55 protein-coding genes (2 of these 55 only partly in view) are annotated in these 57,671 nt (G+C 36.3%); 29 read left to right on the forward strand and 26 right to left on the reverse strand.

Annotated features, from left to right (window positions below; translation table 11 throughout):
- From B0I22_RS02720 to B0I22_RS02750, 7 genes are all read left to right on the forward strand, one after another.
- Positions 1-997, forward strand: the 3' portion of a protein-coding gene (locus B0I22_RS02720) for an HmuY family protein (protein ID WP_133943071.1). The gene continues 110 nt to the left of window position 1, outside the view; only the last 997 of its 1,107 coding nucleotides appear in the window; its start codon lies beyond the left edge, outside the window; it ends in the stop codon at positions 995-997.
- 35 nt (positions 998-1,032) lie between these two features.
- Positions 1,033-1,914: a heme/hemin ABC transporter substrate-binding protein gene (locus tag B0I22_RS02725; RefSeq protein ID WP_133943072.1), complete on the forward strand. Its 882-nt coding sequence runs from the start codon at positions 1,033-1,035 to the stop codon at positions 1,912-1,914.
- Positions 1,915-1,999: 85 nt separating this feature from the next.
- The gene (locus tag B0I22_RS02730) at positions 2,000-3,040 is read left to right on the forward strand and encodes a FecCD family ABC transporter permease (RefSeq protein WP_133943073.1); all 1,041 of its coding nucleotides are present in this window, start codon (positions 2,000-2,002) and stop codon (positions 3,038-3,040) included.
- Positions 3,037-3,813: a heme ABC transporter ATP-binding protein gene (locus B0I22_RS02735; protein ID WP_133943074.1), complete on the forward strand. Its 777-nt coding sequence runs from the start codon at positions 3,037-3,039 to the stop codon at positions 3,811-3,813. The genes B0I22_RS02730 and B0I22_RS02735 overlap by 4 nt, the downstream gene beginning before the upstream one ends.
- 276 nt (positions 3,814-4,089) lie before the next feature.
- Positions 4,090-4,734, forward strand: coding sequence for a class I SAM-dependent methyltransferase (locus B0I22_RS02740; protein ID WP_133943075.1), 645 nt, complete (start codon positions 4,090-4,092; stop codon positions 4,732-4,734).
- Between the two features lie 141 nt (positions 4,735-4,875).
- On the forward strand, positions 4,876-5,898 hold the full coding sequence (locus B0I22_RS02745; RefSeq protein WP_133943076.1) for a hemin-degrading factor: 1,023 nt from the start codon (positions 4,876-4,878) through the stop codon (positions 5,896-5,898).
- Between the two features lie 145 nt (positions 5,899-6,043).
- A complete protein-coding gene (locus tag B0I22_RS02750; RefSeq protein WP_342772842.1) occupies positions 6,044-6,850 on the forward strand; it encodes a ChaN family lipoprotein in 807 nt (268 codons plus the stop codon).
- 23 nt (positions 6,851-6,873) lie between these two features.
- Here the strand turns inward: B0I22_RS02750 and B0I22_RS02755 are convergent, their stop codons facing one another.
- Positions 6,874-7,383, reverse strand: a complete 510-nt coding sequence (locus B0I22_RS02755; RefSeq protein WP_133943078.1) for a hypothetical protein — start codon at positions 7,381-7,383, stop codon at positions 6,874-6,876.
- Positions 7,384-7,479: 96 nt separating this feature from the next.
- Here B0I22_RS02755 and B0I22_RS02760 point away from each other — a divergent pair, with 96 nt between their 5' ends.
- The 8 genes from B0I22_RS02760 to B0I22_RS02795 all read left to right on the forward strand — a co-directional run bounded on the left by B0I22_RS02760 (position 7,480) and on the right by B0I22_RS02795 (position 18,377).
- Positions 7,480-8,157 (forward strand): response regulator transcription factor, encoded by a 678-nt coding sequence (locus B0I22_RS02760; protein WP_133943079.1) that lies wholly within the window; start codon positions 7,480-7,482, stop codon positions 8,155-8,157.
- A 42-nt stretch (positions 8,158-8,199) separates the two neighbouring features.
- Positions 8,200-9,564, forward strand: a complete 1,365-nt coding sequence (locus B0I22_RS02765) for an ATP-binding protein (RefSeq protein ID WP_133943080.1) — start codon at positions 8,200-8,202, stop codon at positions 9,562-9,564.
- Between the two features lie 508 nt (positions 9,565-10,072).
- Positions 10,073-11,320, forward strand: coding sequence for a TolC family protein (locus tag B0I22_RS02770; protein ID WP_185145332.1), 1,248 nt, complete (start codon positions 10,073-10,075; stop codon positions 11,318-11,320).
- Between the two features lie 4 nt (positions 11,321-11,324).
- Positions 11,325-12,404: an efflux RND transporter periplasmic adaptor subunit gene (locus tag B0I22_RS02775; RefSeq protein ID WP_133943082.1), complete on the forward strand. Its 1,080-nt coding sequence runs from the start codon at positions 11,325-11,327 to the stop codon at positions 12,402-12,404.
- Positions 12,405-12,679: 275 nt separating this feature from the next.
- The gene (locus B0I22_RS02780) at positions 12,680-15,778 is read left to right on the forward strand and encodes an efflux RND transporter permease subunit (RefSeq protein WP_133943083.1); all 3,099 of its coding nucleotides are present in this window, start codon (positions 12,680-12,682) and stop codon (positions 15,776-15,778) included.
- Positions 15,779-16,333: 555 nt separating this feature from the next.
- A complete protein-coding gene (locus B0I22_RS02785; RefSeq protein ID WP_133943084.1) occupies positions 16,334-16,966 on the forward strand; it encodes a peptide deformylase in 633 nt (210 codons plus the stop codon).
- A 94-nt stretch (positions 16,967-17,060) separates the two neighbouring features.
- Positions 17,061-17,984 carry a DsbA family protein gene (locus tag B0I22_RS02790; RefSeq protein ID WP_133943945.1) on the forward strand — a complete coding sequence of 308 codons (924 nt, stop codon included), beginning with the start codon at positions 17,061-17,063 and terminating at the stop codon, positions 17,982-17,984.
- 45 nt (positions 17,985-18,029) lie between these two features.
- Entirely contained in the window at positions 18,030-18,377 is a 348-nt protein-coding gene (locus tag B0I22_RS02795; protein ID WP_133943085.1) for a phage holin family protein, read from the forward strand.
- A gap of 225 nt (positions 18,378-18,602) precedes the next feature.
- Here B0I22_RS02795 and trpA read toward each other — a convergent pair whose 3' ends face one another.
- The 9 genes from trpA to B0I22_RS02840 form a co-directional block, all read right to left on the reverse strand.
- Complete coding sequence (gene trpA, locus B0I22_RS02800; protein WP_133943087.1) at positions 18,603-19,337, reverse strand: tryptophan synthase subunit alpha; 735 nt, start codon at positions 19,335-19,337, stop codon at positions 18,603-18,605.
- An 88-nt stretch (positions 19,338-19,425) separates the two neighbouring features.
- Complete coding sequence (trpB, locus tag B0I22_RS02805) at positions 19,426-20,604, reverse strand: tryptophan synthase subunit beta (RefSeq protein ID WP_133943088.1); 1,179 nt, start codon at positions 20,602-20,604, stop codon at positions 19,426-19,428.
- 31 nt (positions 20,605-20,635) lie between these two features.
- Positions 20,636-21,295 (reverse strand): phosphoribosylanthranilate isomerase, encoded by a 660-nt coding sequence (locus B0I22_RS02810; RefSeq protein ID WP_133943089.1) that lies wholly within the window; start codon positions 21,293-21,295, stop codon positions 20,636-20,638.
- A gap of 9 nt (positions 21,296-21,304) precedes the next feature.
- A complete protein-coding gene (gene trpC / locus B0I22_RS02815) occupies positions 21,305-22,084 on the reverse strand; it encodes an indole-3-glycerol phosphate synthase TrpC (RefSeq protein ID WP_133943090.1) in 780 nt (259 codons plus the stop codon).
- Between the two features lie 371 nt (positions 22,085-22,455).
- On the reverse strand, positions 22,456-23,442 hold the full coding sequence (trpD, locus tag B0I22_RS02820) for an anthranilate phosphoribosyltransferase (RefSeq protein WP_133943091.1): 987 nt from the start codon (positions 23,440-23,442) through the stop codon (positions 22,456-22,458).
- Positions 23,443-23,478: 36 nt separating this feature from the next.
- On the reverse strand, positions 23,479-24,156 hold the full coding sequence (locus B0I22_RS02825) for an endonuclease/exonuclease/phosphatase family protein (protein ID WP_133943092.1): 678 nt from the start codon (positions 24,154-24,156) through the stop codon (positions 23,479-23,481).
- A gap of 1 nt (position 24,157) precedes the next feature.
- Positions 24,158-24,775 (reverse strand): anthranilate synthase component II, encoded by a 618-nt coding sequence (locus B0I22_RS02830; RefSeq protein ID WP_133943093.1) that lies wholly within the window; start codon positions 24,773-24,775, stop codon positions 24,158-24,160.
- A 48-nt stretch (positions 24,776-24,823) separates the two neighbouring features.
- Entirely contained in the window at positions 24,824-26,242 is a 1,419-nt protein-coding gene (locus tag B0I22_RS02835) for an anthranilate synthase component I family protein (RefSeq protein ID WP_133943095.1), read from the reverse strand.
- 633 nt (positions 26,243-26,875) lie between these two features.
- A complete protein-coding gene (locus B0I22_RS02840; protein WP_133943097.1) occupies positions 26,876-27,343 on the reverse strand; it encodes an acyl-CoA thioesterase in 468 nt (155 codons plus the stop codon).
- Positions 27,344-27,806: 463 nt separating this feature from the next.
- Between B0I22_RS02840 and B0I22_RS02845 the strand changes: the two genes are divergently transcribed.
- Positions 27,807-28,169, forward strand: coding sequence for an arsenate reductase family protein (locus B0I22_RS02845; RefSeq protein WP_133943098.1), 363 nt, complete (start codon positions 27,807-27,809; stop codon positions 28,167-28,169).
- Positions 28,170-28,277: 108 nt separating this feature from the next.
- Complete coding sequence (locus B0I22_RS02850; protein ID WP_133943100.1) at positions 28,278-28,859, forward strand: hypothetical protein; 582 nt, start codon at positions 28,278-28,280, stop codon at positions 28,857-28,859.
- A gap of 93 nt (positions 28,860-28,952) precedes the next feature.
- On the opposite strand, the gene B0I22_RS02855 is transcribed toward B0I22_RS02850, so the two are convergent.
- From B0I22_RS02855 to B0I22_RS02895, 10 genes are all read right to left on the reverse strand, one after another.
- Positions 28,953-30,740 carry an acyl-CoA dehydrogenase family protein gene (locus B0I22_RS02855; protein WP_133943101.1) on the reverse strand — a complete coding sequence of 596 codons (1,788 nt, stop codon included), beginning with the start codon at positions 30,738-30,740 and terminating at the stop codon, positions 28,953-28,955.
- 47 nt (positions 30,741-30,787) lie between these two features.
- A complete protein-coding gene (locus B0I22_RS02860) occupies positions 30,788-31,144 on the reverse strand; it encodes a four helix bundle protein (RefSeq protein ID WP_133943103.1) in 357 nt (118 codons plus the stop codon).
- A 39-nt stretch (positions 31,145-31,183) separates the two neighbouring features.
- The gene (locus B0I22_RS02865; RefSeq protein ID WP_063968187.1) at positions 31,184-32,359 is read right to left on the reverse strand and encodes an acetyl-CoA C-acyltransferase; all 1,176 of its coding nucleotides are present in this window, start codon (positions 32,357-32,359) and stop codon (positions 31,184-31,186) included.
- A gap of 218 nt (positions 32,360-32,577) precedes the next feature.
- Positions 32,578-34,950: a 3-hydroxyacyl-CoA dehydrogenase/enoyl-CoA hydratase family protein gene (locus tag B0I22_RS02870; RefSeq protein WP_133943105.1), complete on the reverse strand. Its 2,373-nt coding sequence runs from the start codon at positions 34,948-34,950 to the stop codon at positions 32,578-32,580.
- A gap of 13 nt (positions 34,951-34,963) precedes the next feature.
- Positions 34,964-35,419, reverse strand: a complete 456-nt coding sequence (locus B0I22_RS02875; protein ID WP_133943107.1) for a MarR family winged helix-turn-helix transcriptional regulator — start codon at positions 35,417-35,419, stop codon at positions 34,964-34,966.
- 145 nt (positions 35,420-35,564) lie between these two features.
- Positions 35,565-36,509, reverse strand: a complete 945-nt coding sequence (locus tag B0I22_RS02880) for an ABC transporter ATP-binding protein (protein ID WP_133943109.1) — start codon at positions 36,507-36,509, stop codon at positions 35,565-35,567.
- A 92-nt stretch (positions 36,510-36,601) separates the two neighbouring features.
- Positions 36,602-37,573, reverse strand: coding sequence for a FecCD family ABC transporter permease (locus B0I22_RS02885; protein WP_133943110.1), 972 nt, complete (start codon positions 37,571-37,573; stop codon positions 36,602-36,604).
- A gap of 21 nt (positions 37,574-37,594) precedes the next feature.
- Positions 37,595-38,164, reverse strand: coding sequence for a TlpA family protein disulfide reductase (locus tag B0I22_RS02890; protein WP_133943112.1), 570 nt, complete (start codon positions 38,162-38,164; stop codon positions 37,595-37,597).
- Positions 38,165-38,175: 11 nt separating this feature from the next.
- Positions 38,176-38,322 carry a hypothetical protein gene (locus B0I22_RS16055; protein WP_166668163.1) on the reverse strand — a complete coding sequence of 49 codons (147 nt, stop codon included), beginning with the start codon at positions 38,320-38,322 and terminating at the stop codon, positions 38,176-38,178.
- Positions 38,306-38,893, reverse strand: a complete 588-nt coding sequence (locus B0I22_RS02895) for an ATPase (RefSeq protein ID WP_133943114.1) — start codon at positions 38,891-38,893, stop codon at positions 38,306-38,308. Before B0I22_RS02895 ends, B0I22_RS16055 begins: the two co-directional genes overlap by 17 nt.
- A gap of 43 nt (positions 38,894-38,936) precedes the next feature.
- Here B0I22_RS02895 and B0I22_RS02900 point away from each other — a divergent pair, with 43 nt between their 5' ends.
- The 8 genes from B0I22_RS02900 to B0I22_RS02935 all read left to right on the forward strand — a co-directional run bounded on the left by B0I22_RS02900 (position 38,937) and on the right by B0I22_RS02935 (position 45,518).
- On the forward strand, positions 38,937-40,064 hold the full coding sequence (locus tag B0I22_RS02900; protein ID WP_133943116.1) for a ferredoxin--NADP reductase: 1,128 nt from the start codon (positions 38,937-38,939) through the stop codon (positions 40,062-40,064).
- A 68-nt stretch (positions 40,065-40,132) separates the two neighbouring features.
- Positions 40,133-40,690: a SanA/YdcF family protein gene (locus B0I22_RS02905; RefSeq protein ID WP_133943946.1), complete on the forward strand. Its 558-nt coding sequence runs from the start codon at positions 40,133-40,135 to the stop codon at positions 40,688-40,690.
- A 111-nt stretch (positions 40,691-40,801) separates the two neighbouring features.
- Positions 40,802-41,335 carry a hypothetical protein gene (locus tag B0I22_RS02910; RefSeq protein WP_133943117.1) on the forward strand — a complete coding sequence of 178 codons (534 nt, stop codon included), beginning with the start codon at positions 40,802-40,804 and terminating at the stop codon, positions 41,333-41,335.
- A 107-nt stretch (positions 41,336-41,442) separates the two neighbouring features.
- Entirely contained in the window at positions 41,443-42,060 is a 618-nt protein-coding gene (udk, locus tag B0I22_RS02915; protein ID WP_133943947.1) for a uridine kinase, read from the forward strand.
- A 66-nt stretch (positions 42,061-42,126) separates the two neighbouring features.
- A complete protein-coding gene (locus B0I22_RS02920) occupies positions 42,127-42,477 on the forward strand; it encodes an FtsB family cell division protein (protein ID WP_133943119.1) in 351 nt (116 codons plus the stop codon).
- Positions 42,478-42,492: 15 nt separating this feature from the next.
- Positions 42,493-43,650, forward strand: a complete 1,158-nt coding sequence (locus B0I22_RS02925; RefSeq protein ID WP_133943121.1) for a methylmalonyl-CoA mutase family protein — start codon at positions 42,493-42,495, stop codon at positions 43,648-43,650.
- A gap of 87 nt (positions 43,651-43,737) precedes the next feature.
- The gene (locus B0I22_RS02930) at positions 43,738-44,766 is read left to right on the forward strand and encodes a pseudouridine synthase (RefSeq protein ID WP_166668164.1); all 1,029 of its coding nucleotides are present in this window, start codon (positions 43,738-43,740) and stop codon (positions 44,764-44,766) included.
- A 101-nt stretch (positions 44,767-44,867) separates the two neighbouring features.
- Positions 44,868-45,518, forward strand: a complete 651-nt coding sequence (locus tag B0I22_RS02935) for an alpha/beta hydrolase (protein ID WP_133943123.1) — start codon at positions 44,868-44,870, stop codon at positions 45,516-45,518.
- Positions 45,519-45,554: 36 nt separating this feature from the next.
- Here the strand turns inward: B0I22_RS02935 and B0I22_RS02940 are convergent, their stop codons facing one another.
- The 4 genes from B0I22_RS02940 to B0I22_RS02955 form a co-directional block, all read right to left on the reverse strand.
- Entirely contained in the window at positions 45,555-47,921 is a 2,367-nt protein-coding gene (locus B0I22_RS02940; protein ID WP_133943124.1) for a hypothetical protein, read from the reverse strand.
- 119 nt (positions 47,922-48,040) lie between these two features.
- Positions 48,041-48,868 carry an alpha/beta fold hydrolase gene (locus B0I22_RS02945; protein ID WP_133943126.1) on the reverse strand — a complete coding sequence of 276 codons (828 nt, stop codon included), beginning with the start codon at positions 48,866-48,868 and terminating at the stop codon, positions 48,041-48,043.
- A 107-nt stretch (positions 48,869-48,975) separates the two neighbouring features.
- Positions 48,976-51,381 carry a hypothetical protein gene (locus tag B0I22_RS02950; RefSeq protein WP_133943127.1) on the reverse strand — a complete coding sequence of 802 codons (2,406 nt, stop codon included), beginning with the start codon at positions 51,379-51,381 and terminating at the stop codon, positions 48,976-48,978.
- A 191-nt stretch (positions 51,382-51,572) separates the two neighbouring features.
- Complete coding sequence (locus B0I22_RS02955) at positions 51,573-53,003, reverse strand: right-handed parallel beta-helix repeat-containing protein (protein WP_133943129.1); 1,431 nt, start codon at positions 53,001-53,003, stop codon at positions 51,573-51,575.
- A gap of 149 nt (positions 53,004-53,152) precedes the next feature.
- Between B0I22_RS02955 and B0I22_RS02960 the strand changes: the two genes are divergently transcribed.
- Both B0I22_RS02960 and B0I22_RS02965 read left to right on the forward strand, forming a co-directional pair.
- Positions 53,153-54,013 (forward strand): aldo/keto reductase, encoded by an 861-nt coding sequence (locus B0I22_RS02960; RefSeq protein WP_133943131.1) that lies wholly within the window; start codon positions 53,153-53,155, stop codon positions 54,011-54,013.
- A gap of 156 nt (positions 54,014-54,169) precedes the next feature.
- Entirely contained in the window at positions 54,170-54,505 is a 336-nt protein-coding gene (locus B0I22_RS02965; protein WP_133943133.1) for an RNA recognition motif domain-containing protein, read from the forward strand.
- 79 nt (positions 54,506-54,584) lie between these two features.
- Here B0I22_RS02965 and B0I22_RS02970 read toward each other — a convergent pair whose 3' ends face one another.
- Together B0I22_RS02970 and B0I22_RS02975 are read right to left on the reverse strand one after the other, a co-directional pair.
- Positions 54,585-55,058 carry a BlaI/MecI/CopY family transcriptional regulator gene (locus B0I22_RS02970; RefSeq protein ID WP_166668165.1) on the reverse strand — a complete coding sequence of 158 codons (474 nt, stop codon included), beginning with the start codon at positions 55,056-55,058 and terminating at the stop codon, positions 54,585-54,587.
- A gap of 9 nt (positions 55,059-55,067) precedes the next feature.
- Positions 55,068-55,667 (reverse strand): phosphatase PAP2 family protein, encoded by a 600-nt coding sequence (locus tag B0I22_RS02975; protein ID WP_133943137.1) that lies wholly within the window; start codon positions 55,665-55,667, stop codon positions 55,068-55,070.
- Positions 55,668-55,873: 206 nt separating this feature from the next.
- On the opposite strand from B0I22_RS02975, the gene pdhA reads away from it, so the two are divergent.
- Together pdhA and B0I22_RS02985 are read left to right on the forward strand one after the other, a co-directional pair.
- On the forward strand, positions 55,874-56,878 hold the full coding sequence (pdhA, locus tag B0I22_RS02980; RefSeq protein ID WP_133943139.1) for a pyruvate dehydrogenase (acetyl-transferring) E1 component subunit alpha: 1,005 nt from the start codon (positions 55,874-55,876) through the stop codon (positions 56,876-56,878).
- A 16-nt stretch (positions 56,879-56,894) separates the two neighbouring features.
- Positions 56,895-57,671, forward strand: the beginning of a protein-coding gene (locus B0I22_RS02985) for a pyruvate dehydrogenase complex dihydrolipoamide acetyltransferase (RefSeq protein WP_133943141.1). The gene runs 858 nt beyond the window's last position; 777 of the gene's 1,635 nt are visible here — the first part of the coding sequence; its start codon is at positions 56,895-56,897; the stop codon falls past the right edge of the window.

Consider the following 57,671-nt stretch of genomic DNA (forward strand, 5'->3'; position numbering starts at 1 on the left):
AAATCCTTCTGTTGGTGGCGCAACACAACCCAATCAGATTTGGTTTGACCTCAGTTCTGGGACGGAAACTAAGACAAATAGGGCAGATTGGGATTTGGCATTTTATTCAGGCAATGAATTCAAAGTGGTTCTTAATAGTTCTATAATGATGGCTGCTGGAAAAATTCCAAATGCGACAAACATTGATTTGGTGAAGGAATCAGATGTGACTTCTTTGAAAGATCAAGTGCAGGTTGCCAATTTCAATCCAGAAAATGAAAATTACATCGATACTGTAACTGGGAATTATTTGACAGGCTACACGGCGATTTCAGAGATTTCAGCGACTGATTCACAAAACGCAATTTATTTAGTGAATCTGGGTAAAGATATTTACAAAGGCAATGTTGCAATAGGTTCTGTGACCACTGGAGGCGATCTTAGAGGTTGGATGAAAGTTCAAATCACAAGAAATGCAAGTGGTTATAAAATCAAATATGCCGAACTCAATAGCACATCGCACAAAGAGGTTAACATTGATAAAAACTTTGATTACAACTTCACATTTTTTAGTTTGAAAAATGACAAAGAAGTGATGATTCAGCCAGAGAAAAAACATTGGGATATCTGTTTCACCGTATTTACAAATATCATCGAGGGAGCTGGAAGTTATGTTTACGCAGATTTTATTTTGAGTAATATTTTAAGTGGCGTTGGAGCTTATGAAGTAGTTGTAACTGCGCCTGCTACAGGTTCAGAAGCCTATAATAACTTCAAGTTGGAAAATGTAGAGCCCTCAAAATTTATTTTTAATGATCACCGCGCGATCGGTGGAAATTGGAGAAATCCAGTTGGAGCCAACGGATTGGAAACTTATGGTGATAGATTCTATGTAGTGCGTGATGCGGAAGGTTATTTCTTCAAAATTAGATTTACTCGAATGACAAAAGCGCAAACAGACCAGTTTGGTCAAGCTGGAGAAAGAGGCTTCCCACAATTTGAATATCAGCCTCTCTAATATTATATCTAATAAAGATCAAATCCAAATTTCATATGAAAAACATCAAAATAGCAGTCCTTTCAGCAATCCTATTATCAGGAATTTCTTGTAAAAAAGAAGATTCAAAAGTGGCAGCAACAGAAGAAACAAAAACAGAAACGCCTGTTTCTAATCATAGAATTGTCAGCATCAGTGGAGGTGTTACAGAGATTGTGGCGGCTCTCGGTCACGAGAAAGAAATCGTTGGGACAGATGTTACAAGCACATATCCAGAGACGCTGGAAGCTACTGCAGAAAACCTGGGTCACGTTCGCTCTATGACTATTGAACCCGTTATGGCACTTAATCCAACTTTGATTTTAGCATCCGACAAAGATGTGAATCCAGATTTGTTAGAAAAAATCAAAGCCTCTAAGATTCAGACCGAATTATTCAAACAAGAGTTCACGATTGATGGAACCAAAAATTTGATTAATCAAGTGGCAAAAGCTTTAGGAAACACCAATCAGCAAGAATTGTTGGACAAAATTGATGCAGATGTAAAACAAATCCAGCCAATTGCCAACAAACCAAAAGTCCTTTTCATCTACGCAAGAGGAAATATGATGATGGTTGGGGGCAAAAACACACCGATGGCAAGCATTATTGAAATTGCTGGCGGACAAAACGCAGCCAACGATTTTGAAGATTTCAAACCTTTGACGCCGGAAGCAGTTGTACAATCAAATCCTGATGTTCTATTGTTTTTTACGACCGGATTGCAAGGTTCTGGTGGAGCAGAAGGTGCTTTGAAAATGCCTGGCGTTTCTCAGACCAATGCCGGTAAAAACAAACGCATAATTGCGTTGGATGGTGGATTACTATCATCTTTCGGACCAAGAGTCGGCGAAGCAGCATTGAGCCTCAACAAACTACTTATCGAATCGACAAAATAATTTTATTTGCTCCCTTTAGGGTTGGGGAAATTGAATGAAATTTTGTCTATCATCTATTTGTCTAAATTCTCTAAGTCTAATTAATTTGAAATCAAAAAGTCTTACATTCTACGCCATCATCGGTATTATAATCTTAATACTGATGATGGTTTTAGCTTTAAATATCGGCGTTTACGACTTCGGAAAATCTTCTGCTTATGAGGTTTTCTGGAAATTCATAAACGGCGATTCATCATTATCACTCAGCGAAAAATACATCATTTGGGAAGTCCGTGCTTCTAGAATTGTAATGACGGTTTTGATAGGAAGTATGCTCGCTGTTTCCGGAACCACATTGCAAGGAATGTTCAAAAATCCTCTGGCAACAGGCGAAGCGATTGGATTGACTTCTGGAGCAACACTTTTAGCGGCAATTGCAATCGTCCTAGGACATACATTTGAAGCGTATCTTCCGGAGATTTTTCGCAATTCTTTGGTTGGCGTTTCTGCATTTGTCGGTGCATTATTGGCAATGATCATCGTTTACAGAATCTCCACCAGCAACGGAAAAACCAATGTCGTAATGATGCTACTAAGCGGTGTTGCCATCACTTCAATTGGATTTTCAATAACTGGATTTCTAATTTACATTTCAAAAGACGAACAATTAAGAGACTTGACTTTCTGGAATCTCGGAAGTCTTGCGGCGGCAACTTGGACGAAAAATATCATTTTGACCATCGTTTTGGTTTTGTCATATCTGATAATCTTACCAAAAGGAAAAGCTTTGAATGCAATGATGTTGGGCGAAAAAGATGCAGAACATTTGGGAATCAATGTTGAAACTTTGAAGAAGCAAATTGTGGTAATCACCGCTTTGATGGTTGGAACTTGCGTCGCATTTTCCGGAACCATCGGCTTTGTCGGATTGATTGTGCCATATATTCTGAGGTTGCTTTTTCGTTCAGATTATCACTTCATTTTACCATTGTCAGCCATTTGCGGAAGTATTTTATTACTCATTGCAGATACGATTAGCAGAACAATTGTAGCACCTTCCGAGTTGCCCATCGGGATTTTAACATCATTGATTGGAGGACCGATTTTTATTGCGATTTTGATCAAATTTAAAAATACACTGAGATGATAAAAGGACAGCAAATCAATTATCAAAGTCAGAAAGTCAGCATTTTGAAAGATGTCGAAATCACTGTCGGTTACGGCGAATTTCTTGCGATTGTCGGCCCCAATGGCGCAGGAAAATCCAGCCTCCTGAATGTCCTCGCCAACGAGATCAAAACCGATAACAAAAAGAACATCCATTTCAAAGACAAGATTCTTGCAGACTGGAATTTGGAGGAATTATCAAAGCACAAAGCCAAATTTTCCCAGCACAATGCGCAGGATATTCCGCTTTTGGTGAAGGACGTTGTGATGATGGGTCGCTATCCCTATTTCAATTCTCAGCCACATTCCGAAGATTTCAAATCCGTCGAAAAAGCAATGATAGAAACCGACGTCATCCATTTTCAAAACCGTGAGTACAATTCACTTTCGGGCGGAGAAAAGCAACGGGTTCACTTGTCGAGAGTTCTCGCGCAGTTGGACAATGATGTTGCACACCGACTAATGTTTTTGGACGAACCACTTAATAATCTGGATATTAAACATCAATACAGAACATTAGAACTGATAAAAAAATTCACGGAAAATGGCAATACAGCGATTGTCGTTTTGCACGATCTCAATCTCGCGGCGCGTTTTGCCAACAAGATTTTATTGATGGAAAACGGACAGGTATTGTCACACGGTTTGCCGGAAGAAGTTTTCACAGAAGAGACGATCAGCAAGGCCTACAATTTTCCGTGCACCATCTGCAAACATCCTGTAAATGATGATACGATGATTTTGTTTGGATAGAAAATTTGAAATAATTTGACTATGTCGAACCACTAAGTTAGGTTTGGGCAGCTTTTCCGCCTTCCGCTCCCAATCTTTTTTGCAAGACGATTTTATAATCAATAGAACTTTAGTTAATGCAAAAAAGGATTTCCGCTCAAGTCGGGCTGCGTAAGATTCTCTGTTTAAGAAAGCTACGAAGTTGCGATAGATTGGTAGAAAATAGTGAAACAATAACCAAGGTGCCAAGCTCCGAAATGTTATAAGTAGAAAATTTGTGTTCAAAAAACTAAAAAAATGACAGAACAAGAACTCAAAATATTAGCAAAAAACCTCGCAAATCCCGAAGGAGAAATTGGAAAAGACGTCGCCAAAATGATGAACGAAACCAATATTTCGATGACCAAAGAAACCATCAAAGCATTGATTTTGACAGATAATGATAATGTTTTAGAAATCGGTCACGGCAACGCAGGACATTTGTTTTATCTTCTGGATTTTGCAGAAAATATCCAATACACAGGTTTAGAGATTTCCGAAACTATGAAATCCGAAGCCGAAAATATCAATCAAAAATATCTTTCTCAAGCCAAATTCCAATTGTACGACGGAAACAAAATCCCATTTGAAAACGAAAGTTTCGACAAAGTGATGACGGTCAACACCATTTATTTCTGGCAAAATCCAGTAGAATTCTTCAACGAAATCTATCGAGTTCTCAAAAATAATGGAAGTTTTGTCCTCACGTTTGCGAAAAAAAAATTTATGAAAACCTTGCCATTCACAACAGATTTCAAATTGTACAATTATGAAGATGTGGAACAATTGATAGCACAAACCAACTTCAAAAGAATGATAAAATCAGACAAAGAAGAATTCATCCTCAGCAAAACAGGCGAACCCGTAAAAAGAGAATATAAAGTATTGATAATCAAAAAATAACTACATTCAAATATAATATATCTTTCTTCTTTGTTGAGTTTTACGCCTTTGCGAACCTTAAAAATATTTTCAGTAGAAGGAAAAAAATCTTAGCGCACTTTGCGTTCAAAAAAATTACTAAACAATCAAAAATAAATCAATATGAGTACATTAATTAGCGATTTAAAAACAAAATGGGAAGCTCTGAAAGCAGAAAATCCACATCTTAGAATTAGAAACGCCGCAGAACAATTGGGCGTAAGCGAAGCAGAATTGTTGCTAACCAACCTCGGAAACGGAACTACAGTTTTGAATTCTAATTTTGCAGAACTTCTTCAGGAGATTGTAAAATTGGAAAAAGTAATGGCTTTGACACGCAATGACGAATGCGTTCACGAAAGAAAAGGCGTTTACCTGAATCCAGATTTCAGCAATCCACACGGACAAGTTTTTCTGGGCGAAGACATAGATTTGAGAATTTTCATCAACTCGTGGAAATTCGGTTTTTCTGTGGTAGAAGGTGATAGAAAAAGTTTCCAATTCTTCGGGAAAGACGGATTGGCGCTTCACAAAATCTATTTGACCAACAAAAGTAACGAAGCGGAATTTATTGCTTTAACAGAAAAATACAAAGCTCCCGAACAATCCTTGGAAATTGTAACAGAGCCGATTGCTCCAAAACCTGCGGAAAAACCAGATTCTGAGATTGATGTTGCTGGTTTCCAACAAGCTTGGAAAGATTTGAAAGACACGCACGATTTCTTTATGATGACGAAAAAATTCGGCGTTAGCAGAACTCAGGCTTTGAGATTGGCACCGGAAGGTTTCGCGCAGAAAATCGATAATTCTAAAGTGGTGAATGCGTTGGAAGATGCTTCTGAAAAACGAATTCCGATTATGGTTTTCGTTGGAAATCGTGGGATTATTCAGATTCATACGGGCGAAGTGAAAAAGGTGATGTGGCACGGGCCGTGGTTCAATGTGATGGATCCGGATTTCAATCTTCATCTTGATACAACTAAAATTGCTGAGACTTGGATTACGAAAAAACCAACGGAAGATGGCGAGGTTACTTCGCTAGAAATCTTCAACAAAGAAGGTGATTTCATTGTTCAATTATTTGGAAAGAGAAAACCTGGAAATCCAGAACTTCAGGAGTGGAAAGACTTGGTTGCTGGATTATAAATAAGAAATATAATTATTAAAAATGAAGTCGTTTTGAAGTTATAATTGACTTTAGAACGACTTTTGTATTTATTTGTCTATGAAAAAGTTACTGTTGTTTATTTTAATAATAAATTTAAGTTTATTAAATGCACAAAATTTTGATGTGTTCAAATTTTATAACAAGAAATCCAAGGAAGTTGGCTCAAAAGATTTAATCAAAGAATTATCAAATTATGATGTCATTTTGATTGGCGAACATCACGATAATTCCATCAATCATTGGCTTCAAAAAAGAATCACGGAAGCTATTTTTGATAAGAAAAATGGACAGATTATTCTCGGAGCAGAAATGTTCGAACGTGACAATCAACAAGCTTTAAACTCTTACTTAGAAGGAAAAATTGAGCCTAAAAATCTGAAAGATTCAGTCAGACTTTGGAAAAATTATGAAACAGATTACAGGCCTTTGGTAGATTTTGCAAAAACCAAAAAATTGAATTTCATTGCCACAAATGTTCCAAGAAAATATGCTTCCCAAACTTCAAAACAAGGAATCAAAACTTTGAATGAATTACCGGAAAATGAAAAGAAATTCATCGCCAAATTACCAATCGAAGTCACATTAGAAACGCCAGGCTACAAAGAAATGAAATCCTTGATGGGCGACCACGTGGACGAATTAAAATTGATGAATTTCATCTCCGCACAAGCCATCAAAGACGCAACAATGGCAGAATCTATTTTTGAAAATCTACAGGCTGGAAAGACTTTCATCCATTACAACGGCGATTATCACAGCAAGCAATACGGCGGAATCTATTGGTATTTGAAAAAGAAAAACCCGAATCTGAAAATCGCAGTCATCTCTGTTTTCGAATCTGAAAAACCTAAGTTGGTTTTACCTGAAAAAGACTTTATCCCAACGGAATTCAATCTTGTGATTCCGAGTGATATGACGAAGACTTATTAGATTTTAAGTGTTTTAATATTAACTTAATAATTTGTTTTTTTATTAAAATTCATTAAATATAATTCTGTTAATTCTTTCTCTTCAAAATTTTCAACATCTTGACGATTGTAAAAAATTACATCCAAATTTGAAAAAAATAAATAACCCATTTTAAAATATTTATTTCCTAGACTTAAAATTTTAATTTTTGTAGGATTGTAATCTATTTTTTTTAATTCCTTTTCAATATTAATTCTTTGTTTTGTAGTAATATCTGTTGTCCATTTTTCATTACCCTTGTTATTTATCTTTATAGAAATTATTGCAATTAGGTTTTCATTCTTATTTAAAATTGTTACAACTTTTTCAAGCTCAGGAATGATGTTTTTGTCCAGTCGAACCATATTGTTCCAATTATAATTGAAGTCCAACTTATAATTTTTATTCAATTCAAAATTATCTATTTGATTTAATGAAATTTGATTTTGGCCAAAGTAAAAAATATGAATAAAGAAAACAAAGCCTAGAATCAAATTTCTATACAAATTTTTCATAAAGATTGATTTTTAATTAGATAAAAATAATATTTTAAAATCAATTATAATTCTCCCAATTTACTTTTCCCCATATTTGTAAAAAATTCTCAATAAATGCAGGCATTACTTTTAGAGGACGATGCTGTTCTATCTTCAGAAATTGCACTTTTTCTGGAATCAAAATCGATAAAAACAGACAAAGCAGAAGACGGCGAAGTTTTCCTGAACCAATTTACAGGTAAAGATTACGATATTTTTTTGCTGGATATCAACGTTCCGAAAATCAACGGTTTGGAGATTTGCAAAACCATCCGAGAAACCAATTCCGAAACGCCAATCATCATTATTTCTGCTTACGACGGCATCGAAGAAAAGAAAGAAGCCTTTCTTCAAGCGGCCGATGATTATCTGGTAAAACCATTTTTGTTAGAAGAATTATTGCTGAGAATCAATTCTCAAATGCGCCGACGAACGCCGAAATCCGACGAAGTAGAAAAAATTGTAATAGAAGATTTGGAGATTTTCCCGGAAGACAGCAAGGTTTTCCGCTCCGGCGAAGAAATCAGTTTGACGGTGAAGGAATTTCAGTTGTTGGTTTTATTGGCAAGAGCCAACGGACGAACGCTTTCCAAACAATATATTTCCGATGAAGTCTGGAAAAACCAATTCCAATCGACAAATAATGCCATCGAAGTTTACATCAATTTCCTTCGCAAAAAAATCGATAAAAACTTCAAAAACAAACTCATCCACACAAGACCAGGCTTCGGATATTACCTAAGTCCGCTATAAAAAATCTAACTTCTAAAATCTAATCTCTAACTTCTATTTAAAATGTCTCTAAAACGCAGAATCGCACTCAGTCTCAGCCTTGCATTTTCCTTGATTTTCGGGATTATGATGTTTGTTGTTTATTTTTCTTTTAAAGATTTTAGAAGAGACGAATTTAAGTTGCGTTTCCAGAAGCGATTGGTTTTTACGGTGAATTTTATCGAGAAATCCAGAGATTTTGAAAAAGAAGCACCTATTTTCTTTGACGAGAATTCCGACAATGTTTTGTTGAATGAGAATATTATTATTTTTAATAATGATAAAAAGCTGATTTACAGTACTTTGAAAGATAAGAATATCACTTGGGACAAATTACTATTAGAAAAATTAGACAAAGAGAAAACCGTATATAACGAACATTCGGCTCCAGAAATTTACGCTGCACTTAGAAATATCAATGGCGAAAATTACTACATTCTAACTAGCGCTCAAGATGTTACGGGGCAATCCAAACTTGACTTTTTGAAGTATATGTTGATTTTTTCCTACGTTGTCAGCATTATCTTGATTTGGTTTTTCAGTTATTACATCGTCTCCAAACTGCTGAAACCGCTGGAGATTCTAAAATCCGATATATCAGAAATCAGTGTTCATAAGCTCACAACGCCTGTCGAAATCAAAAATCCAAAAGACGAAATTGGAGTTCTGGCAACATCATTTAATTTGATGACTAACCGTTTGAACGATGTCTTCCAGTCGCAGAAAGATTTCAATTCCAGCGCGGCGCACGAGATGCGAACACCACTTACGAGGATGACTTTTCAGCTGGAAAATTTGATTCAGTTGGAAAATCATTCGCCTAAAACCAAAATCACTTTACAACAGATGTTGCAAGATGTACATCAGTTGTCGGACCTCACAAAATCACTACTTTTATTATCGAAATTCGATAAAGAAGGCATCGCCAGCGTTTACGAAGAAGTGAGGATAGATGAAGTGGTTTTTGACGCTTTCGAAACCGTTCACCGCAATTTCCCCGATTTCAAAATGGATTTCCAAATTGATGAAGAAAGCGTGGAAGATTCAATCTTGACAGTGAAAGGCGTGAAGTCACTTCTCGAGATTACCTTCATCAATTTGTTCAAAAATGCCGCTTTATATTCAGACAATCAAGAAGTTGATATTTCCATCAAGGAAACCGATTTCAGAATTCTTGTGAGCATTGTTTCAAAAGGCACCATCATCCCGATTTCCGAGAGAGAAAAACTCTTCGAAGCCTTTATGCGAGGCAGTAATTCTCAAAATACAACAGGCTCTGGACTTGGTTTGCGCATCGTAAAACGCATTTTGGAATATCACAAAGCTGAGATTTCCTACAACTCGCTTTCGGAGAATGAGAATCTTTTCACGGTGATTTTTAACAAATAAAATTTTAATTTGGGTAGCTATTCCGCCTTCCACTCCCGCTATTTTTGCCCACGCTTTTCCAGCCACAAAAAATGAGCTCCGTTCAAGTCGGGCTACAGCTTCGCAAAGTCGAACATTTTTCTACCAATCAAACTTTTCCCAAACAATTGAAACCTGCAACAATCTAAAATCTTAGCTGAGCGAAGCGCCTTTGCGAACCTTAGAGAATGTTAAAAAAAATAGTAAAACCACATAGACGCATAGAAAAGTGTAAAATTCAAGCTTAAAAAGATAAAATAGAATTAAAACACAATGCTATTTTATCTTAAATCTAAATTGAACTATGTGCCTATGTGGTTAATAAAACTTTTCAATGTAAATTTATCACAGGCTCTAAAATATTTTCAATAATTTCAAAAAAATCTTTGCGCACTTTGCGTTTATAATCACAATTAAGTTTTTTTTAAGCCACATTTAAGTCTGTTTTAATCTCGTAAAACCACCTTTGCATCACCAAAACGAGATAAGAATGAACAAAATAACAACGCTGGTGTTATCCGTTTCGGCATTTGTCTGTCTATCCGGACAGCAACAGATGTCTCTTCAGGATTGCGAATTAGCATTTCAAAAAAACAACCTCCAGCTTCTTGCCGCGCAGTACAATATCAATATGGCAGACGCCGATATTATTCAGGCAAAAATCTGGGAACTTCCACAAATCGAAGGTTATGTGAATGCTGTTAATCCTCAGGACAAAAGAGTTTTTGATGTCGGAAGAGCAAAAGGTGTGGAGATTACGCAATTGATTTATCTGGGCGGGAAAAAGAAAAACGAAATCCAATTCGCCAAGTCGAACAAGGAATTATCGCAATTGCAATTCAGTCAATTGTTGGTGGATTTGAAAACCGAATTGAGACAGACTTATTACAATCTGATTTACGAGCAAAAGAAGCGAACGAGCATAGAAAATCAATTGAAGTATATGAATGATCTTTTGTCTGCTTACAAAACTCAGGTGGACAAAGGTAATATTTCGCTTAAAGATTATGTGCGTCTTCAAAGTATTGTCATTCAGTTGAATAACGATAAAATTGAAATCAATAATAATATTTTGGCTTTCCAGCAAAAGATGAAAGTTTTGACAGGAACTTCGGAAAGTATTTCGCCAGAATTGTCAAAAGCTGAGGAAAACGAATTGCTGGTTGCCCAACCTTTTGGAGACCAAGAAATTCTTAAAGAAAAAGCGTTGGCGAACAACGCAGACTATCTTTATAATTTGAAATTGATTGATAACAGCAAGCTCTACGCACAATGGCAAAAATCGCTCAACACGCCAGATTTGAATCTCGGAGCGGAATATGACCAAGCTTCCGGAACTTTCAACAATGAAATCAATCTGAAAATCGGAATTCCAATCCCGCTTTGGAAAGTGAACAAGGGAAATGTAGAAAGAGCAAAATACGCCATTCAACAAAACGAAAAGAATTTAGAATATCAAAAACTGAATCTCGAAACTCAGGTAGAATCGGCTTATCAAACTTGGAAAAATCAATACGATCAATATTTTGAATTAAAACCTGTTGATAGCGAAAACCTGAACACAGTTTACAACGGAATCCTGAAAAACTTCCGAAGCGGAAATATCAGTCTGATGGATTTTACCGACTTCCTGGAAAGCTACAGACAAACCGTTTTGCAGATCTACGAGATGAAAAAGCAGATTATGATCTCTGCAGAGGAAATCAATCAATTAGTACAAACCAAAATCTTTTATTAATAAAATGAAAAATATTATACCAATTATTCTGGCTATTAGCTTGTTTTCCTGTTCAAAAAAGGAAGAAGTAGTAAAGGAAGAAGCCAAAGGTTTTGAGTTGAGCCAAACAATGCTGAAATCTACAACCTTCGCAAAAGTGGAGAAAAAATTCATCGAGGATGAGTTTAGTTTCTACGGAAAAATATCGGCGGACAAAAATACGTACATCGATATTTTCCCTTTGGTTGGTGGAAATGTTCTCAGTGTGAATGTTGAATTAGGAGATTACGTGACGAAAGGTCAAGTCTTGGCAACGATTAGAAGTACAGAATTGGCGGAAGTTCAAAAAGATGTCAGCGATGCGAAAACCGATTTGCGTGTTGCGGAAAACAACCTGCGTGTGGCCAAAGAAATGTTCGATGGAAAACTGAACACCGAAAAAGACATCAAAGAAGCACAAGCAGACGTACAAAAAGCGAAAGATGCTTTGCACAGGTCCAATGCGGTAAGCACGGTTTATAATATCAAAAAAGGAAATATATACAGTGTGATTTCGCCAATCAACGGCTACATCGTTCATAAAGATATCAACAAAGATATGGAACTCCGAAGCGACCGAAGCGAAAATATCTTCGATGTTGCGAATACCAAAAACGTTTGGGCAATTATGAACGTCAACGAGGCTGATATTGATAAAATCAACCTTGGAATGAAAGCTCAGGTTTCCACATTGTCTTATCCCGACAAAGTTTTCTATGGTAAGATTGATAAAATCTTCAAAATCATCGACCCAGCAACCAACGCAATGCAGGCGAGGGTAGTTTTGGATAATACACAAGGTTTGTTGATTCCAGAAAGCAAGGCAACCATCCGAGTTTCGTCCGCAGAAAATGAAACCGCTTTGGCAATCCCGTCCAGCGCAGTGATTTTTGATGACAATCGATATTTCGTTGTGGCTTATAAATCTCAGACTGACATCAAAGTCAAAGAAATCAAAATCCTGAAACAAAACTCAGAGACAACTTACGTAACAGAAGGCGTTTCCGAAGGAGAAACGGTTGTGACCAACAATCAATTATTGATTTACCGTTCTTTGAATAATTAAAAATCCTCAAAATTGTTAAATCAATAGGAATGGGCTTCAGCCCGTTTATCACAACAATAATTCGAGTTGGCTTTAGCCAAAACTTAATTAAAATTAGGCTAAAGCCGAATTCCACTTTTGATTTTATCATCGGGCTAAAGCCCGACGCAATTTATGTTTTACAAATTTGCTAAGTTTTACGGCTTTGCGAACTTAAACAACACATAGTATGTCAAAAAAGACTTTGCGGACTTTGCGTTAAAAATGAATTGCAATAAACTCATAAAACAAAAAATATGAACAAATTCATAAAAAGTATCATAGGATTTTCCCTTAAAAATAAAGCCTTCACATTCATTTGGGTGGCGATTCTTGCGGTCGCAGGATTCATCAGTTTCAAAAATATGCCGATTGAAGCTTTTCCAGATGTAACCAATACTCAGATTGTCATCATCACGCAATGGAACGGCCGAAGTGCGGAAGAAGTAGAACGATTTGTCACCACACCGATTGAGTTGGCGATGAGTCCCGTTCAGAAAAAGACAAGCGTCCGAAGTACGACGATGTTCGGACTTTCCATCGTTAAGATTTTGTTTGAAGATGGCGTGGACGATATTTTCGCAAGAAATATGGTCAACAATCAGTTGAGAACCGTGAGTTTGCCTGATGAAGTAGATCCGGAAGTTCAACCGCCTTATGGTCCGACTGGCGAGATTTACCGTTACACATTGGAAAGCAAAGACCGAGATTCCAGAGACCTTTTGACGATTCAGAATTGGGTGGTTGATAGAGCTTTGAGAAGTGTTCCCGGCGTGGCAGACGTGAATGTTTTCGGGGGTCAGGACAAGGTTTTCGAATTGAGCATCGACCCAAGAAAATTAGACAAATATAATCTGACGCCAAGTGAAGTTTTAGAAGCCGTAACCAACAGCAACCTTAATGTCGGAGGCGATGTCATCGAGAAAAGCGGGCAAGCTTACGTGGTTCGCGGAATTGGGTTGGTCAAATCTATTTCGGATATTGAGAATATCACAGTTCACAACGACAGCGGAAATCCAATTCTTGTAAAGTACGTTGCCGATGTTCACGAAGGTTCTATGCCTCGCGTTGGTCAGGCTTCCTTGGATAATGAAGCAGACACCGTTGAAGGAATTGTCGTGATGCGAAAAGGCGAAAATGCACAGGAAGTTTTGCTTGCCGTAAAAGATAAAATTGATGAGCTCAACAACAAAATCCTTCCGAAAGATGTAAAAATGAAAACTTTTTACGACCGCCAAAATCTGATGGATTTTACCACGAAAACGGTGATGCACAACTTGTTGGAAGGAATTATTTTGGTAACCGTTATCGTCTTGATTTTTATGGCAGATTGGCGAACCACTTTGATTGTTTCCATCATTATTCCATTGTCTTTATTGTTTGCTTTTTTCTGTTTGAAGATGGCTGGAATGAGCGCAAATCTCTTATCATTGGGAGCAGTAGATTTTGGAATTATCATAGATGGTGCCGTCGTGATGGTCGAAGGATTATTCGTAATGCTCGACCACAAAGCGAAGAAGTACGGAATGGAACGCTTTAACAAAATGGCGAAAGCCGGTTGGATAAAACAAACCGGAACTGGACTCGGAAAAGCGATTTTCTTTTCAAAATTAATTATCATCACGTCTCTTTTACCGATTTTCTCTTTCCAAAAAGTGGAAGGTAAAATGTTCTCTCCACTGGCATTCACATTAGGTTTTGCATTGCTGGGCGCATTGATTTTCACATTGACTTTGGTTCCGGTAATGTCGCATTTATTATTAAAGAAAAATGTAAGGGAAAGACACAATCCATTCGTGGAATTTTGGGACAAATATGTAATGAAAGGTCTGAAATTCACTTTCAGATACAAAAAAATTAGTTTGATTGTTGCGACTTCTGCTTTGGTAGTCACCTTATTTTCAGGGAAGTTTTTAGGAACGGAATTCTTACCTCAACTGAATGAAGGTTCACTTTGGATTACCGCAGAAATGCCGATGAGCTCGTCATTAGAAAAATCTTTAGAAAATGCCGAGAAAATGAAGAAAGACATTATGGCTTTTCCAGAAGTGACAGGCGTTTTGGCTCAAACAGGACGAAGCAATGACGGAACTGACCCGAACGGATTTGGATTTGTACAATTCGCCGTGAATCTCCAACCAAAAGATGAATGGAAAAGAAAAATCACCTACGACGAATTGATTGAAGAAATCGATAAAAAACTCAAAAATTATCAAGGAATTACGTTCAATTATTCTCAACCAATTTCGGATAATGTTGCCGAAGCTGTTGCAGGTTTCAAAGCGGAAAACGGAATCAAAATCTATGGTGACAATCTTCACACATTAGACAGATTGGCGGAGGAAGTTCTCGCATCTATCAAAGATGTGGAAGGTGTGAAAGAACCAGGAATCATCAAGAATATTGGTCAGCCAGAAATCAGTGTGGTTTTGGACAGAAACAAAATGGCCGCGTACGGCGTTTTACCAGCTGACGCGCAAGCGGTTTTGGAAATGGCCTTCGGTGGAAAAACAGCCTCTGAAATGTACGATGGCGAGAGAAAATTCCCAATCCGTTTGCGTTATGCACAAGAATACAGAAAGAATGAAACCGACATTGCCACGCTGATGGTTCCAACTCAAGACGGTGCGAAGATTCCGTTGAAAGAAATCAGTACGATTGAAAAAGAAAACGGCGCCGCGTTCATTTATAGAGATGACATCAAGCGTTATATCGGCGTTAAGTTTTCGATTCGTGACAGAGATTTGGGAGGAACGATTGCCGATGCGCAGAAGAAAGTAGAAAAAATAAAAATTCCCGATGGTTACTCAATTGGTTGGACAGGACAATTTGAAAACCAACAGAGAGCGACCAACAGATTGACGCAAGTCGTTCCAATCAGTATTTTAGGGATTTTCTTTTTGCTTTTCATCTTGTTTGGAAATATCAAAGATTCACTTTTGGTTTTGGCCAATGTTCCGTTTGCCTTGATTGGTGCCATCATCGCACTGCATTTGACTAATATGAATTTCGGGATTTCTGCCGGCGTTGGGATGATTGCCTTGATCGGGATTTGTATCCAAAATGGTGTGATTCTCATTTCAGAATTCCATCAAAATGTCAAAAATGGACTTTCCGTGGATGAATCGATAATGGAAGGTGTGAAAGTGAGAACAAGACCAGTTGTAATGACTGCGTTGATGGCGTCCATCGGACTTTTGCCGGCCGCACTTTCTACAGGAATTGGGTCAGAATCTCAGAAGCCGTTGGCGATTGTAATTATCGGTGGATTGATTACTGCAACGATTTTGACTTTATTGATTTTCCCAATTATCTTTTGGATTTTCAATAGAACTAAGAAAGAATTGATTAATTAATTTTAATGATGTCTTTTGAGAGCCTCAGGATGACAACTCTAAGTTCAGCATTGTCAGTCTGAGGCTCTCGAAGACATATAAAAACTAAGTTATAGTTGTTATTTTATCTCTCTAGTTTGCGTTCTCTCGGTTTTTTTTCGGGAGAACGTTTTTTTGTTTATTAATGTAAGTTTTAGAAATCTGCTATGTGTCTGATTAAAAAATGATGTGTGAAGTTGATTGATACCACGCGTGAAGATGGGTCATGACACACTTGAAGTTGAAGAACAGCACACTAGGCATTTTAAGCTACTTTGCAAATCCTTTATCCATCGGACTTTTCGATGGGCATTTTTTAGCTTTAAAATTGTTTCAATTTTATTGAAATCTTGATTAGAAATTCTCTGTTTCACCTTGGCGAAGCGCACCCCGAGCTGAGTGGAGCTCTTTTTCTGTGATTGCGGGTGCAGAATAGTTCTACTGACGGATTCCCGTCGATAGCATTCACAGAAAAAAGCGGGAACGGAGCGCGGAGAAGGTGCCCAAAATATTTATCTTTGATAATTAAAATCAACTATGCGGAATTTTATTGTCTTAATATTATTGTCAGTCGGCGTTTTCGGCTTCTCTCAGAAATTCTCAAAAGAAGAAAAAGAATTGATTCTCGCAGGCGATGTCAAAACCGCTTTGCCGATTTTCCAGACCGATAACGAAGTGCAACATCAAGTTTTGCTTGCTCAGTCGGAAGAAATCTCTCCAAAAGATAAAAACCTGCCGATCCTGATCGAGAGAATGAGGTTGGCTCTCGCTGCAACCGGCGGTGGCGTTGGGATCGCGGCGCCTCAGGTTGGGATTAATAGGAGAGTGGTGCTGGTACAACGTTTTGATAAGCCCAATGCGCCGGTGGAATATTTTATCAATCCGAAGATTACGTGGTGGTCCGAACTTCTTAACAAAGGTACGGAAGGCGACCTGTCGATAGAAACTTTCCGTGGCGATTTCTACAGAAGCTACAGCATCCGACTGGAATATTATGACCTCGAGAATAAGAAACACGACGAAATGGTGGAAGGTTTCACTGCTGTGATCTTCCAGCACGAGATCGACCATTTGTTTGGGGTTTTGATTTCTGATAAATTGGAAAAGGAAAGAAATGAGTCTTATAAAACATTACAATTTTACAAGAAAAGCAACTCAACAACGCGGTAATTTCTGACCAATGAACGCTAAAAAACTAATCCTAATAAGCATAAGTCTGTTGTCATTCTCCTTGGACGGACAGACCAAGAAAACTAAAAAAACAATGAACGAATCTACCACACACAACAATCCATTGCTTTGCGACGCAGAAACCGGAGTTTGCGGCGTACCTGAAGTTGAAAATGAACAAAATGTAAAAATTGATAACAAAGAACGATCCATCAAGGTCATCTATTTCACCGATCCGATCTGCTCGTCCTGCTGGGGCATAGAGCCACAATTGAGAAAGATGAAACTGGAATATGGCGAGGAAATAAATGTTGAATATCACATGGGTGGCTTGCTTCCAGATTGGAGTTACAACAGCGGTGGCATCAGCAAACCATCGGACGTTGCGCACCATTGGGACGAGGTCAGCGGCCATTACGATATGCCAGTTGATGGTGATGTTTGGCTGGAAGATCCGTTGGATTCTTCGTATCCGCCGTCGATTGCTTTCAAAGCAGCGCAGCTGCAGAGTGAAGAAAAGGCGATTGTCTTTATGAGAGAACTAAGAGAATTGGTCTTCCTAAAAAAGAAAAATATTGCCAAATGGCAAAACATCGCTTTGGCTGCAGAGAAAGTTGGTTTGGATGTTGAGCAACTCAAATCAGATTACGAAGGCAAAGCCAAAACGCTTTTCGAAGATGATCTCAAATTGGCCAGACAGCTAGGTGTGAGAGGATTTCCTACTTTGTTTTTCGTGGATGCAAACGGCGAATCTCAAACCGTTTATGGCACAAAACCATATCCATTTTATGAAACAGCAATCCTAATCGCAAATCCCAAAGCCAGCAAAAAAGAGTACGCAAAAGACTGGGAATCACTGTTCAAAAAGTATAATTCTATGACGGCAAAGGAGTTCAACGAGCTATCTGGAAACAACCGAAAGGAAAGTGAACGGATTTTGGACGAACTCACGTCTCAAGGAAAACTGGAGAAACTGACGACCAAAAACGGCGCGATCTGGACTGTGAAAGCCAATTAGGTCTGGTTTTTGAATAGAAAGTTTTAATCTATAAAATTCAGAACTATGAACTTCATTATCCGTTTGCTGATCACCGCGATATCAGCGTTTATCCTTAGCAAAGTCCTTACAGGTGTCCATTTCGACGGCTTTATGTCCACAGTTATTTTCGCAATTGTTTTGGGACTTCTAAATTTGATTGTAAAACCAATCTTATCAATCTTGTCATTGCCGATCACGATTTTGACATTGGGTCTATTTTCCTTTGTTATCAATGCATTGATCATCCTGTTAGCCGATTATCTGATGGAAAGTATGGAAGTGGCAGGCTTCTGGTGGGCACTTTTGTTTAGTATTTTGCTCTCACTGGTCACATCAGCTTTCTCCACCATCTTCGAAAGCAACGAGGATTAAAAATAAAAAAGAGTTTCAGTCAATTGAAACTCTTTTTTTTTTAACATCATTTGGGCAATCCCTCTCCAACGCTTAGGCAACTGCTCGGGCCGGGCTATCCGTTACTATCTTTTTGTTTTTCCCAAAGCTTTTCCTCGCTCAAAAAACAAAAAGGATATCCACTTCTATCCCTATTGCGGGATTTCAATTTCAATCCAAGAGATCAAAACGAAACCTGTTTTCCAATTAATTTTTCACACTTTCGATAAACGTTTTTCCTTTTGCTTCCCAATCTCCATTTTCCAACAAAATTTTCACGAAAGCTGTTCCTATGATGCCGCCTTGCGCTTTTTCGGTCACATTCTCAAAATCTGATTTATCCTTGATCCCAAATCCGATGAAAACTGGATTTGTCAAGTTTAATGAAGCCAATCTGTTTAGGTAATCTTCGTTCTTCAATACAGCATTTGCATTTCCTGTTGTCGAAGACGAACTCACGGCGTACAAAAATCCAGAACTCAAAGAATCCAAATATTTAATGCGTTCCTCCGAAGTTTCCGGTGTCACGAGAAAAGTAAAATTCAAACTATATTTCCTAAGAATTTCACCATATTGATTTTCAAATGCAATCGGAGGCAAATCCGGAATAATCAATCCTGAAACCCCAACTTCTGCACATTTCTGGCAAAAATTCTCAAATCCAAATTGCAAAACAGGATTCAAATATCCCATCAAAATCTTCGGAATCGTCACAGAATCTTTAACTTTAGCCAATTGCTCGAATAGTTTTTTGATAGACATTCCGTTTTTCAAAGCTAAGGAATGCGCATCCTGAATTACTGGTCCATCAGCAACCGGGTCAGAATAAGGAATCCCGATTTCCATCATATCTGCGCCGGAATTTTGAATGAGTTCGGCGATTTTTCCTGTGTCTTCCAATTTTGGAACGCCTGCTGTGTAGTATATGTTTAGTTTTTTCATTTTGTTTAATGTATTAAGGTATTAACGTAAAATGTATTAACGATTCTAAGGATCGTTAATACATTAATACGTTTTACATTTTACAGATTTAAAGATGTTTCAAATATGTTTCCATATCCTTGTCACCGCGACCGCTGAGGCAAATCACTACAATATCATCTTTTTCAAATTTCTTTTTGTCCAAAACAGCCAAAGCGTGCGCACTTTCCAAAGCTGGAATGATGCCTTCAATTTTTGTCAGTTCAAAAGCTGACTTCAAAGCTTCATCATCATTAATACTGAAAAATTCAGCTCTTTTTTGATTGAAAAGATTAGCGTGCATCGGACCAATTCCGGGATAATCCAAACCTGCAGAAATCGAATGTGGCTCAATAACTTGTCCGTCTTCAGTTTGCATTACCAGACTTTGACTTCCGTGCAAAATTCCCAAAGTTCCAAGAAAAGTTGTAGCCGCAGATTTCCCTGAATCTACGCCAAAACCACCAGCTTCTGCAGCAATGATTTTTACACTTTCTTCATTGACATAATGATAAAAAGTTCCAGCCGCATTACTCCCGCCACCAACGCAGGCAATCACATAATCAGGGTTTTCTCTGCTGATTTTTTCGTTCAGTTGTTCTTTGATTTCTTTCGAAATAATACTTTGAAATCTCGCCACCAAATCTGGGTAAGGATGTGGACCAACCACACTACCAATAATGTAATGCGTTGTGGAAGGATTATTAATCCAATCTCGCAAAGCTTCATTCACAGCGTCTTTCAAAGTTTTTGAACCGGAAGTTGCAGGAATCACAGTTGCACCAAGCATCTTCATTCGAGCAACATTGGGAGATTGTCTCGCAATATCAACTTCGCCCATATAAACGATGCACTCCAAACCAAGTAAAGCGCAGGCCGTCGCCGTTGCAACGCCGTGTTGACCGGCTCCAGTTTCTGCAATGATTCTGTGTTTTCCTAATTTTTTTGCGAGCAAAGCTTGTCCCAAAGCATTGTTGATCTTGTGCGCTCCAGTGTGATTCAAATCTTCTCTTTTCAGAAAGATTTGAGTCTGATACTTTTCGCTCAGATTCTTCGCAAAATAAAGTGGTGTAGCACGCCCAACATAGTTCTTCAACAAATCCTGAAATTCTGTTTGAAATTCCTCGGACTCAATGATTTGTAAATATTTTTCCTGTAATTCGGCAACGTTTGGATAAAGCATTTCTGGAACGAAAGCGCCTCCGAAATCGCCGTAATAACCGTTTTTATCTGGGTTTTGAAAGTTCATTTTTTATATTTTATTGAGCCTTGTCAAGGTTTCAAACCTTGACAAGGCTGATGAGTTTTTTTATTTTTTCTAAATCTTTATTTCCAGCTTCGATTTCAAATTTTGAATTAATATCGAGAGAAAATGGTTGATGGTTGATGGTTGACAGTTGATGGATATTTTCCAACGAAATTCCGCCACTTAAAAAATACGGAATGGGAATCTCGATTTCGTTGAGAATATTCCAATCGAAGGTTTTACCTGTACCGCCAAATGCTTTTGAATCGGTGTCAAATAGTAGATAGTTGATAGTTGTTGGTTGTTGGTTGATGGTTTTTTGTAATTCTTCTGATGTTTGATTTCCAATTCTAATGACTTTTATAATTTCTATTCTTGGATTCAATTTTAAAATGAAATCTTCGGTTTCATCGCCGTGAAGTTGGATGAAATTCAAGTTTGCTTTTTCAGAAATATCAATAATTTTTTCCAAATCTTCATTCACAAAAACACCAACTTTTCCAGAATGTTCAATGGTTGAAATCTGTTCTAAGCTTAATTGATTCAAAACAAATCTTGGCGATTTTTCATAAAAGATAAATCCTAAAAAATCAACATTCAAATCAACCAATCCTTGAATCTGATTGAGCTTTGTTAATCCGCAGACTTTGAGTTGCAATTGGCTTTTGGCTTTTGGCTTTTGGCTTTCAATCATTGGTAATTGTTAGATTTTTACATTTGAAATGAATTCTTCGAATTTCTCTCCAGGATTTTCATTTTTCATAAAATATTCGCCCATCAAAAATCCGTCAAATCCTTTTTCTTTTAGAAATTTGAAATCTTCTTCGTTATAAATTCCGCTTTCTGCAACTGATAGAATATCTTGTGGAAGTTGGTTTTTCAAATTGACAGAATGTTGCAAATCAACTTTGAAATCTTTCAAATTTCGATTGTTAATTCCAACAAAATCAACATTTTTATTAATATGTTTTAATTCTTCATCAGAATGTATTTCAAGTAAAACTTCAAGATTGAGAGAATGCGCTAATTCCGTAAATTCCGAAACCTGAGTTGGTGAAAGACAAGATGCGATTAATAAAATAATATCTGCTCCAATTGATTTGGCTTCGTAAAATTGATACTCATCAATCATAAAATCTTTTCTAAGAATCGGAATATTAATGTGATTTCTTACACTCAAAATATCTTCAAAATTTCCACCAAAAAATTCTAAATCTGTTAAAATAGAAACCGCGCTTGCTCCGAATTTTTCATATTGAGAAACCACTTCCAAAGGCGAAACTTTATCGTTGATAATTCCTTTGCTTGGAGATTTTCTTTTGAATTCGGCGATGATTCCGGATTTTGTTTTCAAATTTTCTTTTAAGGAAAAAATTTTCCGGCTAAAAAATTCGGAATCTTTCAATTTTTCAACAGAAATCTTGGATTTTGAATCTGCAATTTCCTGTTTTTTTCGTTCAATGATTTTATCTAAAATGTTCATTTTGATATTATTAATGGAGATTAATTACTAACCAATGCTAATTTCATTTATTAAAGCTAGAATTAATAAACAAATTCTTACAAATAAATATATAATTCCTGCCCACATTCCAAACTTTACACGAGGTGAAAAGTTTTTGTAAGTAGTCGATTGCATATATCTAAATAGAAAAATTAATAATAATATTATGAAAACGATATTTAATATAATTACAACTGTGAAGTTATCTATTACAGATTGAGCAAACTTGGTAAATGTTGCTGAACCAACAAATAATAGTAAAATAATAAATGTAAAGTATTCTGACTTGTATAATTTTTGAAAAAAGTTATTCATTCGTGATTTTTTTTATTATAATAAAAGATTTAAAATTAATTAATAATACTTTTCAAACTTTGTAACGCTTTTCCACTTTCCAAACTTTCTTTAGCTAAAGCCAAACAATCTTCATAATTCCCATATTTTCCAGTGTTTTCCAAAGCAATCGTAGCGTTTGCCAAAACCACAGAATTTTGTTCTTCAGTTCCTTTTCCTTCCAGAATATTGATGAAAGTTTTGGCGGATTCTTCTTTTGAATGACCTCCAAAAATACTTTCAGCTTCTATGTTTTTAAATTTAAAATCTTCGGCTGAATAGATTTTTTCGCCTGATTTGTTGATGATTTTTGTATCTCCAGTCAATGAAATTTCGTCGTAACCATCCAAAGCGTGAACGAGCATAAAGTCGCTTTTCTGCTGTTGCAAAAGGTATTGATAAACGCGGGCAATCTCGAGATTTGCAACGCCAATCATAGAGTATTTTGGTTTCGCAGGATTTACCAACGGTCCTAGAATATTGAAAAACGTTTTCAGTCCCAATTGTTTTCTCAAAGGCGCAACAGATTTCAAAGCTGGATGGAAGAGTGGTGCGTGGATAAAACAGATATTTCCTTTTTCCAAATCGGCTTTCAAATCCTCAGAATTATCTTTGAATTTATATCCCAATTCTTCCAAAACATTGGACGAACCAGAAATGGAAGAAGCTCCGTAATTGCCTTGCTTGGCTACTTTTTGTCCAGTTCCGGCAACGATAAAACTCGCTAAAGTCGAAATGTTGAACGTATTTTTTCCGTCGCCACCAGTTCCGACAATATCAACCAAGTTGTTCGTTCCCAAATCGACCGGTTTTGCCAATTGAAGTAATGCCTCACGGAAACCCGTGAGTTCTTCCAACGTAATGCTTCTCATCAAGAAAACCGTTACGAAAGCCGTAACCTCGCTTTCATTGAATTTATTTTGTGAGATCTCAGTCAAAATCGCCTTGGCTTCGGCTCTTGTCAAAGTTTGGTGGTTGAAGAGATATTGTAGTATTTGTTTCATAATTGTGGGATGTTGGGTGCTGGATGGTGGAAGTTTTTAGTTTTTCAACTTTTCAATTTTGCAAATTACAGCGTTGTGGTCAGAGATTTTTCTGTCAATTTTTATCATTTTGTTTGTAACTTTTTTATCGTTTAAAAAATCTTTGTTCATCACGATATGGATAGCGCAATCTTCATTTTCCTTTGTTAGAATCTCTAAATTTTCATTTTCAAAAAATAATTTTGTTTCATTAATCACTTTGGTACTTGGATATTTCCAACCTGAAAAAGCAATGTTGAAATCTCCCGAATAAATGACGTTTCCTTCTAATTTTCTGACTTCATTTTTTTGATTTTCCAAGTCATTTTCAAAATGAAAACCTCTTCCTCCAAAACTTCCGATGATGCTTCCGTACAAAATCAGCTGTCCAAATTCAGTACTGATTTTTCCGCAAATTGCTGTGTGCTCATCGTAGGTTTGAAACATTTTTATGATAGGATATTTTGAAAAAATGCTTACTCGATTTTCTTTCTCTTTATATTTTTGATTTTCGTGAAATTTTGGTAATTCTATTGAGTTTAAGCTAAAATACTCAGTTCCAAAATCTATTGTTAAATTGGTTTCTGTCAAAAAAATCAAATCAGGATTTTCCTCTGAAATTAATTTTTTTATAAAATCCAGTTCAGCATTTTTATTAATTTTCAATCGCTCAATATTCCAGCTTAAAATTTTCATTTTAATTCGTTAAAAAATTCTCTAAAATCTTTTTTCCATCAGGCGTCAAGATACTTTCCGGGTGATATTGTACGGCGTGAACATCGTAAGTTTTATGTCTCAAACTCATAATCATTCCGTTTTTGTCAACGCTTGTGATTTCCAATTCGAAAGGGAAATCATCAGGATTTACCGCCCACGAATGATATCTACCAACTTCCAAAGTTTCTGGTAAACTGTTGAAAATCTGGTGCGCATTGATTTGAATAGATTCTGTTGCGACGCCGTGGTAGATTTCGGAAAGATTGATTAAACTTCCACCAAAAGCTTCTGCTATAGCTTGTTGTCCAAGACAAACGCCGAAAATTGATTTTGTTGGTGCATATTTTTTTATTAATTCTAACAAAATTCCTGCTTCTTCTGGAATTCCTGGTCCGGGAGAGAGAATGATTTTATCATATTTTTCAATGTCTTCCAAAGCGATTTGGTCATTACGGAAAACGTCTACTTCTGAACCGACAATTTGTTCGATGATCTGAACGAGATTGTAAGTAAAACTGTCATAATTATCTAAGACTAATATTTTTTCCTCCCCAACCCCTCCAAAGGAGGGGCTTTCATTGAGTTTATTTTTATTCATTTTTAACATAATTTTTAACGTTGTTCTCCCCTTTGGGGGAAAGGGGGATTATATTTTCTCTGCTTTTAAAACGGCTTTTTTCAAAGCGCCTAATTTGTTGTTCACTTCCTGCAATTCACTTTCGGCAACGGATTTGGCTGTGATTCCAGCGCCGGCTTGATAAAACAATGTGTTGTTTTTACTCAAGAAAGTTCGAATCATAATCGCCTGATTACAACTTCCATCAAAACCTACAAAACCAATACAACCTGCGTAATAACTTCTGGAAGTTTTCTCGTGTTCATCAATCAATTGCATTGCTCTGTATTTTGGAGCACCACTTAAAGTTCCTTGTGGGAAAGTGGTTGCAATCATTTCATACGGATTCTGATTTTCTTTCACATCGGCAACCACTTCTGAAACCATATGAATCACGTGAGAGAAAAAGTGAATTTCTTTCAGTTTTGAAACGGTTGTGTTTTTCCCGTGAATGCTCAAATCATTTCTTGCCAAATCTACCAACATCATATGTTCTGCATTTTCTTTCGGGTCTTTTTTGAGCTCTTCTGCGGATTCCAAATCTTTTTCGATGTTTCCTGTTCGTTTGAAAGTTCCTGCAATTGGATGAATAATGGCTTTACCATTTTTGATAATCAACTGACTTTCCGGACTAGAACCCATTAATTTGTAATCACCATAATCGAAGAAAAATAGGTACGGCGAAGGATTGATATTTCTCAAAGCACGGTAAACATTGAACTCGTCACCTTGGAATTTCTGTTCAAATCTTCTGCTCAAAACTAACTGGAAAACGTCGCCACGGAAACAATGTTTCTTCGCAAATTCTACGGATTCCAAGAATTCTTCATCTTTCAAATTCGAAGTTTCTTCTGCGGTAATTTCGAATGGGAAAACTGGTGCGTTTTTTTGATTGATTATGCTTTCCAATGTTGAAAGTTCTGATTTTAAACCATCGATTTTATTTTCAATAAGGAACATTTCGTCGTTGTGATGATTAATTGCAATCACGTATTGATAAATTCTGTAACGCATCAACGGGATTTTATTTTCCTCAGATTGTTCCTTGAATTTGATATTCTCAAAAAACGGAATCGCATCATAACTTGTATATCCGAAAAATCCCTGTGCTTGTTTTCCAATCTCGTGGTTTGGTTTTTCGCATTTGAAACAATTGGAAAATTCCTGAAGCAAATCAGAAAGTTTTTCATTTTTCAGATTAATTTTCTGAGGATTTTCAAGCGGAAATTTCAATTCGGCTTCGTCGTAATTTCGGATTTCGATTCCAGCAATGGCGTTGACACCAATGAAAGAAAACGAATTTTCAGAATTCTGATTTCCTGCACTTTCCAAAAGAATCGTGTCCCGAAACTGGTCACGAAGTCGCAGGTAAATCCCAATCGGTGTGTAGAGGTCTGCCAAGCGGGATTTGACGACAGTTTTTATTTTTATTGTTTGATGATTTATCATATAAATTTAAAATTAGTTTAAAAACTTTGTCAAAGATTTGAAACTTTGACAAAGTGAAAAAAAAAGACTTCAACAAAAAATGTCGAAGTCTTATTATGATTGAGTTATAGTTAGTTCAGAATTTAGAACACCGATAAGTCTTTCAGACCCGACAAAGAGTTTGAAAGCCACCACCAGTTATTGTTCATTGTTTTCATCTGTTGATAATAATTTTTTTAAAAGGACAGATGGAACTGTCGTTTCATTGGGACAAATTTAGAAATGATTTTTAATTCTGCAACTATTTTTTTGAAAAAATTCTAAACTAATTTTTAAAAACTATTGAATGAATTACAGTAAAGTTGTTGATTGAAATTTCGGTTGCTGATACTATGTAAATTAAACGCAAAGATTAACCTTATTCTCGGTGAAATAAAGAGCAAAGAGGAGTCAATAAATTGATTTGATGAAGCGTGAAATTATTAAAAATGTGTTTTGTGAAATTTAAAAACAATTCAAGCTTAATCAGTGCAGATTTATCTGCCTTTGCAAGCTTAAATTTTTAATGTTCAAAAATTAAATCTTTGCGTTTAATTTTTGAAAAGTAATAATAAAATGAATTTTGTTTTTTTTAATATTTATTAAAAAACATTATCACAAAAAAGGTTTCATCTCGTCTTCTATATTTTTTCTGAGGTCTTTTAGTTTTATGGCATATTGTTCCATTTGGATTTCTTTTTCTGTGGTTGGATTCCATTTTGGAACTTCTACAGATTTCCCGTTCTCGTCCACGGCGACAAAAACGATGATGCAATGTGTTCTCTTCTCAAATTTTTTCTCTTTTACATTTCGAGAAAATACATCGATGGAGATGTGCATACTTGAGTTTCCTGTCAAAATAACTTTGGACTCCAGTTTTACGATTTCTCCAATTTTGATTGGTTTATAAAACCGAATTCCGCCGACATAAACGGTGACGCAATAGCTGGATGACCAATTGCTGGCGCAGGCGTATCCGACTTGGTCTATCCATTTCATCACGCTTCCGCCGTGCACGTTGCCTCCAAAATTGACGTCTGTGGGTTCGGAAATAAACTGAAAAGTAATTGGTTTGTTGTCCATTTTCTGAATGTTTGTATAAATGTAAGGTTTTTTGAAGGGATTTTAGTACTTCAGAATAATGCATATTCTAATTGTTTTTGTTTGCCCCAACCCTAAAGGGAGCAAAAACAATTAGAAATTTAATCATAATTACTCCCTTTAGGGTTGGGGAAATAATTTTGATTAAATTTTAAGAAACCTTGTCTTAAAAACAAAACGTGTTTGGATGGGGAATCTGCAACCTACTTCGACAAGCTCAGCATAAACTCTCTGAACGGAGCTCATTTTTTGTGGCTGGAAAAGCGAAGGCAAAAATAGCGGGAGTGGAGGACGGATAAGTTGCCCAAAATATGAAACTTAATTCCTTAATGAACGTTAAAGTTAGGGATGTAAATGGCGGAAGATGAGTGCTTGCGTCGGGGCGTAATATAAGTTATCTAATCGACATAGCCAAGATGTGGAAAATAAAACGTATTTTTGCAAAATGAAAAAAGTATTTTATCTTAAAACTTGCGATACCTGTAGAAAAATATTGGGACAATATGATACGAGGGATTGGGAACTGCGTGAAATAAAAATGAACCCAATCACAGCGGAAGAAGTGGAAGATATGTACAAATTGGCTGGTTCTTACGAAGCGCTTTTCAATAAGAAATCTAATCAAATCAAGTTGCAGGAATTGGATCCTAAAGCTTTGAAGGAAGAGGATTACAAGGAATTGCTGTTGGACCACTACACGTTTCTAAAACGTCCTGTTTTCTTGACGGAAAACGAAATCTTCATCGGTAGCGATAAAGCGAATCTTGGTAAATTAAAAGAATATTTCTTCTCTCTAAAAGAGGATTAAAAGATATTGCTTGTACAAGTGAATAAGTCCGGAACGGTTGTGTTTCGGATTTTTTTGTTGACTTACGATTTGGAAAAAAGTCATAAATTGGAAGTTCAAATATCAATTATGAAAAAAGTTTTATTTGTTTTAATTTTTATTATTTCATTTTTCTCATTTGGACAATTATCTCCAAATAAGCAAAAATTAATAAAACCATTATTAACAATAGATTATGCTGAGTCAGAAAATATTGGTGTGGGCGGAGAATACAGTGAAATTTATAAGTCCTTCGAAAATATAAAAGGAAAATTGACAAATCAAGATTTATTGATTTTGGCTTTGAATTCTAGTAACTCTCTTAGATTCTATTCCTGCGTAGAACTAATTCATAGAAATGATAAAGATGTTATCAATCTTTATGTGTATTATAGTGATTATCCTTTGAAAATGAAATATTTAAATGGTTGTCTTGCAAGTAATGAAAATATCTCAGATTTAATTTATCAGGAATACCAAAATATTTTTGACATCAAAAAAACATTAGAATTAGAATTGTCAAAATTGGACAAAAAAGAAATAGATGAAAATTCTGTTTACAAAGAATGGCAAATTACGCTTGATGGTATTAATAAAAAATTGACAAGCGAATTTTTACAAAATTTTGAACAAATTAGAAAATTGAAGAAAGAATTTGATGAAAGAATTTGATGAAATTTATGAATGGAAATCAAGACAAAAGTTGAAAAAATAAAACCCGCTTCAGAAATTTCTGAGGCGGGTTTGGTATAATAAATTGATTAATTAATAAGAACCTTTCCCAATAAAATGAGAAGCAATTTTCTCAGTCAATGCAATTGGATTCGGCGTGTTCACGTATTTTGTAAAACGTCTTAGTCCTGCTAGCATCATTCTTTGCTCGTCGCCTTCGGAGAAAGAAACGATGCCTTCTTTGGCGTTTGTTGCGATGATGTCAACGGCTTTGTAAAGATTCAATCTTGCCATTGATGCTTCTACAGAATCGGTGTCGAAATGTTTCTCCGCTCTCAGGATGGCAGATTCTGCCATATAGATTTGGTTCAGGATTTCGGAAGCGTTCAGGAGAAGATGCTGTTGTTTCTCGATGTCCATCATATATTTCTGAAGGGCAGAACCGGAAACCATCAGGAATACTTTCTTTAGATTTTTGATAACTTCTTTTTCCTCAGACATATACTCTGAATAATCCGGAATGTCGAAAGACGGAATTCCCATCAATTCTTTCCCAACATTTTTTGCAGGCGTCAAAAGGTCGATTTTCCCTTGCATTGTACGTTTGATGAGCATTCCAACGGCAAGAAGCCTGTTGATTTCGTTCGTTCCTTCGTAGATTCTGGAAATCCTTGAATCTCTCCAAGCCGATTCCATTGGTGTATCTTCCGAGAAGCCCATTCCACCGAAGATTTGAATCCCTTCATCCGCTGAATGCTGTGCTAAATCCGATACAAAAACTTTCAAAATAGAACATTCTACAGCGAATTCCTCCACACCTTTCAATTCAGCTTCCTCGTGGTTCATTCCGCCGGCAACCAATTCCTTGATTTTGTTTTCGACATCTTTTGCACCACGGTAAGAACCAGCCTCACTCACGAACGCGCCAGTCGCCATCTCTGCCAACTTCTTGCGAATTGCCCCGAAAGTGTTGATAGAGACGCCAAACTGTTTTCTCTCAGTAGAATAAGTCAATGAATGGTTCAGGATTCTTCTTTGCGCATCCAGACACGCCGCAGCCAATTTGATTCGACCAACGTTCAGGGCATTAAGAGCGATTTTGAAACCGTTGTTTCTTTCGCCCAACAAATTCTCGACTGGAACTTTCATATCATTGAAGAAAACCTGACGCGTAGAAGACGCACGGATTCCCAATTTGTGTTCTTCCTCTCCGAAAGTCATACTCTCAGGATTTTCCAATTCGGTACGGTTGATGACGAATCCGGTGATGTTTTTATCATCATCAATCTTGGCAAACAAAGTGAAAGTGTCTGCAAAACCTGCATTCGAAATCCACATTTTTTGTCCGTTGATAATGTAATGTTTGCCGTCTTCGGAAAGTTTGGCTCTGGTTTTTCCGCTGTTAGCGTCGGAACCTGCGTCTGGCTCAGTCAAACAGTAAGCACCGAATTTAGTTCCAGCCGCTAAGTCCGGAAGGTATTTGTTTTTCAGATATTCGCTACCATAAAGTAGGATTGGTAAAGTTCCAATTCCCGTGTGGGCGCCATAAGCTGTTGCTAATGAACCGGTTGTTCCCGAGATGTAGTCGCAAGCCAGCATCGTGGTTACGAATCCCATTCCCAATCCGCCGTAAGCTTCCGGAACTGCGATTCCCAAGAATCCCATTTCTCCGATTTTACGCATCACTTCTTCCGTGTAGGCGTAATCTTTTTTTTCGAAGCGTTCTTTGTTCGGAACCACTTCTTTATCTATAAATTCTTTTGCAGAATCGCGAAGCATTTTTTGTTCTTCGGAAAGTTCCTCGATGCTGAATATTTCCTGAGCAGTGATATCTTTTACAAGGAATTCACCACCGTTTAATGTTTGGGTTTCAGTACTCATTTATATTATTTTTTTTTATTAAAGAATAAAGAGAAAAGAATAAAGACTTACCACTTCAATGTTTTTTGAAAGCCTGAAATCATTCTCTGTAATTCGGTGATTTTATTTTCTATTAATTCAAATTTCGATTGTTCAATATAATTTCTCCTTGAAGAAATAATTATCTGAGTTTGTAATTCATAAAGAGAGCCTAAACTGATTTCTAAAAATCGATTAAAGTCTTTTTGTGAAGTTCTGCTTGAACCTTCTGCAATATTAGAAGCAACAGAAACTGTACATCTTCTTATTTGAGATTTCAAACCGAATTCTTCATTTTTAGGAAAACTTTCTGTAACTTCATAAATTTCATCAGCTAATTCAATGGATAATTTCCAAATATTCAGATGCTTAAAATTATGCTTCATTAGGAAAAGTCTTTTCTCTTTATTCTTTTTTCTTCTTGTCTATAACAACTCAAAAACACTCGCTGCGCCCTGACCAGTTCCCACGCACATTGTCACAACACCGTATTTGCTGTTTCTGCGTTTCATTTCGTCAAGAAGTTGAACGGTTAATTTAGTTCCTGTACAACCCAGTGGGTGTCCGAGTGCGATTGCGCCTCCGTTTACGTTGACGATGTCTGGATTGATGTTTAATTCTCTTAAGATTGCAACAGATTGAGAAGCAAACGCTTCATTCAATTCAAACAAATCGATGTCGGATTGTTTAAGTCCAGCTTGTTCCAATGCTTTCGGAATAGCGAACATTGGTCCGATTCCCATAATTCTTGGCGGAACACCAACAGTCGAATAGGAGAGAAGTCTCGCAACCGGCGTCAGATTCAATTCTTTTACCATTCTTTCCGACATTACCATTGTGAAAGCCGCGCCGTCAGAAGTTTGAGAAGAATTACCTGCTGTTACAGAACCATTTGCTGCGAAAACCGGACGAAGTTTTGCTAAAGCTTCAACAGAAGTATCAGCTCTTGGACCTTCATCTTGTTTGAAAGCGTATTCTTTGGTCTGGATTTTTTCCTTTTCGTCAAGGAAATTATATGCTACATCAATTGGAACAATTTGGCTTTCAAATTTTCCTTCCTTGATGGCTTTCATTGCTTTCTGATGCGAGTTATAAGCAAATTGGTCTTGCTCCTCACGACTCACTTTGAACTCGTTGGCAACCGCTTCTGCTGTCAATCCCATTCCCCAATAATAATCGGGATGTTTCTTTGCCAAATCCGTGTCAGGAATGGGTTTGTAACCGCCCATCGGGATGTAAGACATACTCTCTGCACCACCAGCGATGATGCATTCTGCCATTCCGGCTTTGATTTTCGCCGCCGCAATCGCAATAGCTTCTGAGCCTGAGGCGCAATATCTGTTGACTGTCACGCCCGGAACTTTGTCGGTGTCCAATCCCATTAATGAAATCAGTCTTGCGACATTAAGACCTTGTTCTGCTTCAGGCATTGCACAACCGACAATCAAATCGTCGATGCGGGCCGGGTCAAGATTTGGAACATCTTTCATCAGATGTTGTATCACAGTTGCCGCCATATCATCTGGGCGGGTAAAACGCAAAGAACCTTTCGGTGCTTTACCAACTGCTGTTCTGTATCCTGTTACTATATATGCTTCCATTTATTTTCTGTTTTAATATTATTGTGCCTCGTAGAGGTAAACTGTTAATAGCTAATTATTGTTTTTCTAGCAAAGCTCCGTAGGAGCGACCTGTTAATTTTATTCAATCAATAAATATTATTAATCAAAATCTAAATATCATATTTTCAGGTCGCCTCTACGAGGCTTGTCTTGAAACTCTATCATTTGCTATTAACAGTTCGCTCCTACGGAGCTTTTTAGTTTCTAAGCGGTTTTCCAGTTGTTAACATTGTCTGGATTCTTTCCAAGGTTTTTCTCTCACCGCAAAGTGAAAGGAAAGCTTCTCTCTCCAAATCCAAAAGATATTGCTCGGAAACTTCTGTCGGTTCGGAGAGATTTCCGCCGGTCATTACGTAACCGATTTTGTTGGCAATCAATCTGTCGTGTTCTGATGCGTAACCGCCGGCAACCATTTGGTCTGTTCCAACGTAGAACATTCCCATTGATTCTTTTCCGAGAACTTTTATTTTTTCGGGAACTGGAGGTGTATATCCTAATTCATCCAAAACAATCGCCTGACGTTTTGCTTCTGCAATTTGACGGTCTTTGTTTACAACGATGATATCTTTGTCGGTCAAAATTCCCATTTGCTTAGCTTCGTGAGCAGAAGTTGCCACTTTCGCGGTTGCAATATTCATAAAGTAATTTCGCAAATGATTGGTTTTAACATCGTCTGGAAGTGCGCCTTTCAAAGCTCTTAAAGCAAACTCTTTCGTTCCGCCGCCGCCTGGAATCAAACCAACGCCAACTTCTACCAAACCAATGTAAGTTTCTGCTGCAGCAACGATTTTATCTGAATGCATCGAGAATTCGCAACCGCCACCAAGCGTCATTCCGAAAGGTGCTGCGATTACAGGAATTGATGAATATCTCAGTTTCATCGATGTTTGTTGGAACAAGTTAATAGCCATATTCAGTTCGTACCAATCTTGCTCAACGGCCATCATCATTACCATCGCAAGGTTTGCCCCAACAGAGAAATTATCAGACTGATTTCCTATAACCAATCCTCTGTAATCTTTCTCAGCAATATCGATGGATTTATTAAGACCTTCCAAAACGCCACCTCCAAGTGAATTCATTTTTGAGCGGAATTCGAAGTTCAGGATTCCGTCGCCAAGGTCGATTAACGCTGATTCGGAATTGGACCAAATCGTCTTTTCTTTTCTAATATTATCAAGAATAATGAATGCATCCAAACCAGGAATCGGCTCGTAAGTTTTTGTATTCTGATTGTAGAATAATTGCTTTCCATTTTCTAATTTATAGAAAGATTCGTTTCCGGAAGCGAGCATTTCCTTAACCCAATCAGCCACTTTGTAACCTTCGCTTTCAACTAAATCAATTCCTTTTTGAATTCCCAGGAAATCCCAGTTTTCGAAAGGCCCATATTTCCACGCATAACCAGTTTTCATCGCATCATCGATAGAGTAGAACACATCGGTAATTTCGGGAACTCGCTGAGAAACATAAGCGAAAAGTGAAGCGTAATGTTTTCTAATCAATTCGCCGGCTTTGGTTTGGTCTTGCAACAAAATTGGCAAACGATTTTTCAAACTTCCAGCTTCTTTCGCTGTCTTCACGATTGGAAGTTTTGGCTGTTTCGTCGGTTCATAACCAAGCGTTTCATAATTTAAAACGAAACGATTAACATTTCCGCCAGCGTCTTTTTCTTTATAATAGAATCCTTTTTTAGCTTTATCGCCAAGGAATTTATTTTCAATTAAATGATTCAATGTTTTGGAATCTTTCAAAGCCTGAACCATTTCGTCATCTTTCAAATTGGCTTGAAGGCCTTTTGTAACATTGAAAGCCGTGTCCAATCCAACCAAATCTCCCAATTTGAAAGTTCCGGTTTTAGGACGATTTAATAAATCGCCTGTCAAAGAATCAGCTTCTTCAATGGTCAAACCGATTTCCTCAGTCAGTTCCATAATTTTTGCCATCGAGTAAACTCCGATTCTGTTTCCAATAAATCCTGGCGTATCTTTGCATAGAACCGTCGTTTTTCCAAGGAATTTCTCGCCGTAAGACATAAAGAAATCAATTACAGATTTGTCTGTTTTCGGACCTGGAATCACTTCAAATAATTTCAAATATCTTGGCGGATTGAAGAAGTGTGTTCCGCAAAAATGCTTCTGAAAATCTTCTGACCTTCCTTCTGACATCAGATGAATAGGAATTCCTGATGTATTAGAAGTGATTAAAGTTCCTGGTTTACGAAGTTTGTCCACTTTCTCAAACATCGATTGTTTGATGTCCAGTCTTTCCACAATTACTTCAATCACCCAATCTGAATTTTTGATTTTCTCCAAATCATCTTCGAAGTTTCCAACTGTGATTCTGGAAGCGAATGATTTGTCATAGATGGGCGAAGGATTGCTTTTCAGAGCGGTGTCAAGATGACCTTGCGCCACGCTGTTTATTGTTTTTTTGTCGGCATTTTCTGAGTCTTTCGCAGGCATATCCAACATCAATACCTGAATCCCGTTTCCAGCCAAGTGACAGGCAATTCCGGAACCCATCACGCCGGAGCCGAGGACTGTAACGTGTTTTATTTTTCTGTTCATTTATTGAGATTTATTATTGTTTTCTATTATTAAGTTCGTTGGCGATTTTCAAAATATCATTCATCACTTCTTTAAAAATTTCGAATTTTTCTGGTTCGATTCTTTCCACAATTTTTTTGTTGAAGTTGATGACCACTTCTTTCGACAGATTTCTAGAATTAATGCCTTTTTCCGTAAGTTTGATAATCACCTCGCGTTTGTCGGTCGTGGTTTTTTCTTTGTAGATGTAACCGTTGTCTTCCAGAAGCTTGATGATTCTCGTCAAGGACGTAGGTTCGATTGCCATTTTTGGACCAAGATTCGTACTTCTTGTTCCTTCCTTTGGGTCGATTTTCAAAAGTGTAAGTGCTTGTACAGCAGTTGAGTTGTGCAAGGACGCCTGGTCCGAATACATCTTCGAAACAGCCAGCCAAGCTGACTTTAACATCAAGTCTACACTTTCTACTTTTTCTGAATTTTTGTTTTCCATAATTAACTTATTGAAGCACTCTTTACAAATATAAAAAAAATACTATGCATGCATAGTATTTTCGGGTTTTAATTGCTAAGTTGTTTATAATCAATATTTTAATTACTATGCGAGTCGCAGTAAATAAAAATCTACTAAAGTTTATTTAATAGAAATCATCAGTGTTGATAAGGTTTTGCAGAGATTGTTTAATTTCTGTCAAGGTATGACAATTATCATAAAAATTATCCGATTTCAGTTCCCAATTGTTATTTTTAAACGTCAATTTAAATTTACTCAAATCCGAGGCGAAGTTTTTTTGAAGAAAGGAAAACATCATTTCTTTTTCTAATTTCGGTGCATCGATTTCGGGCGGATGGAAGTTTTTGTTGAAATCTAAAATCTTCGGCGTAATCAATTCTGGGTTATTTAGAATGATTTCCTCGGAAATTCCGCTGGTGAGTTTTTTGTCTTTCAGCCACCAGATTTTGTCTGAAAATTCCTTTGCTAATCGCCAATCGTGAGAAGAAAAGAGAATTAGTTTATTTTCATTCTTCGCCAGATTTCGAATTAAGGAAAGAATCATCAATTTATTTTCTTCATCCAGATGCGTTGTTGGTTCATCCAAAATAATGAATGGAGAATTCTGTGCTAAGGCTCTTCCAATAAAGACTTTTTGAAGATTTCCATCAGAAAGTTCGGCGAGTTTTTTATCTCGAAATTGTGTCAAGTTTAGTTTATCAATGATGTCATCGATTTCAATTTTATCCTTTTCATTCAATTTAAAATAATAAGGATAATGAATGTATTTTCCCAATGAAATCAAATCGGTAAGTGTATAATTATCCGGAATTTCAGCTTTCGAAAAAACGATGGCGATTTGAGAAGCTATTTCGTTTGGATTTAATTTATGAATTGATTTTCCCTTGATGGAAATTTCGCCACTTAAAAGCTTGTTCTGACCAAGAATAGATTTGATTAAAGTCGTTTTCCCAATGCCGTTATTTCCCATCAAAAGGCAAACTTCGCCTAATTCTAAGGAAGTGTTGATGTCAGAAATTAATGGTTCTGAATAACCGATTGATGTATTATTAATTTTAAGGAAATTCATTTTTATGAATGGTCTTTGTCATTCTGAAAGAATCTCAACAGTTTAGATCCTGAATGACAAAATTATGTTTTAATATTTCTTATCTGAATAAACTACTTCTTTTTAACTAACATCAACAAAATCACAGGAATCCCAAAAAACGTCGTAATAATATTAATCGGAAACTGACTCAATTCTGAAATTATCGAAAAAACCTGCATCATTAAAACTCCCAAGACAACATTCAAAATCAATTGGTGCCAAAGCTGAGCGGGATTCCAAAGCATTCTGCAAAAATGCGGAACCACAACACCAATAAATAAAATCGGACCCAAAAAAGCTGTGACAGAAGCCGATAAAATTGATGATGCTACAATGATACTGATTTTCAGTTTCGATTGACTCACGCCAAAACTTTGCGCATAAGCTGAGCCCAGAGAATTTCCAATCAAAGGTTTTATGGATTTGAAAGTAAAAAATAAGCCTATAATTATTAAAATGGTTAAGATTGAAATCTGAGAAAAATCAGCCTGGTTATTTGCGCCGAAAGTCCATAGAATGTAGTTTTTCAGGCTTTGACTTTCTACATAAAACTGAAGAAACGAAACCACTGCTCCAGCCAAAGCCGAAATCAAAAATCCGAAAATAATAATGAAACTTTTGTCCCGAAATCGATTCGAAAACAAGATTAAAACCACCATCAAAAACACGCTTCCGAGAATTGATGACAAACTGATAAAACTATTCTGCAAAAAATCAGGAATCAGAACATTCTGCGAAAAGAAAATATAAAACGCCACAAACAAACTGGAAACCGAGGTGATTCCCAAAACATCCGGACCAGCCAAAGGGTTTTTGAAATGTTCCTGCAAAAGAAATCCACTTGTCGGAATTGCTATTCCAGCTAAAACCATTGCTAAAGCGCGATTGATTCTGAATCCTGCTATTTCAAATTGTTCGGAAGATTCATTGAAAAAATCTGAAAATGAAAGCTTTGCATAACCAATATTCAAATTGATGATGAACGAAATGATGATTCCGACAATGATAAAGAAACAAATAACTCCGAACTTATTTTTCAAGATTTGTCTTTTGATTGAATTTGTTTATTTGGCGGATAAAAACTGATTTAATTTTTGATTCAAAGCATCCTCTGTCATAGAACCCAAGGTTTCATCAACTTTATCGCCTTTTTTAATCAATGTAAAAGGAATTGCTCCACCATCCCAAGTTTTGAAATTTTGCTTGAAAAACTCTGTATTCAAAAGACTTCCGTCCAGCAATGTTACGTTTTTTCTAATATTAAATTCATCCGCAAAATCACTGACATCGGTTGCCCAAACATTCTTGTTGTCAAGACTTACAAACGTGAATTTCACAGGTTGACCTTGCAATTCCTCCATTTTTTTGTGGAAAAACGGAATCTCGTGCATACACGGTCCGCACCAAGTGGCGAAGAAATTGGTCACATACAAAGTGTCAGAATTTTTATTTTGAATGTAAGCAGACATTTTTTCAGGAGAAAATTCCACCAATTCTGCAACGTCGGCTTCGGATTTTGTAGGTTCAACTATTATAGAATCTTCTTTCGCTTGAGTTTCTGCTACTTTTTCATCATTCTTTTTACAAGCTAAGAAGCTGATTGATAGGAATGAATAGAATATTATTTTTTTCATAGAAATTAATCTTAAGGTTTGATTTTTACAATCTTATTTTCTCTGATTACAACTATTTCACTGTTGTTTTTTTTCTTGAACTCCAACATTTTTTCATAAGCTTTTTCAAGACCTTTCAATATTTTGTCACGTCTTTCTATTTTATTTTCTGTTGTCATAATAAGTTTTTAGTTCGTTAAATTTTTCTGAATTATGAATGAGAAGTTCTTCACCCAAATTTTTTTCGGCAATCAAAATATGCTTTCCTTCAGAATTGTCAAAAATCAAAATCTGATCTACAATTGGAAGATAGATTTTAAATAAGTTTATAATACCATTATGGTATCTTCTAATAATGACGTCTTCAGGAATATGATGTCCACCCTCGGAAACTCTAATTTTAACACGCTCGATTGCCAACTCGGGATTCTTCAACCAGAAAAAGAGTAAAGTTGTATTGTAATCTTGATTTTTTGCTTTTAAGATTTTTTGTTTGTAGGTTTTAGTTGCTAATGTTGTTTCAAATGCAAAATTTTCATTTTGTAAAAAAAGTTCTTCGATTCGATTTAGCATAATTCTCCCAGATTCAAAAGCCACTTTTTCAGGTTGAAATGGGGACAAACCTTTGGCAATTTCATCAGCATTTACAAATTCCTTACAATCCAATATTTCGGGCAGAATCGTAAAAGATGCAGTGGTTTTTCCAGCACCGTTACAGCCAGCGATGATGTAAAGATTTTGTTCTTTCATTGATAATGTATCGTGAAATTTTCATTAAATTTGATTCTTGACAATGGAGAATCAATTAACAGTAGCCAACCAACCTCAGTTTCACAGGCTAAAAATAGCTAAAAAACAACAACTGACCAAACAAGCTTTTGCGTTGGAATTAGAGATTCCCGATGCGTTGAAATCCCGATTTCAATTTCGGGCTGGGCAATATGTGACGCTGAAATATCACTTTAATGAGAAGGAAATTCAAAATGATTATTCCTTTACTTCTGCGCCTTCCGAAGAAAAATTGGCTTTGGCTATCAAAATCAATGGTGAAAACAGTTCGACTCAATTTCTTTTTGACAATTATAATATTGGCGACGAAATCTCGGTGAGCGAACCTTTAGGGAGATTTTTCCTTAATTCAAAACCGAATGAGAAACGGACGATTATTGCTTTTGCTTCTGGAATTGGAATCACGCCAATCCTCAGTCACATCAAAAACATTTTGATTGAGGAAAAAACAACGCGAATTTTCCTCTTTTACGGTAACAAAAGTTACGAAGATATTATCCTGAAAGATGAGCTGGAAAAACTTCAAATAGAATCTGGCGGAAGATTGGAATGTTTCTATTTCATCTCGCAAGAACCTGTAAAGGATAAACTGTTTCAAGGCAGAATTGATGAGAAAAAAGTGTCGCTTATCATCAACCAAATCCTTCATCTGGACGAGGACGATGAGGAATCTACAATTTGGGATAGCACAGACAAAGTTTTGATTTGTGGTCCGGGAGCAATGATAAAATCGGTCGCCAATGCCTGTTACAATCACGGAATTCCGAAGAAGAATATTCATTTTGAGTTGTTTGAAAGTTTTAATGAAGACATCTATCCAACTGAAAAAGAATTTCCTTTGATAGAAAATGTTGAAGTTAAAATCAAATTCAATCACATCGAAAAAGACGGAATTATCCTAAAAAATAACGAGCGAAAAATCCTTCAGCAGTTGCTGGATTTGGGTTACAAATTGCCTTATTCCTGCAAATCTGGAATATGTGGAAGTTGTCTTTGTTACCTAAAATCGGGCGAAGTTGATATGACGGAAGACGAATATTTGACGGATAACGAAAAACATCAAGGAAAAATCTTACCTTGTACAGCCATTGCAATGAGCAAAGAAATTTATTTGGATTTTGATATGATTTAACGATGATTAAGGCGATTACAAATATTCTCAAAACAGCTTTCAGGCTTTTGGAAGTTGGGATTTTGCTGATGATTTTAGCGAACTTCTGGGTTGTTGCCTTGACGAGTGGGAGAACTTATACCAAAATCAGCAAAGTTCCGCCGAGAGATTGCGCCTTGGTTTTGGGAACGTCGCCGAAGATGCGTTCGGGCGTTGCAAATCCTTATTTCACAGCGAGAATGGATGCTGTTGGAACGCTTTATCACCACGGAAAAATCAAAAAAATAATTGTCAGCGGAGAGAAAAGTAAAAACTACGACGAGACGGAAGCAATGAAGAATTTTTTGGTCTATAATGAAGGTGTTCCGGAAAATATCATCATCAAAGACCCGAAAGGTTTCAACACGCACAAGAGCATTTTGAATTGTAAAAATACTTACAATCAAAAAAATGTCATCATCGTTTCGCAAGGGTTTCACAATCTTCGAGCCCTGTTTTTTGCCCGAAACAATGGGATGAATGCGCTAGGTTTTGACGCTCAAGACGTCACCAAAAACGAAAGTTTCTACAGAAACCACACCCGTGAATTTCTTGCCAGAGATTTGGCAGTTTTCTATTATATTCTTGGGATTTCGCCGGAGGAATAGTTTTCATCAATCAATAACATTTTACAGTAAATTTTATCAAAAACGAACTTGGCAGATTCTTTGTAATTATTTTAACGTCATTAATGAAAATGATAATCAAAATTTACAAAAATGAAAAATCTATTTAAAATAATATTCCCGTCTGTCATTGCATTTACGATGGTTTCTTGTATGACGACTTCCGACGCTTATGCTTATAATAATGACCCATATTCTCAAGGTTATTCAGATGGATACAGAGATGGCTATTACCAATCGCCGGATGGATTTTGGTACGCACCAAACGTAGTTTATCTGGATAATAACAATAATTATTACAGAAATGGAGCGGTTTACAACTCAAGAACGAGAACAAGAAATAACGTCGTAATTTCGCCAAAAAGAAATTCTTTGCACAATCAAATTTCGACCGGAACAAGAGCGACAACTCAGCCAAATATTCGAATTCAGGAAAGTGGAAGAAGAAATCAAAACAATATAAAAGTTCAGCCAAATGCCAATCGGGGAACGAGAAATCAACCGCAGAACAATACAAGAGTTCAGCCACAAAACAATACTAGATCTGGATCTCAGAACAATATAAGAGTTCAACCTCAGATTCAAAAAGAGAGCAGTCCACAAAGATTAAACAACGGATCACGATAACCAAAAAGCCAGTTTCGACTGGCTTTTTTTAATTCTAAATTTCAAATTTTCAACATTAAAAACGAGTGTAAATAAAAATTATATTATTTTTGTAAAAATTGTTAAAGATGCTCGTGATTGGAATTGCCGGAGGAACAGGTTCCGGAAAAACTACTGTTGTAAATAAGATAATGCAACAGCTTAATGTAGAAGGTGTTAATATACTTTCTCAGGATAATTATTATCACGATAATCCAAATCTTACGCTGTCCGAAAGAGAAGCTTTGAATTATGACCATCCAAAATCCATCGATTTTGAGTTGATGTTGCAACACGTAAAAGCGCTCAAAAATAACGAAAGCATAGAACAACCGATTTATTCGTTCGTAACGCACTCCAGAACAGGCGATCACGTGACTGTGGAACCAAAAAATGTTTTGATCGTAGAAGGAATTCTGGTTTTGACGAATAAAGAATTATTGAAGGAATTCAATCTCAAAGTCTTTGTTCACGCCGATTCCGACGAGCGATTGATCCGAAGAATCCGCAGAGATACGCAGGAAAGAGGCCGTGATTTGCAGGAAGTTCTTCACCGTTACCAAACGACTTTGAAACCAATGCATCAGGAATTCATCGAGCCTTCCAAAAATGAGGCTGATTTGATTGTTCCAAATATGAAGCAAAACTCTGTGGCTATTGATTTTCTGACAACTGTCATTAATAATTCGCTTAAAAAAGTTCATTAAAAAATTTGATGTTAGAAGTTAAACACCAGATTTTAGATTTAAATCAATGTTTTAAAAATTAAGATTATGAAAGAACTAATCAAGGATATCAAGAAAAAATCGCCGACTATGACGTTTTTCAAAACCTATGTTTTCAACAAATATCTGTTGACGCTTGTCGGATTTTTGGTTTGGATGATCTTCTTTGACAGCACTTCTTTTTTGGTTATTAATGAACTGAATGGCGAGATAAAACGCTACGAAAAACAACTCGATTTCTACAAAACTGAATACGAAAAGAACGACAAATTCTTCCGTAAACTGATGAACAACAAAGACGAAAAAGAAAAGTACGCGCGCGAAAATTACTTTATGAAAAAACCAAACGAGGAGATTTTCATCTTGGTGGTGGACAGTTCTAAGATTGCAAAAAAGTAACATAAATTTTTCAGAATGAGTGAATTGGAAGATTGGGAACAGCTTGTAAAAAAGCAACTCAAAACGGAAAACATCTACGAGATCCTCCAAAAAGAGAATCTGGAAAATATTGATGTAAAACCATATTACCAAAACAATTCTGAATACAAACTCCTTCCAAAAATCGAAGAAAGTACACATCTCGTTGCGGAATATCAGGAAGGTTTGGAAGAACAAGCGTTTGCTTTTTTGCTTAATGAAAATGTTGAAAATCTGGATGAAAAATCGATTTTCATCAATAATGCTGAACTTTCAGAACATATTTTAACTGAAGAATCCAACCGATATTTTTCTCTGATTGATGTTTTTTCTGATGACCAAAAGGCTGAGATTAATGAACATCTTGCAGGTGAATTATTATCAAAATCATTCGAGAGAAATATTTGTATTGATGTCAGTTTACATCAAAATTCCGGCGCTTCCATTATTCAACAATTGGGTTTTGCTTTGGCGAAATCAAAGGAATTGGTTGAGAAATTTAGTCCTGAAATTTTAGATAAATTGATTTTCAAGTTTGCAGTTGGAAGTCAATATTTCTTTGAAATTGCAAAAGTTCGAACTTTCAAATATCTGTTCAATCAGCTTTCCAAAGAATTTGGGAAAGATTTAATTCCTTATATTTTTGTTGAAACTTCATTAAGAAATAAATCGAAAAACGACCAAGATAATAATCTGATTCGTTCCACTTTGGAATTGGCTTCTGCAATGATTGGTGGTGCTGATGCGGTTTTTTGTAATAATTATAAAATCGAAAATCCAACGGAACTTTCCAAAGAAATCTCCTTCAAACAACAGATTGTTTTGGCTTATGAAAGTATCATCAATGTTTTTGAAGACGCCACTTCCGGAAGTTATTTCGTGGAAGACATCACACAACAATTCGCTGAAAAATCGTGGAAATTATTTCTTCAGATTGAAGAAAAAGGCGGTTATTTAGAACTATTGAAATCTGGTAAAATCCAAAAAATAATTTTCGAACAAGCGACGAAAGAGCAAAGTTTGGTGGAAGAAGGAAAAATCAAAATCATCGGTGTCAATCTTTATCCGAAATTAGAAGTTAAGAAATCTGTTTCTGAGCTTTATGATTCTTCTAAAATAAAGCCGGTTCGTTTGGCGGAAATGTTTGAAGATTAAAATTACATTATTCTCAATTTTTAGAATTCTTAAACTCAGAATTCGTAACTCTTAACTAATTCACTATCTTTGCAAAAATTTTTAGAAATGAGCGAAGACGGAAAAAGACCAGAAAGAGACAAAAAACCAAGAAGTGCAGGTGGAAGCAGACCTTCTGGAAACTCCCGTGGCTCTGGCGAAAGAACGTCCAAAAGCAGACCTTCGGCAGGAGGCGCGCGCAAACCAAAAACGACAAGAGGCGGAGACCGATTCGACAGCAGAGACAAATATGAGGATGGCGAAAGAAAACCATTCAATAAAAAGCCGGCGAATAAAAAACCATACATCCGACCAGAAACGACTGAGGACAGAACAAAATCTTATATTCAAAAAAGAAGATTGGAGAAAATCACGAAAGAGGTTTTCAAAGATACCATCAGACTGAATAAATACATTGCCAATTCTGGGATTTGTAGCAGGAGAGAAGCCGACGAATTGATTTCTCAAGGTCTTGTGGAAGTGAACGGAAAAGTAGTGACCGAAATGGGTTATCAGGTTCAGAAAACAGATCGAGTTGTTTTCGATAGCCAAAATATCACACCGGAAAAACCAGTTTATGTACTTCTAAATAAACCAAAAGGTTACATCTCTACAACAAAAGATGATAAGGCGAGAAAAACGGTAATGGATTTGACGGCGAATGCTTCTCCATACAGAATTTTCCCAGTTGGAAGACTGGACAGACAAACGACAGGCGTTATTCTTCTAACGAATGACGGTCATATGACAAAAAAACTGACGCATCCATCTTTTAATATTAGAAAAATTTATCACGTTACTTTGGATAGAAAACTAACCAACGACGATTTGAAATCCATTGCAGAAGGAATCCGTTTGGAAGAAGGTGTTGCAGAGGTTGATAGCATTTCTTTCATCGAAGGAAAACCGAAAAATGAGGTTGGAATAGAACTTCATATCGGATGGAATAGAGTTGTACGCAGAATTTTCCAAAAATTGGGCTACGAAGTGGAATCACTAGACAGAGTAATGTTTGCAGGATTGACCAAGAAAAATATCAAAAGAGGACACTGGAGAATTCTTACTGAATTGGAAGTGAATAATTTGAAAATGCTATAGATAGCTTTTTGCGAATTGCTTTTTGCGGTTGGCTTTTATAAAATATTAAAGACTGAAGAAATTCGGTCTTTTTTGTTATCTTGAGATTCATAATTTGAGAAATGAGTAAGATTTATATTTTCAGTGGTCTTGGCGTTGATAGAAGAGTTTTTGATAATATCGATTTCGAGGATTTGGACGTGGAATTTGTTGATTGGATAAAGCCTTTGAAAAGTGAATCTTTAGAAAATTATGCTGAAAGAATTTCAAGAAAAATAAGCACAGAAAAACCAATTTTGATAGGTTTGTCCTTCGGAGGAATGATTGCTGTTGAGATTTCAAAAATCATTAAAACTAAAAAAAATATTCTCATCGCCTCAGCAAAAAACAGATTTGAACTTCCAAAATTCAATCGAATTTCTGGAAAATTAAAACTCAATCAATTAATTCCAAAATCCATTTTCAAAAAGCAAAACTTCATTACCAATTGGCTATTCGGAATTGAAACTGAATCTGAAAAACTACTCTTGAAAAATATTTTGAGAGATACAGATCCAAACTTTTTTGCTTGGGCAATCAATGAAATTGTGAATTGGAAAAATGAAACAATTCCGGAAAACATCATTCACATTCACGGGAATAAAGACCGAATTATACCTTTTAAAAATGTAAAAGCTGATTTTGTGATTGAAGGTGGCGGACATTTTATGACGGTGAATAAACCTAAAGAAATTCAAAATATTATTTTAAATTTAATAAAATCGTCACAATAAAAATATTTTAATATTCCGAAAAGCCTTCATTTATAACTACTTCACACTCTCATTATAATAATTGATTTGATCATTTTTATCAAAACTAATAATGGTGATTTCTCGATTATTCGCACTTTCATTGTTGAAGAAAGTAACGTTTGAACTTGCTTTTGGATTCCAGTATAAAACTTCACGAGTATCATTAATCAATGATTTGTATTTTGCTTGAGAATAATCGATTATTTTAAAATTATCTACTTTGTCATAAGCTTTGATTTCTATTTTGTTGCTGATGTTTTTACTTTTCTGTTCTTTAATTGTACTTCCTGTTCGTGTAAAAATTGCGACTGCGTTCGGAACTAATCCATAATCTTTGAATATTTTTACCATTGCAACGTCGCTTACAGAAAGAGAACTGACGGCTTCAATGTCAACTTTCGTTTCATTTAAATAAATACCAGCTCTACCGCCACGGATGTAAGGAACGAGATTTCCTGAATTATCGCTTTGAAAGGTCAATCCTCCCGCTCTGCCCTGTAGCCATTGCATAATATTGGAGTATGATTGTGCGTCTTCATTTTCGTTAACGAGGTCTAAAACCGTGGCATTCATACTGGAGAACATTCCGGAAGTTATTTCATCATTCAATTTCTTTTTGGCGTCGCTTTTTCTCTTTATTATTTTTACTTCTTCAATCTGTGTTTCTTCTTGATTGATTTTTTCATTGTTCTGTGCGTTTGCCAGAGCTTTTTCTATTGCCATCGGTAAAATGTAGTTTTCATCAATTTCTTTCAGCTCATATTTGGTTTTTGGAAAATTAAATTTTGAAATGTTGTTTTCAATCAGAAGTTTGAGTTTTAATGTTAAGTTTACCTGTTGCTTGTCATTTGTGTTCAGAAAATAATTGACAAAATAAGAATCTTCAAAATTAAGGTTGTTGATGAACAAATCACCATTGCTATCCGTTGTAAACTGTTCCAAAAGCGGTTCTCCATCGTCATTTTTGAAAACCAAATTCACCAGCGTATTGGGCAACGGTCGGCTGTTGAGCGCAAGCCGTGCTTTGTAGGAAATGAACTCGTTGTCAGCCAAATTATATTTGATTGTAGGTTTTTGACCAGCCATCAATTTAGTCCAGTCAAATCGTTTCCAATTTTCTGAGATTAAAAGCGCATCCAATGCTTCTGGATTTGCATCTTTAGAAAAATATTGAGCCGGATTTTTTATCGGATTTTTAAAATCTTCGGTGAGATACAAACTGCTGAGGATATTTTCTTTTGAAGCAGGATTAGTATCAGTCAAATCTTTTACAACGACTGTGTAATTTTCATTGCCAGGATTTTGTTTAATTTCAAAGCTGTTGAGAGCTCTCGGATCATTGTTGAATTTTGAATTTTCTAAGACGATAGGATTTGTTGAATTTTGATTTAAAAAACAAAGTCTCTGCGCCACAAGATTTTCTTTGTCATCAAACAGCGAAATCTGCATCACTCCATTTTGCCCGATTTCTTTTGTTGGAATCAAGCTTGAAATTTTTGGATTGGCAGATTTGATTTTCGCTTTGTACGCCAATTGATTGTTAAGGGTTCCAACGACGGTGTAATTTTGGACGTTTTTTTCTAAATTAATTGCAGCGATTGTATATCTGATTCCAGATATTTCAGAATTGATTTTCAGATTTAAACCTTGATTTGTAACTGTTTGCAAAGTAGTGATTTGACTATTCCCTTCACCATCTTCAACCACAACTTTGTAAGTTTTCCCAAACTTTGGCGTTATCGAAAATAAAGCGACATTTTCATCAAGCGATTTGAAAGTTTGAATTTTATGATCCGGAAATTCAGAATCTATGACATAACCGTTCCAATTCTTCATCGATTTCCCTTGAGTTAATAATCTCACCGCAACTTTCGTAGAAACTTGATCTACAAATATTCCACCTTCTGGAAATGCTTCAATTGTCCATTTTGAGTTTTCTGATAAAACTATTTTTTTCTTCGAAGTTGGATTGTAAATCGGAATTGGTTTGATGAAATTCCATTCGATGTCAAAGTTTGCCATCCAATTCGTATAGGCTCGAACAAAATAAACATCTTCATTCAAAGTTTTGTTTAGATTAAATGTTCCGGAAGCTTTACCATCATTAATCAGAATTGTTTTTTTATCAATCAGATTTTTACTTTGATCGTACAATTCTACAAACATCGTTTTCGAAATTGCAGACCGACTATATCCCTCAAAAACAAAAGATTGAAAAAAGATTTGATCACCGGCAACGTATTGATCTTTGTCAAATAAGATATAAACCTTCTCTTGTGAATAATTTTTTTCAAGATTATCTATCGCGCGATCCAATTTACTTTGAGCATCAACGATTAAAAAACAGAAGACCAATAGCATTGCAGTAAAAATTCCTTTCATAAATAATCAATTATGATTGTTGAATCACGATGTAGTTTGAACTCATCAAGATATGAAGAATTTTAAAACAAAAAACAGCACTTTAAAAAATGCTGTTTAAAATATATAGTTAATTGATTTTAACCGTTAAGAAAATTGATTAAAATCTGATTCAATTCATCTGCGTGCGTCACATTCAAGCCGTGTGGTGCGCCTGAAATCACGTGGTATTGATTGTTAACGATTCCTTTAGCTGCTTGCTCTCCTGAAGTTTTGATTGGGACAATTTGATCTTCGTCACCGTGAACAATCAAAGTAGGAACTGTCACATTTTGAAGCTCTAGTCGGAAATCTGTGTTTGCCCAACTTTCTGCGGTTTTTACAGTGGCAATAGGAGATGCCTGCGACGCAATGCTCCAATCATAATCCAACTGTTTGGGACTTACCAATGGTGCGAATATTCCGTGATTGTAAAAATTTTTATGAAAACCTTCCAAGAAATTGACGCGGTCATATTTTACATTTTTCAAGATCTCCTCCAAATCTACCGCAGGCACGCCGTCCGGATTGTCCTCTTTTTGTTTAACCAATGGAATGATCGACGCAATCAAAGCGACTTTATCTACGTTGTCTGAACCGTAATTGGTCAGAAAACGAACCACTTCGCCACCGCCCATTGAGAATCCAACTAAAACCACATTTTGCAAATCCAATTGTGTGATGAGTTCTAGAAGATCATCGGCCAGTGAATTGTAATCATAATTGCCCAAAGTAGGCTGGGATTTTCCAAAACCTTTTCTGTCGTAAGTGATGACTCGATAGCCCGCTTCCAACAATGCAGGAACTTGCAGCTCCCAAGATTTGCCGCTCAATGGCCAGCCGTGAATCAGAATAATGGGTTGTCCACTACCAAAATCCTCGTAGTAGAGGTTGAAATTTTTGTCTGTTTCTTTTGTGATGTAAGGCATAATCTTTTAATTTTTGATATTAATATTTGATTATAATTATCCAAACATCAGACCACAAAAAAGACTTTCTTATTGGGAAAGTCCTTTAGTTTTTTATTAATTTTCGATTACTTCACTTCATTATAATAAAGAAGTCTGTCGTTTTTATCAAAACTAATGATGATGATTTGGCGGTTTTTAGCATCGTCATTATTAAAAAATTTTGCTCTTGGCGCAAGCCCCGGCTCTTCTGACAGAGAAGGATTCCAATACAAAGTTTCCCGCGTGTCTTTTGTAATTTTCTTGTAAGCATCGCTGGTAATATCTGGCAATTCGAATTCCACAGATTTGTCATAGCCTCTCAGCACCAGTTTGTTTACTTTTTCTTGATCTTTTCCTTTGTCTTCGTCAGACACCATATTTCCTCGTTTTGTGTAGATGGCAACTGCATTAGAAATCAAACCACCGTCTTTCAAAACTTTTACCATCGCAATGTTGCTTACGGGGATAGAATTAATCATACTCGCATCCACAGGCATCTCATCCAAAAATAAACTCGCTTGTGAACCACGGATACTCGGAACCAGATTTCCTGATTGATCCATTTGGAAAGTAAGTCCAGCTGCACGTCCTTGTAACCATTGCAGAATGTTTTGCGAAGCTTGAGCGTCTTTGTTTTCATTCACGAGGTCAAAGATGGTGGCATTCATACTGTTGAATCTTCCGGTAGAAAGTTCTTTGTCCAGCTCTGCCTTTTTATCCACTTTTTTCGCGGTTACTTTCACTTCTTCAATCGCTGTTTCCTGGTCAAAATCTTTTAGGGCTTGCTGGTTCTTTCTATTTTGAAGGGATTTTGCAATCGCAGGATCTGTGGATGAATTTGCGGTAGCTTTTACAAGCGAATAATTGGTAGTCGGAAGTGTATTTCTGTAAGGAATATTTGTGATTAATGGTTGAAAAACAATATTCAGATTGTCCGATTCTGAAGTTTCTTTTTTGTCTTTATTAAGGTAATAAGAAACTGACAATGGCTCATCAAAATAGATATTGTCGAGATAAATAAATCCATTGTTATCCGTTACTGCTGGCACAAAATTCTTTTCTGATTTTTCTGTTTTCAGCAAAAGATTGATGTTTTTGTTGGGTAAAAATCTGCCATTGTTTGTTACTTTTCCTTTGAAAGAAAGATTCTTGTGAGGTTTGTAATTGAACTCTGGCGTTTTCCCAGCCAAGAGAGATTCCCAATCAAATCTTTTCCATTTTTCTGAGATTAATAGAGCGTCCAAAGCTTCCGCATTAGCATTTTTTTCAAAATACTGAGCCGGATTGAAGATTGATGACGTGAAATCTCCTGTGAGCCATTTTGCACTTAGAAGCGAGTTTTCATTCCTGTTTTCGCTCAGATTGTTTTCTTTCACAAGTATCGTAAAATTTTTGTAATCCGAATCTGGTTCTATATCAAAACTATTAAAAGCGCGCGGTTCATTATTCATAGAAAAAGCCAAGGTGGGCTCATCAATATTCAGATTTTTTGGATTCACGAAAAAGAGTCGTTGTGCAACCGGATTCTGCTTGTCATCGAAAATGGTAATATGCAAAACTGCCGTTTCATCATTGCTTACTTTTGTTGGAATATTGCTTGTGGCATCGCTCGCAGTGGTTTTTATATTGGCTCTGTAAACCATTTGGTTGTTGATGGTTCCTACGATGGTGTAGCCTTGCAGACCTTGCGTGAGATTGTTTCCCTTTATTTTATAATTAATGCCTTTTGCATCGTTTGTCAGTTGAAGATTAATTCCCGAATTGGCAACTGCTGGTAGATTTACCGTTTGTTTATTACCTTTATTATCCTCAATTATCGCTTTGTATGTTTTTCCAAATTTTGGAGTGATGGTAAAAATTCCAACATTTTGATCCAATCCTTTGAAGCTTGCTAATTTTTCATTTGGCTTTTCAGAGTCTATCACATATCCGCTCCAAGCTTGTGGTGGATTACCTTGTGAGAAAATTCTGGCGGCAAATTTTGTAGCAATATTATCTATGAAAGTTCCGCTTTCCGGGAAAACGTTGGCGGTCCATTTGGTATTTTTATCTTGAACTAATTTCTGCTCAGAATTTGGATTGTAGATTGGAATTGGTTTTAGAAAATTAAACTCCTCAGAGAAATTGGCCATCCAAGTCGTGTAAGCACGGATGAAATAAACATCTTCATTCAAAAAGTTTGTCAAAACAAAAGTTCCGTCACCTTCTCCATTTTTCAGAAAAACTGTTTTTTTGTCCACCAGATTTTTACTGTGGTCGTAGAGTTCCACAAACAATGTATTCGAAATGGCAGATCGCCCGTAACCATTGAAAACAAAAGACTTGAAGTAGATATTGTCCCCGACAACATATTTGTCTTTATCCAAAAGCAAATACACTTTTTCCTGTGTATAATTCTGCTCCAGATTTTCAATCGCTTTGTCTATTTTATCTTGTGCGTTAAGTTGCATCATTCCAACCACATACATAAAAAAAATGAAGATTTTTTTCATATCAAAAAACTTATGATTTGTAAATTTTATTAAAACCTACCAAAAATACAATATTTCTTTTGGGACTGGCATTTTTTGAGAGACTTTAAGACAGTTTTAAGATTATTAATTATATGTTCTCTTTAGTATTTTCATAAAAAAAGCACCACGATTTGTGATGCTTACATTATTTTTTATTTTTTTTAAATTAACTATTTAATGATCAGTTTAGTACTTGATTTTTTACCATCCGATTGCTGAGTGATGATGTAAACGCCGGATTGCAAATTGGTTTTGATTTCATTCTTCCCTTTGCTCACGATGGAAGAATGAACTACTTTTCCGCTAAGATCCTGGATTACGATGTTTCCTGCATTTTCAGTATCTAGGAAGAAATTATTTTTGCTTGGATTTGGGTAGATTCTGACAGATGATTTAGAAACATCAGAAACCGATAATGGCAAAGCACAATCGTAGGGTTTGTAGGAAATTGTATTTGGATTTTGACTTCCTAAAACTTCCTCTACCATTGCATCTGTAGAAAGTTCACCCTCTCTCCAGCAGTTTCCGATAGCGTTGACTTGGTTTGTTGTATTGTTGAAAAATGCAACGGTGTCTCCTGTGTTTGCATTGTCTCTAAAAATATTGTTTCCTTTATCCGTTTCAGTTCCCAGATCCAAAGTTCCGTTTGAAAGAACCGTAATTCCCCAAAGATTTCCTCGGATTTGATTGTTTCTAATCTTGATATTCTGAGCTGCATAGATAGAAATTCCACTTCCGCCATCGCTAGGAATATTTTCACTATTGTTATTTTCAAGAATATTATTTTTGATAATTCCGGATGCACCGCCACCGATTGAAGTGATACCGTATCGATTGTCTCTTACCGTATTTCCTTCGATTCTGAAACGAGTTGAGCCGCCAGTCAGCATAGAGACGCCAATTCCACCAGCTTTTGTAAGGCTTCTGTTTCCGATAACCGTATTATTAATGACCTTTACCGAGTCAGTCACGGACATTCCGATATTGATTTGGGGCGAATTATTGTTGCCCGTATTATTTCCAAAAAGATAGTTGTTTTCTATCGTTACAGAACCTCCTGTAGAAGTTCCTGAAGCAATGCCTGCCCGGAAATTTTCTATAAACTGAGAGTTTTTAATCACAGGATTTCCACGGAAAAGACTCACGGCGCCATTTGTGGCAACACCTGATACATTTTTACGAATCACGCAATTGTCCATTAAGAAACTGTCGGTTAAAACTCTTACGCCACCGCCATATTCTACAGTTGTATTTTTCATTTCTGCAAAAGATCCAATCTCAAACTGAATACCTTTGAAAGGGAAACCAGAATCCACAGCATTGATCAAAAAATTAGATGCAGTTGTGCGGTATTCCCCGAAAACATAAAGCGCTTTGTCAGCATTCACACTCAATGTTGTGTTTTCGTCTATGGTAAGTTTGTCTGTGGCGGAAATTGTGATGTTTTCTGTCATCAGATAATGTGTGCCCATATTTTGAAGAACATTGGGAGCTGCTGCAGATAAGGTTGACAATGTGTAACTTGTTCCGTTTCCGGGCGTTGTAAACTGGGCATTGAGGAAAGCGCCAGTCAGCATAAATAAAAAAGTAATTTTTTTCATAAGCCTAAAATTTTATTTTAATGATTTTAAATTTCGTAGCGATAATAATATTCTTTTAAAAAATTGACAGAGAAGTTTTCAAATTCTGACAAATCAAATTTATCAATGTATTTTGTCTTTATCACAATATATTTGCAAAAAAAATATTTATGTTTTCAAATTTAATTGCAGGAACAATGCGGTGGGGTATTTGGGGTGCAAATCATTCTGAAAAAAATGTGCAGGAATTGATAGAAGTTTGCTTGGAGGAAAACATCACAACATTTGACCATGCGGATATTTATGGCAATCATACCACGGAAGAACTTTTCGGAAAAGCATGGAAAGAAATGAATATTGACCGAGAAAATGTCCAGTTCGTCTCCAAATGCGGCATCGTAATGAATTCGGATAAAAAACCTTCTGAACTCAAATATTATAATTATAACTCGGATTATATTCTCAATTGTGTGGAAGAAAGCCTTACAAATCTAAACACAGATTACTTGGATCTTCTCTTGTTGCATCGTCCGTCACCATTGATGAATCCTGAGGAGATTACAGAAACATTTTTTAAATTGAAAGAAAGTGGAAAAGTAAAAGACTTTGGTGTCAGCAATTTTTCCGTTTCCCAATTTGAATTGTTGGATGAATGTTTTCCGTTGATTACAAATCAAATTGAAGTTTCCATCAATCAAACAAAATCCTTTGAAGATGGAACTTTGGATCAAATGATGATGAAGAAATTGAGCCCGATGGCTTGGTCTGTCTTGGGTAATTATTTCTCAGAAAAATCAGATCAAAATATTAGAATCAAAAAAATAATGGAAGTTCTTTGCCCGAAATATAATGCAGAGGAAAATCAAATTCTTTTGGCTTTCCTTCTGAAACATCCAGCGAAAATTTTGCCTGTAATTGGGACATCGAAAACAGAAACTATTAGGAAATTGAACCGATCTTTATTGATTGATTTGGAGACAATAGATTGGTTTAAGTTGCTGGAAGCCAGTAAGGGAAGCGAGGTGGAGTAGTGTAATTTTACATAATATTTAAATTTAATATCAAAATTTCTGATTATTCAAAAATAATTGTAAATTGCACCCAGTTATATTTGAAATCAATAATGTCATTTTGTTGTTTTTCCTTAATATAATATTAAAACAACAGTTAACTTAATTTTTTTTAAAATGAACATTTTTGTTTCAAACATCAATTACGCAACAAAGGATTATCAGTTGCAAGAATTATTCGAAGAATTTGGAGAAGTTTCTTCTGCAAAAATCATTACTGACAGAGATACTGGGAGATCAAAAGGATTTGGTTTCGTAGAAATGGGTGACGAAGAAGGAAAACAAGCGGTAGACGCTTTGAACCAAAAAGAATTTAACGGAAAAATTCTTAACGTAACAGAAGCTAGACCAAGAGAAGAAAAACCAAGAAGATCTTTCGATAACAACCGTGGCGGTGGTTACGGAGGTGGAGATAGAGGAGGAAACCGTGGAGGCGGTGGAAACCGTTGGTAATATCTTCCAACTGGAAAAAAATAGAAGCGATCAGATTTTGATCGCTTTTTTTTGTCGTTTTTTTGATGACTTAGAAAAATTATTTTTTCTTATCCTTTTTCTTCTTTTTGTCTTTCTTCTTAGTTTTTTTCTCACCAGTTATCTCTTTGATGTAATCCTGGATTGGATTTTCTGGCTCTGTTTTTTTGCTTTCAAAAACCTTTTTGGACTCCATGTATTTAAAGAAATCATCTGTAGCTATCAATTCGTCATTCATCAAAATGTCAAAAAGTTCAATTCCGGAACCATTGAAATAGTTTTCTAGAAATCTTTTCAAAACAAACATTCTGTAATCAACAAATGTTACCGAAGGCCTGTATAGGTTTATTCGGCCTTGTTTTTCTGTGGTCAAATAGTTTTTTTCTACCAAGATTTTCAGAAAGGTGGAAATGGTATTTTGATGAGGTTTCGGTTCTGGGAAAATATCCATCAATTCGCGAAAATAGATTTCACCTTTGTTCCAGATGAGTTGCATCACTTCTTCTTCAGAAGTTGTAAGAGGTTGTAAAATCATAAGCATAGTTTAGAAAATAATAGCTTTTACCAGAATCAAGTAAATCAAAGATACAAAAATAGCAATGCCTGCACCAGAGAAAACTTCTTTCGGCGTATGCCTTTTCAGAATTACTCTTGTAACACCAATTACGATAGAAAGTAGGAACCAAAACATTCCTATAATAGGTTCTATTGCAAAAAACAATGCAGCAACATAGATATTGAGACTCGTATGCATCGAACTTTTAATAAAAAAATTACTCACTTGCATAAGTATTAATAAAATGCAAAGCATAAAAACCGTCCAGTCCATCTCTTTGTGAAGATAAAAATCAACACCTAGAAACACAACGGTCGCAATAATAATAAAGATATAAAGTGAATGCCTCTGTTTCCGATTCGAAACATCCATATTGGTGTAGTTCCCGTTCTTCACATTGCGATAGATCCAAAGCGCAGTAGGGATGATAAGCAAAAGCAAAATCGGAAAAAACTTTTTCGAAGCCTGCTCCCAAGTGTAATTTCTGTAACTGTAATAGAAAAAGTAGATTACCAGAGAAACCAGCGGATTGAAGAAGTTCGAAATCACTTTCGAAAAATTAAAAACAATAGGATTTTTGATTTCCATTCACAAATATTTCGATTTCAAGATACAAAAATTATCAGCTTCTGCAAATTTCTAAATTTGATTATTATTCAAAGATTTTGCAATCGATTACGCAAATTCTCATATTAATTTAGTGTAATGATTTTAGACAATGGAAAAATATGATAATATGCATACAATAAAGAAAGATTTTTTTTCTTATTTTTGCTACATATTTCGAAATTACAATGAAAGAATTTTCTAAAGAAGTGTACCTTAAATGGTACGAAGAAATGACGATGTGGAGAAGGTTTGAAGACAAATGCCGTTCTCTTTACTTAAAACAAAAAATCAGAGGTTTTTTACATCTATATAACGGTCAGGAAGCGATTCCTGCAGGTTTTACCCACGCAATGGATCTGTCCAAAGACAGCATGATTACGGCATACAGATGCCATATCCATCCAATGGCAATGGGCGTAGATCCTAAAAGAATTATGGCAGAACTTTGCGGGAAAGCAACAGGGACATCCCATGGTATGGGAGGTTCTATGCACATTTTCAGCAAAGAGCACCGTTTCTATGGTGGTCATGGTATTGTTGGAGGTCAGATTCCTTTGGGAGCTGGTATTGCTTTTGGAGACAAATATTTTGACAGAAAAGCAGTAAATATCTGTTTTATGGGAGATGGTGCAGTACGTCAAGGTGCGCTTCACGAGACTTTCAATATGGCAATGAACTGGAAACTTCCAGTAGTATTCGTTTGTGAAAACAACGGTTATGCAATGGGAACTTCTGTGAAAAGAACAGCCAATCACGAGGATATTTATAAATTAGGATTAGGTTATGAAATGCCTTGTCTTCCTGTAGATGCGATGGATCCAGAGAAAGTAGCAGAAGCAGCTTACGAAGCGATCGAAAGAGCGAGAAGAGGAGACGGGCCAACTTTTATCGAAGCTAGAACTTACCGTTTCAGAGGTCACTCTATGTCAGATGCTGAACCTTACAGATCCAAAGACGAAGTGGCACAATATAAATTGGAAGATCCAATCGAGATTGTGAAAAGCAGAATCTTAGAAAACAACTGGGCTTCTCAAGAAGAATTGGACGCTTTGGAAGAAAAATCAAGAGCTTTCGTAGAAGAGTGTGTTGAGTTTATGGAAGAATCTCCATATCCAGACGCTTCTAAACTTTACGATTATGTATATTCCACTCCGGATTATCCATTCATCAACAAATTAGAAAATAATTAATTTTATAAAAAAAATTATGGCAGAAGTAATTACGATGCCCCGCTTGTCGGATACGATGACGGAAGGCAAAGTTTCAAAATGGCACAAAAAAGTTGGTGACACTGTAAAAGAAGGTGATATTCTTGCAGAGATCGAAACAGATAAAGCGGTTCAGGATTTTGAATCCGAGATCAACGGAACACTTTTATTCGTAGGCGTAGAGGAAGGTTCTGCTGCACCAGTAGATTCTATCTTGGCAATCATTGGTAAAGAAGACGAAGATATTTCTTCTTTGACTAACGGTGGCGGTGCAAAACCAGAAGCTGCAGCTGAAAGCAAATCTGAAGAAGAATCAAAAACCCAAGGTGAATCTACAGCTGTAGAAACTGCTGACGAAGGTTCATCTTCTGCTGATATTCCAGAAGGTGTAGAGGTGATCACAATGCCTCGTCTTTCTGATACAATGACCGAAGGTAAAGTTGCCAAATGGCAAAAGAACGTTGGTGATACGGTGAAAGAAGGTGACATCCTTGCAGAAATTGAAACTGACAAAGCAGTTCAGGACTTCGAATCTGAAGTGAATGGAACTTTATTATACCAAGGTGTTGCTGAGGGTAACGCTGCGGAAGTTGACAAGATTTTAGCAATCATCGGCCCTGCTGGAACAGATGTTTCTGGTGTGGTTTCCGGTGGTGGTAAAAAAGCAGCTGCTCCAAAAGCGGAAGCAAAAACCGAAACTAAATCTGAAGATAAAAAAGAAGAAGCACCAGTAGCTGCATCATCTACAGGCGAAAGAATCGCTATCTCTCCTTTG

Origin of the sequence: Epilithonimonas xixisoli (genome assembly GCF_004365655.1) — a bacterium.
GTDB lineage: Bacteria > Bacteroidota > Bacteroidia > Flavobacteriales > Weeksellaceae > Epilithonimonas > Epilithonimonas xixisoli.

What these genes read in the sequence shown, in the direction of transcription:
- B0I22_RS02775 (WP_133943082.1), top strand. Translation starts at nt 11,325, where the DNA reads ATGAAAAATATTATACCAATTATTCTGGCTATTAGCTTGTTTTCCTGT.
- B0I22_RS02760 (WP_133943079.1), top strand. Translation starts at nt 7,480, where the DNA reads ATGCAGGCATTACTTTTAGAGGACGATGCTGTTCTATCTTCAGAAATT.
- B0I22_RS02880 (WP_133943109.1), bottom strand. Translation starts at nt 36,509, where the DNA reads ATGAATTTCCTTAAAATTAATAATACATCAATCGGTTATTCAGAACCA.
- trpB (WP_133943088.1), bottom strand. Translation starts at nt 20,604, where the DNA reads ATGAACTTTCAAAACCCAGATAAAAACGGTTATTACGGCGATTTCGGA.
- B0I22_RS02940 (WP_133943124.1), bottom strand. Translation starts at nt 47,921, where the DNA reads ATGAAAGGAATTTTTACTGCAATGCTATTGGTCTTCTGTTTTTTAATC.
- B0I22_RS02895 (WP_133943114.1), bottom strand. Translation starts at nt 38,893, where the DNA reads ATGAAAGAACAAAATCTTTACATCATCGCTGGCTGTAACGGTGCTGGA.
- B0I22_RS02835 (WP_133943095.1), bottom strand. Translation starts at nt 26,242, where the DNA reads ATGATAAATCATCAAACAATAAAAATAAAAACTGTCGTCAAATCCCGC.
- pdhA (WP_133943139.1), top strand. Translation starts at nt 55,874, where the DNA reads ATGAAAGAATTTTCTAAAGAAGTGTACCTTAAATGGTACGAAGAAATG.
- B0I22_RS02925 (WP_133943121.1), top strand. Translation starts at nt 42,493, where the DNA reads ATGAGTGAATTGGAAGATTGGGAACAGCTTGTAAAAAAGCAACTCAAA.
- trpD (WP_133943091.1), bottom strand. Translation starts at nt 23,442, where the DNA reads ATGAAACAAATACTACAATATCTCTTCAACCACCAAACTTTGACAAGA.
- B0I22_RS02950 (WP_133943127.1), bottom strand. Translation starts at nt 51,381, where the DNA reads ATGAAAAAAATCTTCATTTTTTTTATGTATGTGGTTGGAATGATGCAA.
- B0I22_RS02860 (WP_133943103.1), bottom strand. Translation starts at nt 31,144, where the DNA reads ATGAAGCATAATTTTAAGCATCTGAATATTTGGAAATTATCCATTGAA.
- B0I22_RS02810 (WP_133943089.1), bottom strand. Translation starts at nt 21,295, where the DNA reads ATGATTGAAAGCCAAAAGCCAAAAGCCAAAAGCCAATTGCAACTCAAA.
- B0I22_RS02930 (WP_166668164.1), top strand. Translation starts at nt 43,738, where the DNA reads ATGAGCGAAGACGGAAAAAGACCAGAAAGAGACAAAAAACCAAGAAGT.
- B0I22_RS16055 (WP_166668163.1), bottom strand. Translation starts at nt 38,322, where the DNA reads ATGACAACAGAAAATAAAATAGAAAGACGTGACAAAATATTGAAAGGT.
- B0I22_RS02725 (WP_133943072.1), top strand. Translation starts at nt 1,033, where the DNA reads ATGAAAAACATCAAAATAGCAGTCCTTTCAGCAATCCTATTATCAGGA.
- B0I22_RS02745 (WP_133943076.1), top strand. Translation starts at nt 4,876, where the DNA reads ATGAGTACATTAATTAGCGATTTAAAAACAAAATGGGAAGCTCTGAAA.
- B0I22_RS02830 (WP_133943093.1), bottom strand. Translation starts at nt 24,775, where the DNA reads ATGAATAAAAATAAACTCAATGAAAGCCCCTCCTTTGGAGGGGTTGGG.
- B0I22_RS02910 (WP_133943117.1), top strand. Translation starts at nt 40,802, where the DNA reads ATGAAAAATCTATTTAAAATAATATTCCCGTCTGTCATTGCATTTACG.
- B0I22_RS02795 (WP_133943085.1), top strand. Translation starts at nt 18,030, where the DNA reads ATGAACTTCATTATCCGTTTGCTGATCACCGCGATATCAGCGTTTATC.
- B0I22_RS02900 (WP_133943116.1), top strand. Translation starts at nt 38,937, where the DNA reads ATGGAGAATCAATTAACAGTAGCCAACCAACCTCAGTTTCACAGGCTA.
- trpC (WP_133943090.1), bottom strand. Translation starts at nt 22,084, where the DNA reads ATGAACATTTTAGATAAAATCATTGAACGAAAAAAACAGGAAATTGCA.
- trpA (WP_133943087.1), bottom strand. Translation starts at nt 19,337, where the DNA reads ATGAAAAAACTAAACATATACTACACAGCAGGCGTTCCAAAATTGGAA.
- B0I22_RS02865 (WP_063968187.1), bottom strand. Translation starts at nt 32,359, where the DNA reads ATGGAAGCATATATAGTAACAGGATACAGAACAGCAGTTGGTAAAGCA.
- B0I22_RS02850 (WP_133943100.1), top strand. Translation starts at nt 28,278, where the DNA reads ATGAAAAAAGTTTTATTTGTTTTAATTTTTATTATTTCATTTTTCTCA.
- B0I22_RS02845 (WP_133943098.1), top strand. Translation starts at nt 27,807, where the DNA reads ATGAAAAAAGTATTTTATCTTAAAACTTGCGATACCTGTAGAAAAATA.
- udk (WP_133943947.1), top strand. Translation starts at nt 41,443, where the DNA reads ATGCTCGTGATTGGAATTGCCGGAGGAACAGGTTCCGGAAAAACTACT.
- B0I22_RS02905 (WP_133943946.1), top strand. Translation starts at nt 40,133, where the DNA reads ATGATTTTAGCGAACTTCTGGGTTGTTGCCTTGACGAGTGGGAGAACT.
- B0I22_RS02975 (WP_133943137.1), bottom strand. Translation starts at nt 55,667, where the DNA reads ATGGAAATCAAAAATCCTATTGTTTTTAATTTTTCGAAAGTGATTTCG.
- B0I22_RS02770 (WP_185145332.1), top strand. Translation starts at nt 10,073, where the DNA reads ATGAACAAAATAACAACGCTGGTGTTATCCGTTTCGGCATTTGTCTGT.
- B0I22_RS02955 (WP_133943129.1), bottom strand. Translation starts at nt 53,003, where the DNA reads ATGAAAAAAATTACTTTTTTATTTATGCTGACTGGCGCTTTCCTCAAT.
- B0I22_RS02755 (WP_133943078.1), bottom strand. Translation starts at nt 7,383, where the DNA reads ATGAAAAATTTGTATAGAAATTTGATTCTAGGCTTTGTTTTCTTTATT.
- B0I22_RS02735 (WP_133943074.1), top strand. Translation starts at nt 3,037, where the DNA reads ATGATAAAAGGACAGCAAATCAATTATCAAAGTCAGAAAGTCAGCATT.
- B0I22_RS02945 (WP_133943126.1), bottom strand. Translation starts at nt 48,868, where the DNA reads ATGCCTTACATCACAAAAGAAACAGACAAAAATTTCAACCTCTACTAC.
- B0I22_RS02840 (WP_133943097.1), bottom strand. Translation starts at nt 27,343, where the DNA reads ATGGACAACAAACCAATTACTTTTCAGTTTATTTCCGAACCCACAGAC.
- B0I22_RS02855 (WP_133943101.1), bottom strand. Translation starts at nt 30,740, where the DNA reads ATGAGTACTGAAACCCAAACATTAAACGGTGGTGAATTCCTTGTAAAA.
- B0I22_RS02965 (WP_133943133.1), top strand. Translation starts at nt 54,170, where the DNA reads ATGAACATTTTTGTTTCAAACATCAATTACGCAACAAAGGATTATCAG.
- B0I22_RS02790 (WP_133943945.1), top strand. Translation starts at nt 17,061, where the DNA reads ATGAACGAATCTACCACACACAACAATCCATTGCTTTGCGACGCAGAA.
- B0I22_RS02870 (WP_133943105.1), bottom strand. Translation starts at nt 34,950, where the DNA reads ATGAACAGAAAAATAAAACACGTTACAGTCCTCGGCTCCGGCGTGATG.
- B0I22_RS02960 (WP_133943131.1), top strand. Translation starts at nt 53,153, where the DNA reads ATGTTTTCAAATTTAATTGCAGGAACAATGCGGTGGGGTATTTGGGGT.
- B0I22_RS02765 (WP_133943080.1), top strand. Translation starts at nt 8,200, where the DNA reads ATGTCTCTAAAACGCAGAATCGCACTCAGTCTCAGCCTTGCATTTTCC.
- B0I22_RS02740 (WP_133943075.1), top strand. Translation starts at nt 4,090, where the DNA reads ATGACAGAACAAGAACTCAAAATATTAGCAAAAAACCTCGCAAATCCC.
- B0I22_RS02935 (WP_133943123.1), top strand. Translation starts at nt 44,868, where the DNA reads ATGAGTAAGATTTATATTTTCAGTGGTCTTGGCGTTGATAGAAGAGTT.
- B0I22_RS02890 (WP_133943112.1), bottom strand. Translation starts at nt 38,164, where the DNA reads ATGAAAAAAATAATATTCTATTCATTCCTATCAATCAGCTTCTTAGCT.
- B0I22_RS02920 (WP_133943119.1), top strand. Translation starts at nt 42,127, where the DNA reads ATGAAAGAACTAATCAAGGATATCAAGAAAAAATCGCCGACTATGACG.
- B0I22_RS02970 (WP_166668165.1), bottom strand. Translation starts at nt 55,058, where the DNA reads ATGATTTTACAACCTCTTACAACTTCTGAAGAAGAAGTGATGCAACTC.
- B0I22_RS02785 (WP_133943084.1), top strand. Translation starts at nt 16,334, where the DNA reads ATGCGGAATTTTATTGTCTTAATATTATTGTCAGTCGGCGTTTTCGGC.
- B0I22_RS02780 (WP_133943083.1), top strand. Translation starts at nt 12,680, where the DNA reads ATGAACAAATTCATAAAAAGTATCATAGGATTTTCCCTTAAAAATAAA.
- B0I22_RS02825 (WP_133943092.1), bottom strand. Translation starts at nt 24,156, where the DNA reads ATGAAAATTTTAAGCTGGAATATTGAGCGATTGAAAATTAATAAAAAT.
- B0I22_RS02875 (WP_133943107.1), bottom strand. Translation starts at nt 35,419, where the DNA reads ATGGAAAACAAAAATTCAGAAAAAGTAGAAAGTGTAGACTTGATGTTA.